Here is a 57,671-nt window from a genome sequence, read left to right as displayed (position 1 = left end):
CACCATCGCAGGGGAGATACTCGTCCTCCTCCAGCGGACGATCGGCTCGATCGTCGACCCGGGGGGCTGAGGACGAACCGGATTCCTATCGGAACGGCCAGAAGTCCCGAAGACCCCGGGCAATCTTCCGGGTCGCGACGGTCGCAACCCTGCCCGCTCTGTACGTACCCGTCTTCGTCACTGTCCGCTTCCCCGTCACCGCTGGAATCGCGTCCGTCGTCCTCCGTCGCCGCCCGCAGCGGCTCGATACCCTCGCCGAGGTCGTCGCGCGCCGAACGACTCGTCTCCCAGAGCGACCGCGCCACTCGCCGTCGGCGCTCGCGGTCGCCCTCGTAAAGCGCCGTCAGCGCTTCATCGCGGTCCATCGATGTCGAACTCCCGCTCGACGAAATCGACCACACCGGTCGCATAGCGGCCCTGAGCACCCGAAACCGAGGTCCGCTCGACGATACCATCCTCGCCGGACTCGATGTAGCAGGCGTTCTCTCGGTTGCAGCAGGGCACCTCTCGGGTCGTCGACGCAACCGAACGGACGCCGGTATGAGCACTCCGCGACGGCCGAGACGGGGCTCTGGCCGGTCTTCACCGAGTGGGGTGACACGTGCTTTCTACGTCAGGATGAGACACTGCATCAGTTTGAAATACTATACTCATTTGCATAATATTAAAGCCGTTTCCAGCGGATAGTATCGGGTAGCCGCCCACCCACCGACAATGGATATACTGATAACTGATTACTACTGTGCATCGAACCGGGGGGACGCCGCGATACTGGAGGGCGTCCGCCACTCGCTCGAAGCGGTGTACCCCGATGCCGACGTCACGGTGATGACCGAGCACCCCCAGGCAGCCGACCTGGTACACGGAATCGACTCGGAGGAACAGGTCCTCGCAGGATTTCACTGGGAACCGTCGAGGGAGAACCTCGCCCGCGCGTATCTCTCAGCGACCAGCCCCCTGTACACACGTGGGGTGACGCCGCCGGGATTCGAATACGTGGTCGAGAGAGGGAACGTACAACCGTACCTCGACGCCGACCTCGTCGTCTCGACTGGCGGCCAGTTCCTGACTGACGTCTACTTTCCCGGGAAGGTCGGCGTTCTGTGGGAGCACCTCTTCCTCGACCAGCTCGACACCCCGGTTGTCATCTACGCGCAGACGCTCGGCCCGTTCGACCGCTCTCCGTACCGCAGGATGACCCGGACCGTTCTCGACAGAGCGGAACTGATCGTCACACGGGACGAACGATCGAAGGAGGTGGTGGAGGGGTTGAACGTCTCCACGCCAGTACACTGCACCGCCGACGCGGCGTTTTCGATGGCCCTGGAGACGAACGAAGGAACTCCACTCGACGCGCTGGATGCGAACGACACGCTTCCCGACGAGTACGAGACGACGGTGAGCATCTCGGTCAGAGAGTGGCAGCATACGGACGAAGAGACGGCTGTAGACGACTACGCCCGGGCCGTCGCAGACGTCGCCGACTGGTTGGTCGAGGAGACGGAGTCGAACGTACTGTTCGCATCGACCTGCACCGGGTTAGCCGGCTATCACAGGGACGACCGCCTGATGGCCGCACGGGCCGTCGATCTGATGCGCCACGGCGACCACGACGGCGTACAGATTCTCACGGGAGAGTACACGCCACGAGAACTCGTCGAAATCTACGAACGGGTCGACCTCCACGTCGGGATGCGCATGCACTCCAACATCCTGGCGATGCTGGCAGAGACCCCGGTCGTGGCGATACAGTACCAGTTCAAAACCAGGGGGCTGATGGAACTGTTCGGGCTACTGGAGTACGTGATCGACGTCGACGACGTGGATAGCGAGTCCCTTCGACGAATCGTCGAACGCGCACTCGACGACCGTGCCTCGATAGCGGACACCGTCCGGGCGGAGTTGCCGGCCGTCAAGCAACGGTCGCGCCGGTCGGCAGAACTCGTCCGAGAGCATCTCGAGGGCGATTGAGAACCGGTGACCCCGGTGCGATTCGACCCGTTTCGAACGGTCCGCTGCCGAGAACCCACCCCCGAGCGGTGCTCACCCAAATAGCCGGTCGAAAACGCGCCTCCCACGACGCGCTTTCGACACCCCGTAGGTCAGCGTGTCCCGCCCCAGGAACGACAGGAGATAGAGGCAGGCCGAGCCGAGGTTGTAGCGATTCTCGGCCATCGACTTGCGGAAGAGAGTCCTGGCCGGAAGCATGTTGCCCTTCTGGGCCTGTAACCGACCGAGGACCCTGTACTGATGGGAGATGTACGCGTTCGAGAGTTTCTCCTCGTGTTTCTCCAGAACCCTGTCGAACCCCTGTCGCTTCCGTCGATAGCAGCTTCCGATGTTCTCGTCGAACACGTGTTTCGAGACGAGGACCTCGTCGATTCCAACCATCGTATTGGACTCCAGTACGCGGAGGTAGAAGTCGAGGTCCTGAGAAGCGAGCAACTGTTCGTCGAACCACCCTCCCGCTTCGAGTAGCTGTGACTCGAACGTCGTACAGGACAGCGTCCCGATGGCGTTCCCATCGGAGAGGTAGTCGACTCCGACCTCTGCATCGGGCGCACGAGAGATACCAGCGACCGTTCCATCGATCAGTCGCTCGAACGAGGTGAACGCTCCCACGCACTGGTCGGTGCTCTCCGCTAACCTGTCTCTCACCCTGGCAAGATGTTCTGGGTGGAGTTCGTCGTCGGAGTCCAGAAAGGAGATGTACTCCCCCGACGCGTGCTTGACCCCACTGTTCCTGGCCGCGTTCGCTCCCCGGTTCTGCTCGTGGCGGACGAGCTGGACCCGGTCGTCCGCGTACGATTCCACGACAGCGACGGTATCGTCGTCGGACCCGTCGTCGACGACGATTATCTCGAAATCGTCCACCGTCTGGGAGAGTACACTCGAGATAGCACGCTCAATCGAGCCACATCGATTGTACGTCGGTATTACCACGCTCGTGGTGGGCATCAGGCAACTTGTCCCCTCACAGTGGCTTCAGTATACGGTGTGTAACCCTGGTATCGTCCTCCCTGGCCGGCGACCCTCCGTTCGGTCGTTGTAACTGCATCGCGTGAACGGGTTGTCGAGTGGTTTTTCGGTCTGCTCGCGGACTGGCCCGGTGAGTGCTTCGAGGTCTATTGCGAGGTGGTTCTGCACCGCGTTCGGTCGACGGTCCAGCGAACGCTTATCCCTCTCGACGCCCACCAGTTAGTGTCCGATGGGATTTTTCAGCAAGGTCGGAAGGCAGGTCGAACAGTTCAAGCAGACGGCTACAGAGGTCGCCAAGGAGGACGCAACCTACCAGTGTCAGGCGTGTGAAGCCCGCTTTCACGCCCAACACGACCAGTGTCCGGAGTGCGATGCCCAGTCGATCGTCTCGACAGAGGAGTGAGTCCCCGACGCGTCCACGGGACTCGCGTGTTGTCGTGTCGACCTCGTCCTGAACGTCGCCCACGTCCGCCAGTCGTGGTCAGCAGTCGAGACTGGTGTCCTCACCGCGTAGCCGCGGGCTATCGAGGACCGTGTCTGCCGCCCCCGCTGGCGAACGTCGAGTGCGGCCCCCTCGACTGCTGTGTCTCGACGACCGGGTCCGAGTCGGTGGAGGAGTTCACTCGTCGAATCCGTCGTCGTATTGCTCGTAGGAGATCGTCAGTTTCCCTGGCGACGGACGCTTCGCTGCGTCTCGGAGCGCTTTGAACTCTTGAAGGAGTTGACTTGCGTCGTCCGAACCCTCCCGGACGCTCCGTGACTCTTCTCGAACCGTGTCGTACACTTGCTCCAGCATGGTCCGGACGGCGTGCGAATCTGTTCTCGAGTCTATCTCGAAAGAAGCCTCGTATCGCGACATGGTCCTAGTTGCAGTGCCAGCGAGTTAACGTTCATCCGCTCCCCCGTCACAGTGAAACCACGGCGACCGGACGAGCTGCCCCGTCGATGGCTGTCAGTGAGTGTCACCGTGGGATTGCTATCGTGGGCGTCGACGTGGCCGGGTCCCACCAGGGGCTATCGTGGACTGCATGGGTCCCGGGGCAGGGTCCGGTGGCGTCCCTGACCAGTCGGTGCGCGACTCGTGTCTGGCGGATAGCGTCATCGCGAACTCGTGGACCGGTCGCCACGTCTCTCGCCGGTACCACAGTCGGGTCGAAACCTGTGCCGGAATCTGATTCCGGCGTGGCTACGGCGTCACCGCTCGTCGAAGAGGGTGGTGACGTCGTCCGGATCGATCTGACCGTTCGAGTTGAAGTCGAAAGCGTTCGTGTAGTCCGTTATCGTGGTCGCATCGAGGTTGTTCGAGAGGACGACCACGTCGTCGAAGTCGAGGCGGCCGTTCCCGTTCACGTCCTCGTAGTCACCGTCCCCGTCGGGGTCGGTGGGCGTCCCACAACCGTCGCAGACCTGGACGACGGCGTCGACCTCGACGTGGCTGTCGACGGTGTCGGCCGCGATGACGTCGCCAGAGTCGTCGTCGAGCGCCTCGACGGTGACCGAGATGTTGGTCTCACCGTCGGCGGCACCACGCACCTCGAACGTCGCGAGCGAGACGTTCGTCGCCCCAGGTTCGACGGTGCCGTTCAGGTCGGCGGCTTTCACGGTCAGTCCCGTGGCCGAGTCGTAAGAGGTGTCGGTCAGTGCCCAGCCCTCGGGGAACGTGGCGTTGGTGATGTCGAGAACGCTCCGGTTGCTTCGCTTGATCGTTATCTCGTAACCGGAGACGCCCTCCGGCGCGTCGGAGAGCGTCAGGTCGAGGGTCGTCGTGCTGTCGAGGGGCAGCGTCGAACTCTCCAGCGCGACCGTCGCGTTCGACGAAGTAGTGTCGTTCCCGTCGTTCTGGAACTCGAACGGGGAGACGCCGCTGCCGTACTCGCTCGATTGCTGGAACGTCCCGTTCCCCGGGAGGTCGAAGTCGACCCGCCAGTTGTAGACCCCATCGGGGAGTTGCGTGGTGTCGAGCGTCGTGGTGAACGCGTCGGCCGATGCGTCGTACGTGATGGGTTTCTCGACCTTCGTGGTGTTGTCCCGCCAGTAGTCCTGGCTCGCGTTGTAGACGGTCACCGTCGCGTTCGCCTCCGTCGGCAGAACGTCACGTGGGAGGGAGAGGTCGACCACGCCGGAGGTGCCGTCGGCAGAGAGTAGGCCGGTATACCCGAGGACGTACGAGCGCGGTGCCGCCTGGGCGACCACGTCGCCGGTACTCGCATTGTGCAGCGCGACGCTGTAGTTGGTCAGCCCGGTCGCCGACGATATCGACCCGTTGGTCACCGTGACCGGGACAGAGTCACCGCCCCACGGCCGCAACGCGGGCTCGGAGAGAGCGGTTCCGTACGGGTCGTGTGTCCGTACCGTGACTCTCCCGCCCGCGGTCTCCGGGTCGACGGTGACGTTCCCATCGACCCGGAGCGTGGCAGACTCGCCGGTGTCCTCGTTCGTCAGGACGAGGCGGTAGTTCGTGCCGTTGGCGAACGTGACGGTCTGGTTCGCATAGAACACCGGTGGGGCCGAGATGTGTGGCTGGTCCATCGTCGTACTACCCCCAGACATCTCGATGTCCAGTTGCCCCGTCTGCAGGCTCGTCGAACTCGCGTCTGTTCCGGTCAGTGCTGTGACGGTGCCGCCGGTGGATGCGACCACCAGCAGGAAAACCGCCAGCACGGCTTGCGTCGAACTCGTCTTCCGTTTATACATCGCGATTGGAGATTCCGCCGTTACTGTAAAAACATTATCATCTCGTCGCACGAGAAGTATACCGGTATCTGCTGGAACGGGACTGGCTACGCGTGACCGTCCACAGTCACGTCCCAGTCGAGGACGACCCGGTCTCGACAGACGACAGACCCGCCCAGGGAGAACGGGAATCTCCCCCGTACAACAACCCTACTGAGGATAGATAGTAACTATATCATTACAACTGGTGGTACGATATCTATTACAAATTTCCAGGATAGCAACCTTTGGCATCATGTCTCAAAACGGGGCAGATGACGCAGGGACGGACGACGCAAGCGCTGCAGACGAGGCCGCCGACACGGGTACCTTCGTTTCCTCACGTCGGTCCGTTCTCGCTGGCACTGGAACGCTCGCGACCGGGTTGGGGACCCTTCCGAACGGAGCATTTGCCGATTCCGGCCAGGGGACGACCCAGGTTCCGAACGAACCCGACGAGAATGGTCAGGTTCGAGAATACACGGTCCACGCCATCGAGGTCGACATCCCCTTCAACCAGTTCGGCCTGCACCAGCCGAAGGGGACGATGTACGTCCTCGAAGAAGACCTCGACGCCGCGAACGAGGCGTCCGGAACGCTCCCCAACGACGGGTACGAGGCGGTCGACGGAGACGAACAACGCGTCGACTTCTATTCCAGCGTCGATGGAGATGGAGGAGACGAGTGTATCGATTCCGAACATATCGACCTCGACGGGTCCAGGACCTCGACTCCGGGCCGCGTGGACGACGGGCCGGATACCTCGGTCCTGCAGCCACTCGTCATCCGGGCCAACGAGGGGGACGTCGTCGAGATCGAGTTCCACAACGACCTCGACCGGCGGGCATCCATCCACCAGACCGGACTCCCGTACGACGTCGGAGACTCCGACGGCGCGAAGGTCGGGAACAATCCCGACACGACGGTCGCTCCCGGTGAATCGACCACGTACCGGTGGTACGCCAGCCACCAGGGTGGGCACTTCTTCTACGACCTCGCGAACCCCGCGATGGACAGCGCGGACCAGCCACCACAGGTAGCCAACCTCCTCTCGCGGGGGCTGTTCGGAACGATGATGGTCGAACCACCGGGTGCGACCTGGACCGACCCCTTCACCGGGGAGGAACTCCGTAGCGGCGTCCAGGCGGACATCCACGACCCCGAGTTCCTCGGGACGAGCTACCGGGAGATCGTCGTCCATTACCACACCCCAGAGGGAATCCAACCGGACATCACGTTCCCACAATCGGACACGCCACAGACCACCCACTCGATCAATTACCGGGCGGACCCGACGGGCCAGCGAGTCGCACAGGAGCGAGCCGACGAACTCGGTCTCGACCCCGACATCCTGAAGGAGTTCTTCTACAACTCGTGGGTAAACGGTGACCCCGGCGGCGGGGACACCATGTACCCGGTCTACAAGGGCGATCCGATGAAGTTCGTCGCGGTCGGGGCCTCGACAGAGGAGAACCACGTCCATCACCTCCACGCTCACCGCTGGAAGACGGTCCCGACGCGGTCGGATTCGGACACCATCGACTCCCAGACGCTCGGATTGGGTGCGACCTACCCCGTCTACTTCACCGCGGGACACGGTGCAGCACAGGGGTCTGCAGCCTCCGGGCCCATCCAGACGGTCCGTCCCGACATGACCTTCGAGGAAGCGTTCGAGATCGGTGCAGGCGGTGCACACGGCACTGCCGGTGACAACATCTTCCACTGCCATCTCTTCCCCCACTACGGCGAAGGCATGTGGAGCGGGTTCCGTATCTTCGACAAGGAGATCTGCGGACTCGAACCGCTACCGAGTACGACCATCGCCGAGGATCCCGTCCCAGACGAGGTACCGTTCCGGGAGGGCATCCTGCCGGAGGAGTCAGACATCCCGGGCTTCCCGGATTTCGTACCCGGGAACGTGGGCAGTCCGCCACCGGATAGCCCCCTCGCGACCGGAGAGAACCCACTCGAGGACGGCCGGCAACCCACTGCCGAAGAGCAGGAGGCGCTCGGCGACATCGTTCCGGGGGCACCGTACGCCGACCCCTGCGACCCGTTCGTGGACAACACCGAGTTCGGCGGCCCCCCGGCCGGCGACGACGCGCCGGTGAAGGAGTACACCATCGTCGTCCTCCCTGCCAACATCGTCTACAACGACGAGGGTGATCACGACCCCGACGGCATCATCTACGTGCTGGAAGAGGACGCCGAGGCGGTCCGCAACGGCGAACTCAACCCCGAACCGCTGTTCATCCGCGCCAACGTCGGTGACTGCGTCGATGTCACCGTCAAGAACGAGACGAGCGCGCCGGTATCGGTCCATCCCCACTTCGTCAGCTTCGACCTTCTCGGGTCCGACTCACTCGCGATGGGGTACAACTACGACCAGGACACCGAACCGGGGGGCCAGCGCACGTACCGGTGGTACGCCGACGAGGAGGGACCCATCTTCTTCCACGACCACATCTTCGGCATCGACGACTCGATGCACGGCGAGTTCTGTGCCCTCATCGTGGAGCCAGAGGGGTCGGAGTACCTCGACCCGTACTCGGGCGACCCCATCCGCAGCGGAGCCCAGGCCATCATCGAGACGCCTGACGACCAGAACGACTTCCGGGAGTTCTGTCTCCACCTGCAGGACTTCGCCCAACTCCGCGACCGCGACGGACAGTTCGTGAACCCCGAGTTCGAGCACAACGAGAACGCCGGCACGATGGGCATCAACCTCCGGAACGCACCGCTCTACCACCGCGACGACGAGGACCCGGCGTACACGTTCAGTTCCGCGGTCCACGGTGACCCCCCGACTCCGACGCTCGAAGCGTACTCGAACGACCCGGTTCGAATCCGGTTGCTGCAAGGCGTCTGGGAGGAACAGCACAACTTCCACTTGCACGGCCGCCCGTTCGAACCGGAGGGTCTCGCCGTACAGGACACGGTCTCGCAGATCATCGGCACCTCCGAGCAGTTCACGTTCCACATCGACCCGAACGAACAGGAGTTCGAACAACAGGACAACCCGTTCGGACTGCCGATCCGTGACCACCTCTACGGGTCCAGCGTCGTCGACGACCTCTGGACGGGCATGTGGGGAATCCACCGCGTCTTCGGCGCCCGGACGCCGCACCTCGAACCGCTCCCAGACCGAGGACCACCCGGAGAGAACAGGGGACCCGATGGAGGTCAGGGGACGGACCGCAGACCGATCACCCCAGGTGACCTGCTGCGTATGGGTCACTTCGCACCGTTCGTCGGACTCGGTCGGCTCAACCGACTCGGCCAGCGGGCGCTGTTGCTGTACGACCAGAACGACGACAGAGAGTTCCCGCCGGACAAAGACGCCCGTCAGAACCGGAACGTCGGTGAAATCCCGCCACAGGCCCGTGACCCGGGCGACCCCTGTCCGGACGATGCCGACGTTCGGCGGTTCGACGTCACCGCGTTCCAGACCGAGATCGAGTTCAACGAGTACGGCGACGTCGATCCCCACGGCATCGTCTACGCGCTCGACGACCACGTCGAGGACATCAAGAACGGGGATCGGCCTGCCGAACCGCTGGTTATCCGGGCGAACCAGGGCGACTGCATCGAGATCAACCTGACGAACGACCTCGAAGACTTCGACAACGACCACGCCCATCCCCTGATGCGGGTCGAGCAGGACTGGGAGGCCTCCAACCGCATTTCCCTCCACGCCCAGCGCGTCGTTCACGACACGAACGGGTCGGACGGAACGACCGTCGGGTTCAACTTCGACCAGACGGTCGCCCCCGGCGAGACCATCACGTACCGGTGGTACGCGCAGGACGAATTCGAGTTCGTCGTGCTGTGGGACATGGCAGACGTCCGGAGTCACCGCCACCACGGTTCGTTCGGCGGACTGGTCGTCGAACCCCAGGACGCCACGTGGCTCGACACGCGGACCGCTGAACCACTGCCCGCAGGTAGCGGTACGATGCTCACCGACGTCGAAGAGGACGCCAGGGAGTTCACACTCTCGTTCAGCGACGCACGATTCATCGTCAACGAAGACGACCCAGATAACTGCGTGGTGCCACCGGGACCAGACACCGAGAACCCGGATGCACCCTGTAACCAGATCGGTGACCGCGAAGACCAAGGATACCCGGCCATCAACAACCGGACAGAGCCGTTCATCCGTCGATTCGAGCTCAACGACCCCGCACAGCATCTCGTCTTCGACTCCGAGACCCACGGCGACCCAGCGACACCGCTCCTCAACGCCCTGCTCGGCGACCCCGTCAAGTTCCTCGTCGGGAAGACGGCCGACAAGGCTCGTGGGCTCTCGTTCCACCTCTCGGACCACCAGTGGCGACGGTTCACCGGTGTGCCGGAATCACCGGTCATCGGTGTCGACGACAAATTCACCGTCGGCAAGTCCGGACGCCTGGACCTGCTCGGTGGGGCCGGTGGACCCGCCGAGAAAACCGGTGACTTCCTCTACGGCGAACTCAAGGAACGCCGGCGTCTCGAGGGTGGCTTCTGGGGCATCTTCCGCGTCGAAGACCAACCGAACGACTTCGAGACGCTGGTTCAACCGCTCCCCTCGGCTGGTGTGGCCGCCGAAGACCGCCCCGGGTGGGTCGTCTTCGAGGCCAACATCACTGGCTCCGGATCCACCGACCTCGTCGTCGGTGTCCCCAGCAGTGACATTGGTGCAGGACAGGGCGGCTCGGTGTACCTCTTCGAGGGCAAGTCCACTGACGACGTCGTCAACCTCGCGGACGCGGACATCCTGTTCGTAAACACCACCGCGATGGAACGAGCAGGCACCGACATCTCGTTCGAACAGACCCGTCGACGGGGCGTTCCCAACCTCGTCGTCGAAAAGGCACGAGGCAGGCCCGTCGAGATCCCGGGCGGGAGGAACCTGACGAACATCATCGACTCCCCGCCCCAGTCCGACATCGCGACGTTCGTCGACAACACCACGAACAACGACATCGGGGCGATCGTTCCACTGGAGATGTTCGAGTGAAGTGACCGCCTCCATCGACGAGCGATCGGATGGAGGAAACGCATCTTCACGGTTCTCGGACTCGGTCGGCCTTCGGCCAGTAGACCCACACCTCCGATGGTAGTGGGGGACCGGACTCCCGGCCGGACCCGACGAACTCCGATCTTCAGAATCGGTATTACTGAACGAAACCCGGCGGCCTGCTCTGTACGGCTCTCTGAACGGGTTCATAATCGGGGTCGTCCTCCGCAAGGGGAAGTGTGACCCGCCAAGTGTGAGTCGACTAGGAAACCGTGGTTCGGTCGTCGTCGAAGCAGGGAACCGGGCGCATGGTCGCTACGGCTCCGGCGACTGTGGCCGCCGAATCGCCCCGTTCGAATCTTCATGATCGGTTCACGTCTTTCGGTTTCGCTGGTCGACGAACGGGGTTCCACCGTCGAGCCGGAAGTGTGGATTCGACAGGGAGCTGGCGCAGCGCGCCTGTCGGCCGTTCCGGCAGTTCGAGTGGGCTGTTCCAGTCGACTCGACGTCTCGTAATCACCACCGCAGAAGCCACGGTTTCGCCACCTTGCGGGCCCGAGAGCCGATTATGAATGTCTGTCAGCGAACCTGCGACGCCGAGACTCGTTCTGGACGGTTCTGCGGGCTGAACGCCGATTACGACCATCGGAGCGGTCGCGGCCCGATTCGACCACCCCTGTTTCTCAGGGTTCCTTCTCGAACGGGAGCGACGTTTCCCCCGGGGTAGTTCGACGACCGTAGGGCAGTGCACCCCTGATCATCGTCGGCAGGTTGATGCGCCCCTTGGACGACCAGGTATCGACCGTCTTACGGAGCCGAGCGCGCCGCGTGAGGTCGGCCGGCGTTATCGGACTGCACTCGTTGACGAACAGGGTCATCCACGCCAGGTGGGTTTGAAAGACCGGGTCGTCTGGACTGTCCGGCGAATAGTACCACGCGAGCTCGAGGTTCTTCCCGAGCCCGTCCCACGTGAGATTCGCAGACCCCATGACGAACGCCGGGTCGTCGCCGTCACGGAGGTAGAGCTTCGGGTGGACGAACCCGTCCCTGTAGGTCAACAGTCGGATCCGGTCGTCGATGTCGAGGTCCCAGATGGTGTTCGCGACCATGCGCGAGAACTGGTCTGCCCCGGTCGAGACGATGATGACGACCCGGTTGGTGGGCGACCGTGCGAGAAACTCCTGAAGACGGTCACGGATGGTGAGATACCCGGACCACGTGAGGTACCCCGTCGCCAGGTAGATGGTTCCGTCCCCGTCGAACAGCTTGAGAACGGCCTCAGCGACCAACCGCCCAGTGAACCGGTTGTCGAACACCTCGTGGTCGACCATCCCAGTGTTGTACGGCACGACGACGATTAAAATTGACCCTCCCGGACGGGGCAGTGTTCAGATACAGGACACGTATCGGTCGTGCGGTCCACCGACCCTGACCGAACTGGCACTTGTCACACGGGCGGCCACTGTGTTTCCGGGTAGGATTGGGTTCCGCCGTGGCTGTTGCGAGCGACGAGTTCGACGGTCGCCGAGCGTTTCCCGTCCCGCCGCTCGCTCGACTCCTCGTAGTACAGGACGGTCAGGTCGAGACAGGCGTGGAGCAGTTCGTTCGAGCAGAACCGGTGCCGGTCCGTACTCGGCCCTACCTCTGCCGGTGGCTCCGAACGGAGGTGATGCTGGTAGAACAACAGCCCTTTCGGTTTCAGCGCCGCCTTGATGTCGTTCAGTCGGTCGAGCGTCCGGAAGAAGCTGACCGTCACCACGTCGTAATGCGCCTCCGGATAGACGAACTGGGTCGCGTCCGTCTGTATCAGATTGAGCTCGTCGGCGACGTCCTGCTCCGCCGCATTCGCTCTGGTGATACGGAGCCCCTCTATCGACTGGTCGAGCGCATCCACCTCGTAGCCCCGGTCGGCGAGGAAGACCGCGTTGCGTCCCGTGCCACAGGCGACGTCGAGAGCCCGTCCGTCGGACGTCTCGTCAGTGTACTCGCGCAGCACTGGCGATGGATCCAGCTCAGACGGGTACTCGCCGGTACGAAACCGTTCGTCCCACGTTGTCATACAGTACCGATACCGTCCCTCGCCCTTGTCAGTACCTCTCCAGACGTGTTCTCGTAGCGGTCAGCGTCGGTACACAGGGGGACCGCCATCAGTGCGTCCCGGAGCTCTGTTCGCGGGCAGTCCGTCCGGCCGGGGGCGGTCCGGATTGCGCCCCACGGGACTCGCAGTGGTGCTCGCCGCCGGTCGCGCCGGCACCCACTACGTCCGAAGCAGACTGACGCGGAACCATCGGCGCACCGTCGATGAGTCGATTCCTCAGACAGCGTCGACCATCAGCGTTCGTGGTAGCGAACCGTCAGCTCGCAGTCGAACCCTCGGGTCGTCCCGCTTCGGTGGCGGGTCCGTCGTCCATCGCCACCGGGTCGACCAGTTCGTCGTCGTCACCGTCGCTGTGACGGTACAGCGCCAGGTCTCCGTTCTCGATCACGAGGTACGTGTTGTGGACGGGGGCCGTCGATTTCCACGACCCCGGGTTGGCTGCGACGTTGTCCGGGTGGACGTACGGGTTGTGGGTGTGTCCGTAGACGAGTTTGTCCTCCGGGATCCGTTCCAGGTACGCGTGTGCTCGCTGCTCTCTCCGCGGATGCGGGGTCACGTCGGCGGCGTCACCGGACCGCAGGCTCTCGTAGGTACTACGGAGGCGACGTTTCTGCGTCTGGACGATGTCACGACCCTTCGCGACGATCGGGTCCTTCAACCCGTTGGTCGGGTCGATGTCGCCCCGGTCGCCCGGCCCGGAGAGGTGGTTCGAGAGCGCGTCGAACTGGAGCCTGTCGAACGACTTCCCGTGGCAAAATCGGATGCTGGTGTCACCGCTCTCCATGACGAGGTCGTCGTGGAACTGCACGTCGTAGAACGCCGAGTCGAGGTGACGGAGGTGCGTGTCGTGGTTCCCGAAGACGAAGTAGACGGGGATCTCGTCCGCGAGGCGTTTGATCTGCGTTATCGTCTCACTCGTCTCCCAGGCGCACCCGAACGGGTCGCGTCGGATCATGTCCCAGACGTCCCCGAGCAGGACGAGCGACTGCAGTTCGTCCCGTCGTCGGTATCGAGACTCGAGGAAGTCGTTGAACGCTGCCACGTCGGCGTGTTCTGCACCGAGGTGTGCGTCCCCAGCGACGACTATCTTCCCGCTCACTGGCTACCACTACCCATCGGTACTCGCGAAGGTAGCAGTCGGGGAGTGTTCACACCGGACTGCCGTTCGCCCCGAAAACCGGGGCCTGACTGGTAATCACTCATTTCGTATCGTCGGTTGGCCACGCTAGGGGTCTATCGCTCATATACCTTTCCGGGCCGTTCGTCCGACGACGGTGGTTTCGCCGGGGCCTGAGTCCACGGAGGGTTCAGCTACTCGTCGGGGGACGTTACTGGCGGGCACTCGTAGTTCGAGGCCACGTGTGCGGCGACGGGGTCGACTGGCGGGCATCGACGGCTCACACAGGAAGCCACCAGACGGAGGAGTACCCGACCGCATCGACAGCCTCCGCGCCCCGATGGACGAGGATTCCCGACCGGCGCTGGGATATCGTGGTTTGCGGCGTGACCTGTTCTCGCGGTGCGAACGCACCGATTTCCCTTTCGAACGAGTACACCGATGGCTGTGCCAACCGGTCGATACTCCTCTCTCCCCCATCGCAGGCGAGACTCGGAGCTACGTTCTGCCGGATGTTCTCGGCGCCATTCACCTGTTACGGATTCAGTCGCCCTCGAAGGTGGTCACTCCGAATGCTCGTTCTTTTCGACTTCAGTGACGATTACGTCCCGGTCGGGATGCTCGACTCCATTCCGACATTCGAATCCACCCTCCACGTCGATTCCATTCTCGTAGGCCCTGCGAAGGAGCGCTTTAAGCTCCCCATTCAACTCCGCCTTCGACGTTAGCGGTGTCTCCTCGGAAGTCGTATTCCCGTGGCTCTCTCCTGTTCCTCCGCATTCGGTTCGTGTTCCGGTGTAATAGTGACCACACCGTAGCTGGACACGGTTATCGCGTGGTCCTCGTGCGTGAATGAGACGTTGATGTCTCCGGTCGTTCCGTTACGAACGCGGACGAACGCGTCTAACGCGTCTGGATCAACTGTAGAATGGAGCGGGGCGAGTTCGACCGAATTCACGCTGAACCGCTGGACTGCGGCTCGACGGATCGAAGTCGGGGTCGTCAGCTCGGTTCCAACGCGTTCGCCGGTGCGTGCGATTCCGTTCTCTGCGAGTTATCAGTCTCCCGAGTGCAGGACGAGCCCTATCGTAGTGCCGCTACCCTACAGTCTAGCAGAATGCGTATCGTTCCCTCCATCGGCGGAAGCGTACTCGTACCAGAACCGAGTCCGCGGCAGTTGGAAGCGTACGCCGACGTCGTCACGACACTCGCTGAAGCGCACGAAATCTGCGTCGTCACCGGGGGTGGTACCCCCGCGCGTGAGTACATCGACGTGGCTCGGGCCCTTGGAGCGAACGAAATCGAGTTAGATCAGATCGGTATCGCCGTCACTCGGCTCAACGCTCGACTGCTCATCGCGGCGATCGGGGATGATGCCACCCTGGCGCCAGCGAGGGATTTCGAAGCGGCGGACAGGGCGCTCCGCCGTGACGAAATCGTCGTCATGGGTGGAACAGCACCGGCCCAGACGACTGACACAGTGAGCGCCATCCTCGCCGAATACGTGGACGCAGAGCGTCTCATCTATGCGACGAGCACACCAGGCGTGTTTAGTGCTGATCCGAACACCTGCCCGGACGCAGAACCGTTCGACGAACTGGCTCCGAGTCAGCTGGTCTCTCTCATTCTCGATACCGACATGACCGCTGGAAGCAGTGTACCGATAGACCTCCAGGCTGCGAAGATGCTTCAACGGGCACAATGCGACACGGTCGTCCTCGATGGAACCGACCCCGAGCGCATTCTTACTGCTGTTCGAACCGGGGAGTTCGAGGGGGCGAAGATCGTCCCGGATCGAAAGAACGATTCCCTTCCGGGTTCCACTACGAGGCGTCCTTCGAGATAGACTCGACGACCGATTCGTATCCCGCTCGACGCATTCTGGAACAGGTATACGATGCGATTCGAGAAGGATCTCGGAGCGTTCGAGTAGGGACAGACGGTGCCGATGAACTTCCGAGAGAGTTCCAGACGCTTCGAGACGTAGCGAAGCGGCCCACGCCAGGACGACCGAATGTCACCGACGAACGATACGACGAGGACGATTGCTGTAGCGTACAACGCGTTCTGGTAATCGACTGGTGCCCATACCAGTCCTTTTCCCGCGTCAGCACCTCTATCTGGTGTGGCCTTCTCTATAGTTTCCATTGTAGTCCTGGGTCTCGGCTCGACGTCCGTAACGGCCGAGATGCTCGTCGTTTTTGCAATCATCCTGCTCGCGCTCGTGTTATTCGCCACTGAGTGGTTCCCGATCGACGTCACCGCGATCCTGGTGATGGTGTTGTTGATCATATTCGAACCGTGGACGCAAATCTCTCCGCGGGAGGGAATCTCGGGATTTGCCAATCCAGCTACGATTACTGTCCTGGCGATGCTTATGCTGAGCACGGGGATCAATCGAACCGGCATCGTCCAGCTGATCGGGCGAAGGATGGCGGCGTTTGCGGGAACCGACCGGCGCAAGCAACTCGCTGCGACAGTCGGCGTCAGCGGACCGGTCTCAGGGTTCGTCAACAATACGCCAGTCGTCGCAATCCTCGTTCCGGTGATCAACGATCTCGCCCACAACGGCAAGACCTCACCGTCGAAGCTGCTCATCCCGCTGTCGTTCGCTTCGATGCTCGGGGGGACGTTGACGCTCATCGGAACTTCGACGAACATTCTGGCGAGTGATATCGCAGCTCAGCTCGGGGCGGAGTCTCCCGAGCTGGGTCTGCACGCGTTCGGGATGTTCGAGTTCACCAAACTCGGAATCATCGTCTTCACGGTTGGTGCTACCTACCTGATGACGGTCGGCGTTCGGCTCCTCCCCGAACGGATTCCCGCCGACGAGGACCTCGTCGAAGAATACGCCATCCAGGAGTACCTCGCAGACGTCGTGGTCCCTGCGAACTCGTCGTTGATCGGGCAGACGGTCGAGGAGGCACTGGGAGACGACGAACTCGACATCGACGTGTTACAACTGATTCGATACGGCGAGCGCTTTTCGGAACCACTCGCTCGCAAAGAGATTCGCGAGAACGACACGCTCCGGCTCAGGACGAATCGTGAGACCCTCGAACAGATCATGGACACGGAGGGCCTCACATTGTCAGGCGGTCCTCGGACCGAAGACGACCTGTATCCAGATGCGGACGAACCGGTCCTCGTCGAGGTCGTTATCCCGTCAGGGTCGTTCCTCGTCGGTGAGACCCTCGCGAGTTCGACCTTCCGACAGCGCTACGATGCGAACGTCCTCGCCTTTCGAACCCGCGGTGACATCGTCCGGGACCGGTTCGAGGAGATCCGTATCCGGGTCGGTGACACGCTCCTCGTGCAGGCACCGCCCGATAGCCTCACTCGCCTCGTCGAGAACGAGGACTTCATCGTTGCCCACGAGTTCGACGAGGTGACCTACCGGAGCGAGAAGATCCCGTTCGCAGTCGGCATCATTGCCGGTGTGGTCGCACTGCCAGCACTGAACATCCTCCCGATCGTCGTCTCAGCACTTGCCGGCGTCGTGGCAATGGTCTTCACTGGCGTCCTCAAACCGACCGAACTCTATTCATCGGTCGAGTGGAACGTGATCTTCCTGCTTGCCGGCGTCATCCCTCTCGGCATCGCTCTCCAGCAGACCGGGGCTGCGGCGCTGCTTGGCGACGCCGTTGCTTCCACGGCGGTATTCTTGCCCGCGGTCGGTGTCCTGTGGGTCTTCTATCTTGCGACCGGGCTGTTGACGAGTGTCATCAGCAACAACGCGAGCGTCGTGCTGATGATCCCTGTCGCGGCCAGCACCGCCCAATCGCTCGATGCGAACGCGTTCGCGTTCGTCCTTGCCGTGACGTTCGCGGCCTCGACGGCGTTCATGACGCCGGTGGGCTATCAGACGAATCTCTTCGTCTACGGGCCTGGCGGCTACAAGTTCTCTGACTTCATTCGCGTCGGTGCACCGTTACAGTTGTTGCTGTCGGTCGTCACCGTCCTCGGAATCGCGTTCTTCTGGGGTGTCCGTGTGTGATATGTGTTCTACAGGTGGAACAGGCCGAGGTAGTTCATCTCGCTTCCGAAATATGGCGCAACGGACACTGAGAACAGTTTTCTTTCCCGGAGTTGGCGCAGAGCTCACGGCAGAGACCAGCGAATCACCTTACTCTTCCAGGAAGTGCGGATCCGTCATTTTCACTGCGTAGACACGCTCTCTAGGGATGTACGTGTACTCGTCGTCGCCGTGGTGAATCTGCCAGTGCTCCTCTCGATAGTTCAGTTTCTCGTCGTCGATCTCTTCCGATACAGTGTCGTCTACGTCTTGATAGACAATCGTCGCCATGAACTACGGTAGGAGGGCAACGTGTATAACGTTAGGGCCACCCACGGCCGGCATCGTTCAGATTAGCTGATTCCAGCAGGCTGCGAAAGGCTGCGAAGGCTTGTACCCACGTTTCTGCGGTGTCGGGTTCGACGTGTCTGAAGTGGTTTGCGAACGACTCTGTCCGACGTTTAAGCCTCGTAAACACTCGTTCGACGGCGTCCCTCACAGAAGTGCTTGCCCCAACCGACAACCAGACATACGACTCCGCCGATGATGTTCGAAGCCGGATTCTGGGACTGATACGCCGCTAACCGCTGTTGTCTCGGTATCCACTATTGCCCGTCTCCTCTCTGTATACTCGGAAGCCGAGACGTTACTGCTCAAGGTGCTGTCCATGTTCGTCATCGCGGCAGCCGTCGAAATCTTCGTCGCCAAGGTCTGGGAGTTCCCCTACACCGTCGCACCCTTGTCGGCCGGACTGGCAGTGTCAGTACTGGAGCCATCACCGACATCCTGGCAATCGAAATCTGACCCTCCCACGGCACCATCTCTCGTGAGAGCCGGTTCTCACTGGAGACCGGGTTCGGGGGTCGGCTGGCCGAGTGTCCGTGGCTGTCCGCCTCTCTGAATGACGTCGAACGCCCGCATCATGTCTGTCCGAGAAACGATTCCGACGAGGTCACCTGCCTCGTTGACGACCGGCAGGCGACCGACGCCGTTCTGCTGCATCTGCTGGAAGGCGGTCATCGCGTCGGCGTCCGGGGAGACCGTGTGGAGGTCGGTTGACATCACGTCCTCGACGCGATATGCATCGCGTTCGACTTCTTCGACAGCACCTGCATCGTCCAGCGTCACCATCCCAACGAGATCGCCGTTTCGCAGTACTGGATACCCGATATGGCGCTCGGTAAACATCCGCGCGAGGAGATCAGAGATGGGCGTCTCCTCGGAAACGGTCTCGAGGTTCTCTTCGGGTGTCATCACGTCGCTTACGGTGATGTCTTCGAAAGCTGCCTTGATCGTGGTCTGCTGTGCCTCGCCGGAAGCAGCGATGTAGATGAAAAACGCCAGGACGATGAGAAACCAGTTGATGAACAACCCGAGAAGGCCCAGGCCGAACGCGAACACTTTCCCGACGGCAGCAGCCTGTTGGGTTGCTTTCGCGTGTGGCTGGTTCCGGGCGAGGAGTGCCCGGAGAATACGTCCGCCGTCCATCGGAAAGCCGGGGAGCAGGTTGAACGCAGCGAGCACTATATTCAGGATGGCGAGATAGCCGAAGACGAACCGGGCTGCGTCGACACTCGGCGGGAGACTGGTAAAGGCCACGTAGGAGCCCACGCCGAGGAGGACGCTCACGACGGGGCCAGCGATAGCGATCACCAGCTCGTGACGCCAGTCTTCGGGGAATTCGGTGAAGCTAGCCACGCCGCCGAGTAACCAGAGTGTGATCGAATCGATCTCGTATCCGTATCGCAACGCGACCAACGAGTGGCCGAACTCGTGTAACAGGACGCCGGCAAACAGTCCCAGCGCCGAAGCCAGTCCGAGTACCCACGGGAGGTTCCCCTCCGTCAACTGGTCCGGGTCCATCGTGGCGCCGAACGTCTGGTTTATCACCACTACCAACTCGGCGATATCCCAGGCGATGAATACGGCGAAGAGCGGAAGGACGATCAGGAAGGTCCAGTTGAGCCGGACCGGAATACCGAACGCCGAACCGATTCGGAGTCCTCTCATGTACGAGTGGTAATCCGCGGAGCAGGTTAAAACAGACTGGTAGTCAAATCGAGCGGCAGCAGTAGGACGGTGAGACGCCCCCTCGACCGCATCCATTCGTGACGAACGGACGTACAGCGCCAGGACCAAAGCGGACAGAGTCTACGACAATGTGGGAGTCGACCCGTCACGTAACAGGAACCCTTCCGGGAATTCGATACCAGCGCAGACACAAGGACTCGGGGAACCGTTACACGACTTTATTGTTCTGACGGTGTAATGGTTCGTATGGGACTCGATGTAGCGGTTCCGGAACCACCAGACCTCTCGAACCGAGGGATGCCGCGCGAGTTCGAGTGGGAGGACGAAACGCTCGGGTCAGAGGACTTCTACCGCGAGGATCTCGAAGACCTGCTCCAGGAGGGTGCGTGGAAGGAGGGATTCAACGAGTGGACCGAGTACACGGACCTCGACGAAGGGCACGTTCGAATCGTCAGCGACCTCGGCCTGTTCCAGGCGTTCGACTTCTACTGGGACCCGACCGAAGACCGACTTCGCTTCGACGCCCCGACGATACCGGACGACTGGCGGGAGCGGGACGCGACCGAGTCGTTCGATTCGAGCACAGTTTCGATGATCGACGTCGCGTTACAGGATCTCGGTCGAGCCGTCCACGAGACGCTGCAGGACTACCTCGAACGGAACGACGAAGCCTCCGACTTTGGCTGGGGGAACGAAACGTACGGCAAACGAGGCGAGTGACCCCCGCGTGAGTACTTGCTACCGCGAACAGCAGATCCCACTAGCGGAGCCCACGTACGACCAAATTCTCGCCCCTACGGACGGAAGTATCGAGGCCGAACAGGCTGTCAGTCGCGGGTCCGGCCCCGCACGGTTCTACGACGCGACGGTTCACGCGGTGTACGTGACCGACGAGAGCGAGTACTCGGCCGTTACAGTCGCCCAAGCGCACGAGCAACTGCGGTCCGCAGTAGGGAGACTGGGACGACGAGCGACCGCCGACATCACCGAGACGCCCGCCGAGTTCGACCTGACGGTCGAGCGCGAACGCCGGCAGTGAACGTCCTACGACGAGAGACTCGACTACGTCGAAGAACAGGATTTCGTGATGAAGAGGAGCTCCGGTCGCTCGAACGCCCTCCCCTCAAGGAGACGATGACAGATGCCGTGAAAAGTGAGAGAATTCACAGGAGCACGAGTTGCGCCAGTCCGAGGAAGATAAAGAACCCGAGGACGTCAGTCGCGGTCGTGATGAAGACAGTAGCCGACGTGGCCGGATCGTAGCCGAGCCGATCCAGTACGAGCGGAACGAGTGCGCCGAAGAACCCGGCGATGACGAGATTCAACACCAACGCGATTCCGATGACTAGCCCCAACACCGGGCTCTGGTTGAACAGGGTGGCGATGACAGCCACGATAACTCCGGTAATCACGCCGTTTGCACCCCCCGCAAGCACCTCGTTGCCGATGGCGCGCCTCCCTGTCCGGAGCGAGATCTGCTCCAGTGCGATGCCTCGAACCGTCACGGCCATCGACTGCGTACCGGCGTTACCACCCATCCCAGCGACGACCGGCATGTAGATTGCCAGCAACGTCAACGCCGCGATCGTGTCTTCGAATAGCCCGACAGTCGCTGCAGCGAGAAAGGCGGTCCCGAGGTTGATGATGAGCCACCTGTACCGCCGGCGAACCTTCTCGAGGGCGCCATCGAGAACGCTCTCCTGCTCGTCGACACCGGTGAATTCGTAGAGCGTCTGGCCGGCTTCCTCCTCGATGGCCCGCAAAAGGTCGTCCGCATAGATGACTCCGAGAATGCTGTCGTCTTCGTCGAGAACGACGATTTTACTCCGGGGGTTGGCTCTGAACACTTCGATAACCTCCGAGTCGGACTGTGCGTATCGAACCGTGGGAGTGGGGCGAAGATACTCGGTGATGACCGTCGGCCCGTGACCAGCCAAGGCCAGAGTATGGCCAGGTAACTCCCCCAGCACCTCGTCGTCATCGGTGACGAAGACGGTAGGGAACCGCCCAGTTCGGGCCTCGTGGCGCCGGACGAGCCGTGCCACCTCCTCGAAACCGTGGTCCCTGTCGACGGTGACGTAGTCGAGATCCATCATACCGGCAGCACTGTCCGGGCTGAATTTCAGGAGGAACTCGATTCGTTCTCGTCGATCTGCATTGAGCTGACCGAGTACAGTCTCCTGGGCGTCTCCGTCGAGCAATCCGATCACGTCGGTCGCATCGTCGGGGTCGAGTCGGCGGACGAATTGCCGTACCTCCTGGCGATCCATGCCGTCGAGTACGTCTCGCCGAATCGACTCGGGTAGCTGGAAGAACACGACTCGTTGTCGCGTCCACGGCAGTGCCTGGAACTCCTCACCTGGTGTCTCCGAGGCGGCTATCTGCTGTTGGACGTCGATCGTAGATTCTTGCATACGATTACTTCACCTCGCGTCGCATGAATTCAGGAAACGGACGTGGCGTAGCGGAGTGCGGAGGATTCGAACCGATCCCGAGAGATACGTCGCGCATCGCTCTTCCGACCCCCGAGATCGCTCTTGTTCTGGGGCGAAGTCGAGAAACACGCCGTCCTCATCACGTTTTTCTATGCGCCACTCCGACCAGGCGCGGGCGACGTTTCCACACTCCGTGCAGCGTTTTGGATGAGCCTGGAGGTACGGCTGCATGAAGTCGATGAACGACTGCGTACCATGGCGGTGCGTCGGCATACCTTGTTCGTTCGAGGTGTAAGCGTTTGACCTCCTCCACGCCCTGAAGGGCGTAGAGTCCGACCATCGGATTCGGGCAATGCCCGTCTGTTCCAACCCACACTCGGAGGGAACCGGCGACACACCGGGAGAACGCTCGTTTGTCTCCCCCTCGTAGGGCTGTGGCCCGGCCAACGAGGCCCCATCGGATCCCGTGTCATCGCCGTGGGAACCACCGCTGGTTCGCCACCCCTTCTGGTTCGGAGACGGCATCTCACCGAATCCGTAGCGTCCATGTGAACGGGGGCCACCGGAATAAAGGACACTGTGACAAACAAACCGAGTGTTGCTCGACCCTCGCCTGAAGACGGAGGTATGCGCTCGTCTCTCTATCAGTAGCGAGGAAGTGACCGGGAGGATCGCTCGTTCCTGATGCGACGGCGACGTTTCGGCCGTCTACAGGCGGAACAGGCCGAGTGCCTCGGGGTCGTTCGGAAGATCTTCGATCTTCCGTGATGACGAGAGACATACGGTCTCTCGAACCACTCGACCCCGTGGTAGTTCACTGCCCCGGGAACAACAGCAGCCGCCCCGCAACGAAGGCGAAGTACAGCCCCAGCATATAGCCACCCTCTGTCCGCGTGAATTCCCCCTCTCGCCAGTACAGCGCCCAGCCGAGCAGTCCGACGCCGGCGAGAAGCTTGAACGGGAAGTCCCAGAGGATGACGGCCTGAGGGACGGAGTAGGTCGAGAGGGCGCCGCCGAGACCGATGCCGACGAGGGGATTGACGATGTTGCTTCCGACGAGGGTCCCGAGGGCGACGTTGGGCGACCGCCGGCGGATGGCGTCCATCACGGCCGTCAGCTCCGGCAGTGCGGCGGCCACGCCGATGGTCACGATACCGACCATCGATCCACCGATGGCGAGCGTGTCGACGACCGTCTCGACGACCGAGAGCATGAGCGAGGCAGAGAGCAAGACGAGGACGAGCAGACCCGTGGCAACCACAGCGTCCCGGCGAGGATTTGTACTCGGAGCCTCCCGGAGCGATTGGGTACGCTCTCGACGGGCGAATATCACTCCGACGTACAGCAGGTAGAGACCCAGTAGCAGGAACCCGTCGAGCCGACTGATCGTTCCATCCAGGGCGAACAGCATCGTCACACCGATCGCGCCCAGCATTGGCAGATAGCTCTCGTAGACGAACGCCCGAGAGATGTGAACCGTACCATACCCGATGAGAAGAACGCCGACGAGGAGGAACTGCTGGACGGTCGAAGAGCCGGTGTTCCCGCCGATGACGACGGCCGAGGTAACCTGGTAGTCGAGGACGCCGGAGAGTATTCCGAGTGACGCGACGAGGTGGGAGCTGAGTTCCGGCAGGCTCGTTCCCAACGCGAGGACGGTCATCCCCACGAGGACCTCGTCGACGTCGTAGTACTCGGCGAGCGCCAGCAACCGGCCGATCGCCCTGCTCGCCGCAGTCACGAGCGTGTACAACGCGACCGCCCCGATAGAAATCTGGGTCAGCAATCCGCCAGAGACGAGCATATCAGCGTTCGGCCAGCCAGGTGTCGGTCCAGTCTCGTTCGTAGGCAGGGTCAAACGGTTCGAGGGTCCAGACCGGACAGTTCTCGCACTCCCAGACTCTGCAGACCGCTCCGTCTCGGATCACGACCCCGACAGACGCCCAGGTGTGGGTCTCGCAGGTCGGATCCTCGGACATATGTGGGCCAACAGACGATTGCTCTCGGAAAAAGCCTTTCCGTTGGTCCAACCAGTACTCGCTGGCCGCACGTACGTCCAAGCGGTCCAAATCGACGCAGGTGTGGAAGGAGGTACGTGCCTTCGCCATTCTGGCCGACGGTGGCCGAAAATCACATGGATACGTTCATGGGACACCGTCTAGTTTCGCACCTCCTCGGTCGGCGTTCGTCCTTCGAGTGCGTGCACGATGCTTCAGCGCGAGCGTGGCTCGGTTCGGTCGACCTGGAAACCGGACAGGTCGGCTGCGTGGGTCGCCTCAGCGACCCGGGCGCCCCGGGATTTCGTCGGCCGGGATGCCCGCCTGCAGCACGAAGTGGTCGTACGCGCCAGCGACCGGGAGTTCGAGCAGGCTCCCGTCGTCCGCCGTGTAGTCGTAGTACGCCTCCGAAGGGTCGAACCCGCCGAGCACGCGGAGGGCCGGTTCCCCGGACTCGGTGAGCGCGGTGAGTTCGTCGCGGTCGAAGACCGCCCTGAGTACGCCGTCCTCGCCGTCGCCCCGGACTGCCTGGGCCTCCACGCGCTCGCCGGTCCGCGTGACCGCGTAGAAGCTACCCTCGACCGGTTGCTCGATGGACCCCGGAACCTCGAGGAAGGTGCTGACGCGGTCGCGGTCGACGGTCACGGCCTGTGGGTCCGTCCGGTCGTCGACCCGGAGGATACGGTTCTCGACGCGGGGAGAGACCTCGCCCTTCGACTCGAGCAGGTCGAGCGTGATCGGCCCGAGCAGGCTGTCGGACTCGTGGACGACGTCGGCGTCTGCCAGCTCGTCGAACCCGGCGACGTACGAGTTCGTCACGAACGTGTAGGTCCCGTCCGGGTCGAGCGCCTCGCCCCCGACGTAGACGTTCTCGACCTCGCCGTCGCCGAAGTGACCGGTCCACTCGTACTGGATGCCGCCGACCTGGACGGACTGCTGTGCGCCGAACGAGGACCACGGGAGCGCCGCGACCTGGCTCTCCAAGAGGGTCCGCAGGGTACTCCCCGAGACCTCCATCGTGACGATGGTGTTGGGGAACGGGAGGATGTCGAGCCAGTCGAGTGCGGTGATGCCGCCCGGGCCGTACACCTGGTTCGACCGGATGCCGCCCGCGTTCTGGAGCGCGGCGTCGACCTGGTCCACGCCGGGTGCGTGGCCCTCCACGTACTCCATCGTGAGGTCGCAGATGAGGTTCCCCAGCGCGCTCTCCCGGGCGTAGTTCGTGGCGAACCGGGAGTCGAGTTCGACGTCGGTGGTGAAGTAGACCTGCCCCAGTTCCGCCTCGAGTTCGGCGCGCCACGTCGAGACGATGTCGGCCATCCCGTCGTCGGGGGCGAGTGCGGTGGGGTCGGGGTCGTGTCGCTGCCAGTCGACGAGGTTGCCCTCGGCGTCCAGCGTGAGTTCGCCGAGGTGTGCGAACTCGTCGCCCACCTCGCTGATGACGGTCCCCTCGTGGACCTCGGGCGCGTCCATCGTGACGTCCGAGTGCGACCCGACGATAGCGTCCAGGTCGTCGACCGCCGCCGCTATGTCGTAGTGGGTCGAGTGGTCCGTGTGGGAGGCGAGCACGACGACGTCCGCCCCGGCGTCCTTGAGCGCGGCCGTCGCCTCCTGACTCGCCTCGACCGGGTCGAGCACCTGGTGGTCCGCTGGATAGTCGGTGATGCCGTGGAAGTCCTCGACGCCGCTCCCGAAGATGCCGAGCGTGAGTCCGCCGACGTCGCGGGTCACCCAACGCTCCGTCCCCGGAATCGGATTCCCGTCGGGCGTGAGGAGGTTGGCGACCACCCAGGGAACCTCGCTCTCGCCGAACCGTTCCGTCGCGACGTCGATACCGAAGTCGAACTCGTGGTTCCCGGCCCCGATGGCCACCGGGTCCATGTAGTTCAGCGCCTCGATCATGTGCTCGCCCTCGTGGACGAGCCCCAGAATCGACGGCGCGAGGTCGTCGCCGTTGCCGAGGAACACCGCGTTCTCCCGGGCAGCGCGTCGCTGGTCGATGAGTGTCTGGTACCGGGCGATGTCCATCGCCGTGTCGTCGTTCGGGTCCCCGAACCGGCCGTGGAAGTGGCTGTCGTGGAGGATGGTCACCGTCTCGGCGGCCGCCGCGGCCGCCGTCCCGACCTGCGATAGGCCGAGCCAGCCCGCGGCGAGTCCGCCGCCCGTCGCCGCGAGTACGTTCCGTCGGTTGACTTCGTTCAATTTGTCACTTCGGTCGCTAGTGTTTACCATGCCATTCCCGGTTTCAACATGTAGAAGTGTTAATGTTAGGGTGGTCGTCGGAAAGGTTACCGGGTGCCGCGGGCTCAGACCTTCGTTTTCGGACGCCTCGAACCCTGCTGAACGGATTGAACGTCGATAAACCCGCGTGGACAGTTTCCACCTTTCATGACCCCTGCACTCCGAGGCCGAACTGGAGGCACCCCCAACAATGAAACGTAACAAGATTGTCGTAATCGCCCTCGTGGCAGTCGTAGCGACGGCGGGTGTGGCCGTCGCCGTTGCCGGGAGCGTCTCGGCACAGCCATACGCCGACGATTCGGACTACGACACCGACGATCCGGACTACAGCAGTGACGACGATGACGACGACCGTCGTGGCGGCCCCAGCGACAACGGTCCGTCCAACGCGAACAACGCGCAAGGGCCCCCCGTGGACATGCCCGACCAGGTTCCCCACCACGTCGTCGAGATACACTACGAGATTCGAGACTTCCTCGATGGCTACTTCAGCGGGACGCTCGGTGACGCCATCAGCGAACTCACCCCCGACGACGGTGCTGCCTCGGTGAACGCTGCGGGCGCGAGCGCCTGAACCAGAACGACTCACCTCACCATGTTTTTCGAGTACCCACTACTGGCCGCTAGATTCGACCCGTTCGAAGGACTCGTCGTGTTCGCAGCCAGCCTGCTCGTCGGCGGAGCCGCGATACACGTCGCCGCCAGACACGCCGTCTACCGGGATACTCCCGGTGGGCTGACGTACGAACACGCCGTCGTCACGGCGCTGTTCGGCGCGGTGGCGTGGGCGCTGCTGTCCTGGGTCCCCCTGATCGGCTCTCTGCTCGCCCTCGCCGGATGGGTCGGCGTCATCCGGTGGCGCTACCCGGGCGGCTGGACCGATGCGGTCGTCACCGGGGCGGCGGCCTGGGCGGCCGCCGTCGTCGTGCTCGCCGCCCTGGAACTGCTCGGCGTCGGCTCGGTGTCGGCGCTGGGCGTCCCCGGCGCGTAAGGCTCGTTTCGGCCGGTTCCTCGCCGGTCGTCTCGGCGACCCCAAGTGTTCCGTCCACCGGCCGAATCGGACGATGGACACACACCGGATGACCTATTATCCGGGCATGAGTAGCGCTAGCATGGACGCTTCGATCGAGGAAATCGAGTTCCTGGCGCGGTCGGACCATCGTGCCGGCGTGCTCGACACACTGGCACGACACCCCTGCGACCGGGCGGACCTGCAGCGGGCGACGGGTGCGTCCTCGCCGACTGTGGGTCGAATCCTGGGCAACTTCGAGGACCGTCGATGGATCACCAGAGACGGTGCGACGTACGAACTGACGCCCCTGGGCGGGTTCGTGGCCGAGCGGTTCGCCGACCTCCGCAGTGCGATGCGCACCGAGCGCAAACTACGCGACGTCTGGCGGTGGCTCCCGCGCGAGATGGAGGGGTTCTCCGTCGACCTGTTCGCCGACGCGGTGGTCTCGTATCCCGGACCGGGCTATCCGTACCAGCCGGTCGAACGCATCTCGCAACTCATCGAGGAGACCACCGCGATGCGAGGGTTCGGCACGACGGTCTTCAAGTCCATCAACAACGAGACCGTCTGTCGAGGGGTCCTGAGTGGCATGGACTTCGAGTACATCTACTCCCCGGAGGTCCTCGAAGCGACCATCGCGTGGAACCCCGAACGTGTCGCACAGGCGGCCGCGTGCGAGAACTGTACCATCTTCCTGCACGACGACCTGCCCGACGAGAACCGGTGTGGAATCGGCATCTTCGACGACCGCATCGGCCTCTGCTGTCACGACGCCGAGACGGGGATGCTCGAGGCCGTCGTCGATACCGACGCCGTCGAGGCCCGCGAGTGGGCCGTCTCCGTCTTCGAACGACATCTCGCCGACGCCCGACCGATAGACGCCGACGAGAAGGCGGAGCTCTTCCCGTCGACGCCCGTCACGTGACCGGTCGGGGTCGGCGCTCTGTACGGCGGCTTTCACGCCGTGAAATATTTCACTGGGAATCATCACGTTCTCCGCCCCCGTACCTCTCTCGAGGAGGAGACAATGACAAGACAGAGACCGACCGGAGGTCCCGACGCCCAGACGAGCATCGTCACTCGCGAGGGCCCGACCGTGACGCTGTCCGAGGAGACGGTCGAGACGTTCAGCCAGCGCGTGCGCGGTCCGCTGCTCTATCCGTCGGATGCGGGGTTCGAGGTGGCGACGACCATCTGGAACGGCATGATAGAGAAGGAGCCAGCGCTCGTCGTCCAGCCGACGGGGACCGCCGACGTCGCTGCGGCCGTCGACTTCGCGCGCGAGCACGACCTCTCGCTCTCGGTTCGCGGCGGCGGCCACAACATCGCCGGGACGGCGCTGGCCGACGGCGGCCTCACCATCGACATGTCCCAGCTCACCGGCGTGACCGTCGACCCCGATTCCCGGACTGCGACGGCCCAGGCCGGGTGCCTCCTCGCGGACCTCGACCGGGAGACACAGCTCCACGGACTGGCCACGCCACTCGGCTTCGTCTCCGAGACTGGTCTGGCCGGGTTGACGCTCGGCGGCGGCTTCGGCTACCTCACCCGCCGGTACGGGTGGACGGTCGACAACCTGCTCGAGGTCGAGGTCGTCACCGCGGACGGCACGGTCAGGCGTGCCAGCCGCGAGGAGAACGAGGACCTCTTCTGGGCGCTCCGCGGTGCCGGGCACAACTTCGGCGTCGTCACGAGCTTCACCTTCCGGCTCTACGACGTCGGACCGACCGTGTACGGCGGGCTCATCGCGTGGCCCTTCGAACGAGCCGACGAGATACTCGAAGCCTACAGGGATATCACGGCCCAGGCTCCCAGGGAGCTGACCGTGTTCCACCTCGTCCGACGAGCCCCGCCTGCACCGTTCGTCCCCGACGAGTGGCACGGCGAGTTGATCTGTGCCATGCCCGTCTGCTACACCGGCGACCTGGGCGAGGTCGACGAGGCGCTCGCCCCGATTCGGGCGCTGGGCGAACCGGTGGTCGACATCCTGCAGGAACAGCCCTACACCCAGTTGCAGTCGTACCTCGACGCCACCCAGCCGAAGGGCAACCACTACTACTGGAAGACCGAGTTCGCGGCCGAACTGAGCGACGACCTGCTCTCGACCGTGCAGGAACTCGGTGACGAGTGCCCCATCCCGGGGGCGCAACTGGTCGTCGCCCACATCGGCGGGGCACTCAACGAGCGCGAGTGGGACGACGGCGCCGTCGGCAACCGGGACGCCCAGTTCGTGTACGGCGTCGCGGGGATGTGGGACCCGGACGAGCCGAAGGGTGAGGAGTACCAGCAGTGGGTTCGCGACGCGTGGGCCCGGCTCCGACCGTTCTCGACCGGCGGCAACTACGTCAACTTCCAGACCGCCGACGAGGACCCAGAGCGCGTCCGGGCGACCTACCGCGACAACTTCGACCGACTTCGAGAGGTCAAGGCGAGGTACGACCCCGACAACGTGTTCCGGGCGAACCGGAACGTCAGTCCGTCGAAGACCGGGGGTCAGTAGCCGAGTGTACCCAGGCCCGGGCACCAGAGACCGTCGTCGAGGTACCTCGACGCGTGACAGACGTGACGGGCCCCGAGCGTGGCCCTCACCCGGACAGGGCGAGGAGAACGGTTATCACGCCGCCAGCAGCGACGCACCCACCGATCACCTTCGTGAGCAGGACGTTCCAGTCGGCCGGTTCGACGCTCCCGACCTGCCGACTGCTGCCGATGGCGTCGAGGTTCTCCTCGAACCGCGTGATGACGTAGGCGTGTCTCACGCCGAGGAGTCCGAGTCCCAGCAGCACGAGTCCGAGGAGGACGCCCTGAATCGCGACCATAGGGAAACCGGACGTACGTTCCGTGCTATGCGAGAAAAGCCTTTCACTATGACCGCTGGCCGACGTATTTAGTGCCGGCCCGAGAACGGGGTATCGTCGTTCACCCATGGCAGGCTACATCGAGACCGCCCGGTTGCTGGACAGCACCACTCTCCGGGCGATAGTTCACGCGATTCGTGGCGACGCTGACCGGTTCGACCCACCCGAGACGCCCGACCCAGCACTCGTCGGCCCGGTCGACCGCCCCTTCGACTCGATACCGGACGCTGCCGACCGCCTCTCGCGTCTCGAAACGCGCTTGCGGGACCGGGAGGACAGGCGTTCCGTCTTCCTGACCATCTACGTGCAGATGACCCGGGAGGTCCACGATGGGATACGTGGCGGCCGGTTCGCGGACCCCGACTGGATGCGACGCTACCTCGTCACGTTCGCGAACTACTACCGCCGGGCGTTTCTCGCGTTCGAACGCGGGAACCTCGATGCCGTCCCCGACCCGTGGCGTCTCGCCTTCGGTTCTGCTGTCGACGGTCAGACGCTCGTCGTCCAGGACGCCTTCCTCGGCGTGAACGCCCACATCAACCACGACCTGGCGCTCGCCCTCCACGACGTCGGTATCGACCCGAACCGGGACCAGAAGTACGCCGACCACAGGGCCATCAACGGCATCCTGGCCCGACTGGTAGACGTCCAGCAGGAGGTGCTCGAACGGACGTACGCCGCGGGCGTCGACGACGTCGATGCGATATTCGGCCGGTTCGACGAGTCCCTCACGTTGCGCTCGATGACGGAAGGCCGCGAGCAGGCGTGGCGCGTCGCGGTCGTCCTGACCGACGTCGGGGTCGCGGCCGCCAGGTCCGTCGCCCGCTGGGTGTTGCGAGCGACTGCGACCGGTGGGGGGTTCTTCGTCCTGAGTCCGCACCTCGACCCCTCGGTCGTGCGAACGCTCCGGACGGTAGAATCGGAGGGCATCGATACGATTCTGGAGCGGGTACACGAGCAGGTCGACGGAGGTTCGTGACCTGGAACTCGGCACCACGACGAGCGCGACACCAGACAGAAAAGATAAGTATCTATTAACAGATTACATATTTGTTTTACCCTGGACCGACGTTCGTTCGTTGCAGGGTCGACGGTCACGCTGGACGTCGGTTCGACGGACGAACGCCGAAACCATCGGCGAGCGCCGGGGGAGCACTCCCCCAAGAGTCGCGAACCTGGTCGAATCGTCGGTTCGGCGTGCGGAACCGTGCTTCGACCGGGTTCCCGTCGGTTCGTCGACCCGGACGGTCATCCAGACCGAGTGAGAACGCTGTCATCACGGGCCCGTTCGCTCGAACCGCAATCCCTCGACGCGCTCGAAGCGCCGTGGTTCGCACTCGGTGTCCGCGACTGCCACTCGTTCCCGACAACCTCGACGTGTCTCGGCGTCCCGTTCGACCGGGCGCCAGTGATATCAACTATTGTATGTATCTCGTGCCTGTATTCTGTTACTATTGGGGAGCCTGCTCGTCACGGAGACCGTCGATTCCGAACGGCCCCGGGACGCCCGTCTGCTCGGGCTGTAGCGTTCGACTGGCGGGGACGATTCGTCGACGTCGATACTGTCTGAATACAAAACCTTATGATGGCCGTCGACGAACACCGTACTGGCTCCTGGCAGTGAGCCCAGGCACCTGTCATGCCAGATACTGCTACCCCGGATAGACGCGTTCGACCAGTGCCGCGACGGGCGTCTGAACAGTCACCGTTCTGATGCCCGTCGCGGCCGGAACGCAGGAGTCCTTCGTACCCACGTCCGAGGATACCCGTCCGCAGACATCGTGGAACGTCTCTGCCCGCCGAGACGTCCGTCTCCTCCGTGATCGATTCCGACGAGCAGGACGAGTCGGGACCGCTCGCACGTTCCACTCGTCTCTCGGACCCGACGACGGGCGGGTCGCAGTCCCGGTCGGCGGTCCCCGTTTCAGCGCGTCGCGAGCGTGACGTACCCGTCGAAGTTCAGCGCGACACGCTGGGCGACGTCACCGAAGAGGGCCTTGCCCGTGGGCGACCGGTGCTCCCCGAACAGGAACACGTGGTCGCAGTCTCGCTCTTCCGCGACGTCGAGGAGCGCCGCCGCCGGGTCGTCCGTCGCCCGGGCGACGACGGTGACGTCGACCGCGTCCGGGACGTCGTCCTCGACGAACGACGTGACGTCGGCAACTGCGCCGTCGAGGACGGAGTCGCTGGCGTAGTTCGTGTTCTCCACCCGGCCGATGGACTCCAGCGTCTCGGCGTCGGCCTCGAACTGGTCCTCGGTCATGGTCGTGAGCAAGACGAGACTTGCCTGTGCGCCCACTGCGTGTTCGAACGCTTCGACGAGCAGTTCGCGATGGTCGGCACTCTCCTCGACGAGTACTAGTCCTCGTTGCATCGTGGTCGAAGTGACACGTGAACCAAGATAAACCCATCGTCACCCGGGAGAGACGGACCGTCACGAATCGCCCTGTGCGTCGAGGATGTCGACGAACCGGTCTGCGAACTCGACCGTCCGGGTCGGGAGGCCGTATCGGTCGGTCCCCATGTCCACGTCACGGAGTGCAGACACGAATTCTCCGGTGTGAGACATCGTCGTCACCGACTCGCGGACGTCGACGGTGAGTTCGCCGTCCTCCGTGTCCAGCCACGGTTGTTTGCGCTGGGCCTCGTCGTACTCGATGGTGTACGTCTCGCCGCCGACTGCGTCGACGACGTCGTCGACCGTCCCGACCTCGACCCTGTCGGCGTCCGAGACCAGCCACAGCGTCCCATCCACGCACTCGGGTTCGTACCGTCTCATGGTGGTACCGTTCGCCTGTCGCGTATTAATTCCGTGGGGTCGGACCCGACCGCGTCCTGGCCCACGTCGGCCATCGAAGCGTGTGACAGGGGACACCGATTGGACAGCGTCTCGGCTCAGTCGCCGTCGGCCGGTCTCCCGTCCGAGTCCGCCAGGGGTTCGCTGTCCCAGTACGCGTGGCCCGGGTCCTCGCGGAAGCAGGCGGCCTTCCCGTCCCCGTCGTCCAGGGACTGCAGGGCCGGCTTCTCCTCGCGACACGCCTCGCGCGCGACCGGACAGCGCGTGTGGAACCGACAGCCAGACGGCGGGTCGACCGGGTCCGGGACGTCGATCTCTCTGATGGGCGGGTCCGTCGCCTCCATCGCCTCGAGGTCGAGCGACGGCGTCGCCCACCGGAGCACCTCCGTGTAGGGATGGCGCGGGTCGTGGATGAGCCGTTCGGCGGACCCGATCTCGACGATCTCGCCGAGGTACATCACGGCGATGCGACCGTCTCCGTGCTCGGCGAAGTAGCGCGCGTTCGAGAGGTCGTGCGAGATGAACAGGAACGACGTGTCGAACTCCGTCTGCAGTTCCAGCATCAGGTCCATGATGCCGATGCGTAACGAGACGTCGACCGCACTGATGGCCTCGTCCGCCAGGATGGCGCTCGGGTCCATCAGCAGCGCCCGCGCGAGGGCGACGCGTTGCTTCTCCCCGCCAGACAGCTGGTGCGGGTAGCGGTCGAGGAAGTCACCGGGCGGCGACATCCCCACGCGCTCCAGGAGCGACCGGATGCGGAGCCGGCGTTCGTCCCCGTCGATGTTCGGGTGGGTGTGACGGAGCGGTTCCGAGAGGATGTCGACGATGCGCCGGTTCGGATTCAGCGCACTCCCGGGGTCCTGGTGGATTATCTGGAGCGACGACCGGATCTCGCTGAACGGGACGTCGCCGTCGCCACGCTTCGCCTCCCAGATGTCCGTTCCCTCGTACTCGATGGAGCCGCCGGTCGGGCGCTGGAGGCCGATCATCGTCTTCCCGAGCGTCGTCTTGCCACAGCCACTCTCCCCGAGCAGGCAGACCAGGTCCTGCTCCTCGATGTCGAGCGAGACGCCGTCGACTGCCCGGACCGTCTCGGGGTCCGAGGTGAACCGCTCGAACAGTCCCTGTTCCTTCTCGAAGTGGACCTCCACGTCGTCGAGCGACAGCAGTGGCGTCCCGTCGTCGCTGGTGCCGTGGCCGGTCCCCGACTCGTCGGTCGACGGGGACGGACTGTCGGACGAACGCTCGTCGCCCGACTGCCCGAAGTTGAGTGGAATCTCCTCGCGGGCAGTCTCCCGGTGGTGACACGCCGCCCGATGCGTCCCGGCGACGTCGACCGCATCGAACGCCGGGTTCTCGGTCCGACACTCCTCCGTCGCGAGTTCGCATCGTGGATGGAACCGACAGCCGGTCGGGACGTTCACGGGTGCGGGCCCCTCCCCCTCGATGGGTTGCATGTCTTCGAGCGGTGCGTCCACGTTCGGCGTCGCGTTGAGTAACTCCCGGGTGTAGGGATGTGCCGAGTTGCCGATTATCTCGTCGCGTGGCCCGATCTCTGCGAACTGGAACGCGTAGATGATGGCCATCCGGTCGGCGAGCGACGCCACCAGCGGGAGGTCGTGGGTGATGAAGACGATGGTGAGGTCGTACTCGGACTGCAGGGTCTCGAGCAACTGCAGGATCGACCGCTGCATCAACAGGTCGAGTGCCGCGGTCGGTTCGTCCATCACGAGCACCTCCGGGTCGAGCACCATGCTCAGGGCGATGAGCGCCCGCTGTTGCATCCCGCCGGAGAGTTCGTGGGGATACGAATCGAGGACACGTTCCGGTTCGAGGTAGAGGTTCTCGAGGAGTTCCCAGGCGAACGCCATTCCGTCGTCGACGTCCCGGTCGTGACTCAGGAGCGTCTCCTTGAAGTGGGCGCCGATCTTCATCGTCGGGTTGAACGAACTCATCGCGCCCTGGAAGACCATCGACACCTCCTCCCAGCGGAACTGCCGGAGTTCCTCGTCGTCCAGTTCGAGGACGTCCACGGACGTCCCGTCCTCGCGGTTGTATCGAATCTGTCCGGTGAGGACGCCTGGGTCGGGGACGGCGTCGAGGAGCGCAGAGGCGAACATCGACTTCCCACTGCCGCTCTCGCCGACGATTCCCAGCACCTCCCGGCGTTCGATGTCGACGTTGACGTCGTCGAGGACGTACGTCTCGCCGTCACTGTAGGTGACGTTCGTGTTCCGTATCTCCAGGATCGGGTCGTCGACCCCTCGGTCCGTCACTGCCGCGTCGGTGGATGAACGTTCGGTTGCCATCTAGAGTACCTCCGTCGTCGACGTGCTGTGTTCTTCCTCGACGGACTCGGATTCGCCCGTGAGACGGGTGCGTACCCGCGGGTTGAATATCCGGTCCATCCCCTGGCTGACGAGGATGAGACCGAACGAGAGCCCGACGATCGCGATTATCGGGACGAGGAACCAGTGTAGTGCCTGCATCGTGAACAGGCCACCCTGGTTGTAGGCGTTGTTCAACGTGACGCCCCAGTTCTGTCCGGAGTAGGGCAGCACGCCGATGAAGTACAACCCGACGGAGGCGAAGATGGTGTAGCGTGCAGCGAGCACGAAGTTCACCATGACGTAGGGCATGATGTTCGGGAGCACGTCCTTGCGGATGATTCGCGGCGTGCTCGTGCCCATCGTCCGGGCAGCCTCGACGTAACTCTCCTCGCGAATCGAGAGGACCTGCGACCGGATCGAACGCCCGAGCCCGGCCCAGTAGTTGATGGTCAGGATCACCCCGAGGAAGACGGGGTTCTTCGGACTGAACGTGATGGCCAGGACGATGACGAGTGGCAGGCCGGGAATCGCCATGAAGAAGTCGGAGATGGACATGATGACGGTATCGACGACACCGCCCTTGTAGCCCGAAACCGTGCCGACGACGATGGCGACGCCCGTCGCCCACACGCCACCTGCGACGACCATCGACAGGATGAACGGGGTCGAGTCGATGATGAGCGCGAGCAGGTCGACGCCGGACTGGGTCGTCCCCAGGGGATACGACCAGTTCTGGAACGGTGGGAGGAGTCGCCCGGCCTGACTCGGACTCGGGTCGCGCCAGAGTCCGAACAGTTCGACGCCCGCCATCGCGACGTAGACGCTCAGGATGAGGATTCCGAATCGGGTGCGCGCGTCCGACCACGCGACGACTGCCGGTTCGTACACCTGTCGTCGGTACGTCTCCTCGAGTCGGTCCCGACTGCTCATCTCGACCGACGAATCGCCGGAGCGCCAGTCGATGTCCTCCGACGACGATTCCGACTCAGTAGCCATCGGACTCACCCGTGCTGATGCGTGGGTCGAGCAGTCCGTACGTCATGTCCGCGACGAAGACCGACACGACGAGCGTCGTCGTGATGACGAGGAAACACCCCATCATGAGCGGATAGTCGTTCGCGTTGACCGCCGCGATCAGGTAGTCGCCGAGCCCCGGGTACGTGAATATCTCCTCGAGGATCACGGTCCCGCCGAGTCGGAACCCGATCAACAGGAGCAGGCCCGTGTACATCGGCAGGATGGCGTTCTGGGCGACGTACCGCGTCGCGATGCGGGTGTCGGAGAGGCCGCGAAGTCGAGCGACCTCGACGTACTCCTCGCCGAGCACCTGGATGCCGTTCCCCCGCATGTTGAGTGCCGTAGACCCGATTCCGCCGATGGTGAACGCGAGAATCGGCAACACGGCGTGTCGCAGGACGCTCACGTAGTACTCCAGTCCGACGGCTGGCGTGAGGCCCCGTGCGTGCGCGCCGCTCGTCGGGAAGAACCCCTGCTGGAACGCCAGCACGTACAGGAAGATGACGGCGAAGATGTAGTACGGGACGGACATCAGGAGGGTCGACCCCCCCGAGACGACCGTGTCGAACGTCGAGCCTTCCCAGTACGCCTGGACCGCACCGATGAAGACGCCGACGACGAACATCAACACCGTCGACGTGACGACGAGGAAGACCGTCCAGGGGAGTGCCCGTGCGAGGACGTCCATCACGGGTTCGTTGAGGGAGATCGACTGACCGAGGTCCAGCTGGACGAGCCCGACCATGTAGTCGAGATACTGGACGTGCAGTGGGGCATCGGGTCTGATGTTCTGGAGCGCCTCGATGCGGGCGTCGACCTGTTCGTTCGGAACGCCCTGACGGACGAGCTGGATCCGGAGTTGCGTGAACGGTCCACCCGGGAGGAGTCGTATCAGCCCGAACGTGAGCGATGCGACTGCGAGGATGGTCAGCGGAATCCGCGCTGTCCGTCTGAGATAGTAGTTCATTTGTTGCTCTCTGGTGTACTGTCGTTCACAGTAGTAACGTTATCCCCTGTACTGCAGGTCGCCCTCGTGGATCCACCAGTTCTGCGGCCACTTGACCCCGTAGTTCGCGGTGTCCGACGGCGCCGTCGTCCAGTCGTCGGTCGTCACCCAGGACTGGTCGAACTTCCCGACCAGGCCCAGGAACGGGAGGTCGATGTGGTTGTACCACGCCGACCGCTGGACGTACTGCTGTGCCTCGTCGTCGGACGGTTGCTGGGCGATTTGCTCGGTCACTTCCAGCGGGTTGAGCGTCATCTCGCCGCCGTCTCGACCGGGGACGGTCTGTTCGGACTCGGCCGTCTCGCGGTAGCCGTGTCCGCCACCGATGTCGGTCCCCATCAGCTGGTAGTGAAGCGGGAAGTACGGGAACGCAGACCGCGCTCCGCCGGGGAGCCAGTAGAAACAGCCCACCTTGAAGTTGCTGTTGGAGTACTGGCCGAACCAGTCGTTCGTCGGTTTCGTGGTGACCGAGAAGTCGAACCCGAAGTCGTTCAACTGGCTGACGACCGTCTGGGTGAGGGTGGTCCAGTCCGTCCAGCCAGCGGGCGAGTAGTAGTTCCCGCCGAGCGTGTTGCCGTCCGCGTCCGTCCAGGTGCCGCCCGATTTCGTGTAGCCGGCCGATTCGAGCAACGCGGCGGCCTGGTCGGTCTGGCTCGAATCCACACCGTACGTCTCGAAGTCGTCGTACCAGTCACCGAGCCAGCGCTCCTGGTCCTGGGGCGCGATGCCACAGGGAATCGGTGCGGGGAACTTCGTCCGCGGCCCGGCGTTGTCGACGAGTTCCTGCCTGTTGAGGACGTGTGCCATCGCCTGGCGGACCTCGCGCTTGCCGAAGTCCTCGTCGGCGTGGTTGAAGACCATCCCGTAGCCCCACTTGGCCGGGAGTCGGACCTCGCTGACGTTGTCCGCGAACTGGTCGGCGGTCTGGGGCGGGGTGAACAGGCTCACTGCCGCGTCGACCTGTTCCCCGGTGAGGAGCGCCTGGTGCTGGGCGTTGTTCCCGCCGTAACTCTCGATGAGGTACGTCTCGAAGTTGACGTTGTCCGACTTGTAGAACGAGTCGTTTCGCTCCAGCTCGAACGCCTGGTTGTCCTTGTTGGCGAACGAGAACATCCCACTCGCGACAGGGTCCTCCCACGCCCACTGGAGGAGTTCCGCTGCCGGCTTGTCGAGCCACTGTTCGTGCGTCTCCTTCTTCGTGTCGACGAAGAAGTTCGTGAGCTCGAACTTGATGATCTGCGGGTTCGTGGCACCGGCGAGTTGCAGCCGTGCCGTCTTCTCGTCGACTATCTCGTAGCTGTCGAGGTACCCCCAGAGCGAACTGCCGGTCTTCTTCGCGAGTTCGAGTTGTACCTCGAGGTCGTCGGTCGTCCAGTCGTCACCGTTGTCCCACTGCAGGTCCTCCCGGAACGTGAGGGTGACCTCCTGCCCGTCGACCTGCAGGTCGTCGAGTGCGCCGAGCAGGAACTCGCCCTCGGTGAACGAGTACTTCAGGAACGGCGCGAACACCGCCCGCCCGGCAGGCCAGCCGTAGTTCTGGTCGGCGTAGGAGTTGAAGTGCAGGTCGGCGGGATTCCCGTTGTAGGCGTTGACGAACGTGGCGTCGTGGACATCGCCGTCCCCGGTGCCAGGTTCGGTGTCGGTGTCGGCGGGGTCGCTCCCGTCGGTGGAGCACCCTGCGAGTGCTGCGATTCCAGACGCGCCCGCAGCCGCGAGCATCTTCCGGCGGCTGAGTACGTCCTCGTAGTCAGACGGCTTGCTATCAGCTGACATAACATCGGAACCGACAACACAACACTTTATAAAGATTTTGGAAGTGGACGAACAGTTCCTGGTCGCCACAGGTCTTCAGCGAAACGGCACCGGCGTGCGTGTCCCACCAGAGACGCCGTCTCGTGGTCGAACGACGCGGGACTCGCCCGTCAGCGCACTCGACGTGCAGTCGTGGTGGGGTCGTCGGACAGCGTCCCGGTCACTCGGTCGTCCCGTCGATGGTGACGGTCGTTTCGGACCCGTCGACGTACACGTGATACGTTCCGGATTCGACGACGTGTCCGTCCGGTGGCCGATAGTAGCCGAACGCGGACGCGGGGACGGAGACCGTCCGGTCGACCGACTCGCCCGCGTCGAGCGTCACCCGGTCGAACCCGACCAGGGTCCGTTCCGGCCGGACGCGGGCACTCGTCTCCGGGCGGGTGTACACCTGTATCGTCTCCGTGCCGGCTCTGTCACCACTGTTCGAGAGGGAGACCGTCACGTCGACGGTGTCGTCGCGGGAAACGGAATCGGACGTGACCCGTACGTCGTCGTACTCGAACGACGTGTAGCTCAGGCCGTGACCGAACGCGTACAGCGGGTCGTACGAGTCCGGGTGCTCGTCGGCGCCGATCGGATAGGGGTGTGCGAGGGCGTCGTGGGTCTGCGGGATGTCACCCATCGACCGCGGAATCGAGATGGGGAGTCTGCCACTCGGGTCGTTCTCCCCGAGGAGCGTCTCCGCGATGGCCACGCCGCCTTCGCTCCCGGGATAGTAGGCCATGAGGATCGACGGGACGTTGTCGGCCAGCCAGTCGACGATGAGGGGCCGACCGGTCACGAGAACGCCGACGACGGGCGTTCCTGTCGCGTGAACGCGCTGGACGAGTTCCCGCTGGGCCGACGGGAGGCGGAGTTCCGACCGGGTCGGCCAGTCGCCGGTCTCTACGCCGGCGATCTCTATGGGCCCGAACTCGTGGATGTACCATCCCTCGCCGAGCGCGAGCACCGCGACGTCCGCAGCGGCGGCCTTCCCGACGGCCGAATCGACGTCCAGCGGCTCGGTGTGCGACGTCCCCTGCTCGTAGGTGAGGGTGCCGTCGAGGCGAGCGCGAAGGGCCGAACGGATGGTCTGTCCGGGGACGTCGGTGGGGTCGTCGACGCTCCACCCGCCGAGGAGCGCGACGAGGTCGTCGGCGTTCGGGCCACCGAGGAACACGTCCTCGTCACCCGAGAGCGGGAGCAGGGAGTCGTTCTTCAGCAGCGTCATCGCTTCACGGGCCGTCTCACGGGCAGTCTCGCGATGGGCGGTCTTCCCGAGCGTCTCCCGTGCCGTCTGCAGGTCGACCGTGGGGTCTTCGAACAACCCGAGTTCGAACTTGAGTCGGAGGACCCGCCGGACGCTCGCGTCCAGCGTCGCCTCGTCGAGGTCACCGGTCTCTACGAGGTCCACGAGGTGCTCGACGGCCTCGACGTGGCCCACCGACTCGACGTCGAGTCCGGCGACGCGCGACTGCCGAACGCCGTCACGACGGTCGGACGCGGTGCGGTGGTCCTCGTTCAGGTGTTCGACGCCGCCCCAGTCGGAGACGACGTGGCCCTCGAAGCCGTACTCCTCGCGGAGGAGTGCGTCGAGGTACGTGGTCGACCCGTGTATCGGTTCACCGCCGATGGAGTTGTACGACGGCATGACCGATTCCGCGCCCGCGTCGAGGGCGGCCTCGAACGGCGGGAGGAACACGTTCCTGAGCTTGTACTCGGAGACGTCGACCGGGGACGCGTCCTCGCCGCGCTCCGGTTCGCTGTAGGCCGGGAAGTGCTTCGCGGTGGCGACGACGGCGTCCGGGTCGGCGATGCCGTCGCCCTGGTACCCACGCACCTTCGCTGCAGACATCGCCGCACACAGGCGCGGGCTCTCGCCGAACGTCTCGAACACACGGCCCCAGCGCGGGTCCCGGGCCACGTCGCACGACGGCGAGTAGTTCTGGTGTGCCCCGACCCGTCGCGTCTCCACGGCGGTGACCTCGGCACCCGTCTCCACGAGGTCTGGGTCCCACGTGGCTGCCGCGCCGAGTCCGTTCGGGAAGACCGTCGCCCCGGCGACGTAGGCGTTGCCGTGGATGGCGTCCACGTTCAACAGGAGGGGGATGCCGAGTTCCGTCTCCTCTACGGCGTACTGCTGGACTTCTGTGGCCGCCTCGACGGCCTCGTCGAGACCCGTCGCGTACGCGCCCGCCCACCCGAACAGGGCCGCGACACCGACGTGGTGTTCCCGAATCGCGCGCTTGACGTCGTCGAGGTCGTTCGTCTCGCCGAGTTTCCCGGCCCAGGTGCCCACGACCTGTCCTGCCTTCTGTGCCGTCGAGAGTCGGTCGAGGAGGTCGTCGACCCGTTCCTCGACCGGTAGTGACGGCCGTCTATACGGTTCCACCGCTGAATCGGGCTGCATGATTTACGTAGACCAGGGTATCTGTTAAATATCTTCGTGTCTCTGAAACGACCCCGGCGGCACCGTCGTCCCCGGCATCGGACCCCGTCCGGGTCGCACGTTCGTCGTCCTCGTCCCACCGCCCGACCGATTCGATTCCGTCCCTCGATAGCCTGACGCGCTGGTTCGCGTCGACGTCCTCGAACGTCCGGGTGGTTCCGTCGGGGAACGTCACGGTCAGGTCGACCCGGTCGTGGCTCCCCAGGCCGAGGTGGGAGACCCGACTCTCCTGAGAGAGGAAGTCGGACCGGACCGTCTGCTGGACGACCGTCGACCGACTGGCCGTCGAGACGGTGACCTCGGCGCCGTACACCGTGGCCCCCCGCACGTCGACCACCCGGAACGCGATGCTGTTCGCAGTAGCACCCACGTTCTCGTAGAGTCTCACGTCGCCGTCGTAGGGGGCCACGACGACGTCGCGGTCGCCGTCCCGGTCGTAGTCGAGCGTCACCAGTCCGCGACCGTCGTGTTCGCTCAGGTTGCGGGCGCTGGCATCGAGCGTCCTGAACCTCGCTCCGTCGCGCTCGAACAGCATCGGGTAGGTGTAGTGCGGGTCGTCACGGTCGATGCGGGCGACGTACTGCGTCGCGTGGATCAGGTCGCGGTCGCCGTCGTTGTCGAGGTCGGTCGCGCTCGCGGCCCAGCCCCAGCCACCCTGCCGGACGCCGAGGCCGACCGCCCGGTCGCTGAGATTTCCGGTCCCGTCGTTGACCATGAGCGTGTTCCCCTTCGTCCGACCGGACTGGATGACGTTCCCGAACAGGAGTCGGAGTCGCTCGTGGCGTTCGTCGTCCTCGACCTCGTCGAGCGGGAGGTAGATGTTCGTCGTGAACACGTCCTGTGCCCCGTCGCCGTTCACGTCGACCACCTCCGAGGCCATCCCGTTCCGCGACGTGTTGCCCCGCAACGGTCGCTCCTCGAACGTCCCGTCCCCGTCGTTGACGTACACGACGTCGGTGTTGTAGTCGTTCGCGACGTGGACGTCCGGGAGGCCGTCGCCGGTGAGGTCCACGAAACTCGCGGCGAGACTCCAGCGCCGCGAGTCACTCAGGGTGGAATCCTCGACGCGCTCGAAGCCGTCCCCGGTGTTCTCGTAGAGGACGTTCGGGTGGCCGTTGTCCTCCTCGACGACCTCGTAGAGGCTGAAGTAGCCCTCCGGCTTGCCGTTCGCCCAGTCGCCCGACTGGTAGACCAGCAGGTCGAGGTCACCGTCCCGGTCGTAGTCGGCAGCGGTCGCGCCCATCGGGTAGGCGAGCGTCCCGAAGTCGGTCCCGGACCGCTCGAACTGGCCCCCGTCGTTGTGATAGAGGACCGGTTCGTCGTGCGGTCGAAGCAACAGCAGGTCCTCCCAGCCGTCGCCGTCGGCGTCGAAGAAGAGCGCGCTCTTGACGGAGTCGCCGACTGCCGAGAACGTCCTGGCGCGACCGAACTGGCCGCCGTCGTTCCTGAACAGTACCGGCGCGTCTCCGCCGACGGCCAGCACGTCCTGCCAGCCGTCGCGGTCGTAGTCCACGACGTACACGCCGTCGTTCCCGTTCCCCGCACCGCCCCCGTCCGTCCGGTACTCGAGGCCGGCCGTGTCGCTCCGGTCCCGGAAGTCGATGGTCGGGTCGGGCGCAGTCGGAGGGGAACCCATCCCCGCACACCCCGCACTCGCGAGGAGCAACGCCGCCACGACCAGCGTCCGAACCGCGAGCCACGACGACCGCGAACGAACTGCAATCGACGGGGTCATCGGTTGCTGGGGAGGGCTCTCGTCGCCCGCGGCGGGACGAGGTAGGTGCTCCGCGAACGGGTGCCGAGGTAGTCGACGATGCCGTGTCGGTCCGCAGGTACGTCGAGGTCGTACTCGTCGACGTCCATCGCGTTCCGCACCGCGACGAACTTCCGGGTGTCCGTCTGGACCGAGGAGAAGTTGAACGACGAACCGTCGACCTCGTCGGTCGCGACGCCCTCGGACCTGCGGAGAATCTGTGGTTCGAAGTCCCCGGACCGTGCCGACGCGACCTTCTGGGCGTGTCCGACGATGCCGTGTTCGGCCGCCAGGTCGTCGATGTTCTGGACGTCTTCCTCGGTGATGCCGCTGTGGTCCCCCATCCTGTCGCCAACGTCGCCGACGTCCTCGTACTCGTGGGCGGGACAGTACATCTCCTTCAGTCGCCGTCGGTGGGGCTGGTCGTACCAGTCGTCCAGACGGGTCGTGATGCGTGACACGGCCAGCGTCGTCCCGCCTGCGAACGGTCCCGTCGACAGCGTCGCGACGTCCTCCGACGGGAGACTGTTGTCGAACCCGGCCCGGAATCCCATCGACAGCGGGGCGTCCTCGGGGATGTCCTCGTTGTCGAGTTCCGCTGCCGGCCGACCCTTGCCGAGGACGCCGGTCCGGCGCGCCACGACCTCGAACACGCCAGTTAGCCGGTCCGCCACCTCGATCCCGTTGAGCGTCTCTTTCTCGCCGAACAGGGCCTGCTCGGCCGCCAGCAGGATGGACGCGTAGTCGCTATCGAGCAGCAGGAGTGCGTCGAAGTCGGCAGCCAGCGACGGGTCCTCGCCGAGGGCCCGGAGGACCTCCTCGGGGGGCTGGAGGCCATCGACGTCGACGTCGACCCGGTCGAGGTAGCGGGGTGCGTAGCCGAGCATGAACAGCAACCCGTCGTTGACGCTTCCGCTGGTATCGAGCCCGCTCCCCCACTGGAACGCCCGTTCGAGTCCGGCGAGCGCGCGCTCGACCTGGGCCCGTTCTGCCTCCGTCGGGGGAATCGACCCCACGTACGCGAGTCCGAGGAGCAACTGGTGCTGGCTCTGGGTCGTCGTCCCGTGGACGCTGTTCACCAGATAGTCGTCCCAGACGTGCTGGCCGTCGGGGAGGACGGACCGGTCCTCGACGCCGCGAGGGAAGTCCGGGGGGTCGGTCGTCGTCTCGTCCGCGCTACTGTCGTCCTGGGCACGTTCGACGTCCTGGCAGGCCGCGAGCGCGCTCGCACCACCGATTGCGAGCGCGGCACGGACCAGCGACCGTCGAGACAGCCCACGTGAACCGTCGGCAGGCATACACCGTCCATTCCGGATAGACCGACAAAACTGTTTGTGATAGGACGAGTCTGCTGCTTGGGTGTCGAGGACGAACCGGGACCGACGTGGCACGAACCCATACGTATTTCACAGCGGCGGTCGCATCGGTCTGTCATGGGAACGGACGCGTCGGAACCACTGTCCGGTGTCTCGCCAGAATCGGTCACGCCAGAGGCGGTCGACGAGGACGCGGTCCACGCCGCGCTATCGTCCGAGAACCCGCTGGTCTGCCAGCGGGGGATCGCGGTGTGCGAGACGCTCGCGACCGCGGACGTCGATGCGGTCCGACCGTTCATCGACGCGGTCGCAGCGCTCACCGCCGACGAAACCGTCGCCACGTCGCTGCGCTCTATCGCGGTCCTCGACACCGTCGCGGAATCCGAGCCAGCAGCCCTGGACGGCCACCTGACGCCACTCGTCGGCGTCCTCGACACCGACATGGTCGACGTCCAGCTCACTGGGGCGGAACTGCTCGGCACGCTCGCCGTGGCACGCCCCGCCAGCCTCACCCCCCACGTCACGCACCTGGTCGAGGCGATTCGGACGACGGAACCGGAGCCCACGCCGGACGACGTCGGTGACGTGGTGGCGGACCGGGTGACCCGTCGGACGATACGGGAACACCAGCTGGACGAACGGCGACGCAGACTCGGCGCCCGCCGGACGCTCGTGAACGTCGTGGTCGCCGTCACAGAGCACGACCCTGCGGCGGCGACGGACGCCGTCGACGCCGTCGTCCCCCTGCTCGACGACGTCGACCCCGAAGTCGCCGGCGGGGGAGTCGACGTCCTCGGCGAACTGGCGACAGCGGACCCGGCCGTCGTCGCACCGGCCAGTCGGCGACTCCGCGAGTGTCTCTGCCACGACACCGTACTCGTTCGCGCCCGCGCGGTCCGGGCGCTCGGTCACCTCGGCGACGACGCTGCCGTCGCAGACCTCAGACGGGTCGCGGCCGACGACGAGGACGAGAACGTCAGGTCCCTCGCCGAGACGACCGCAGACTACCTCGAGAACCGGTGATCCGGGCTGGCGGCTCACCCCAGTGACCGCCAGACGCCCTTCTACTCCTCCATCTCCCGTTTCGTACAGTACCAGAAGGACCCGCCGAAGAAGGCGAACGCAGCCCCGACGAGAACGACGTCCAGCAGGAGGATGGGGAACGCGTCGTCGCCCGGACCCACGAACAGTGCGGAGAGGCCGAGAAAGAGGCTCATCGCGATGAGGACCGCGAGTACCAGCTTCATCTGTTGGCGCTGCGCGCAGACGAGGTCCACCAGCGTCGACGTCTTCGACATGGACGATTGCTCGTAGCGGGCTGTAAAGAATGCAGTGGTCGCGCGTTCCGCCGGACTCTCCCCGTGTAGTCCACCGGGCCGTGACTCGCACGGTCCCCGACACGGACGAGTGTCCGTGTCCGAACGGCCGTCCTGGTTCGATTCGTCCACCCATCGTCTATCAGTCAACTATATGTCTTGTATGGGTCGAAATAGAAAATTCTCCCAGAAACAACCTGCTCCCTCACTGCGGAAACGCCCGAACTACTATGGAATTTAATACTACCACATCCCGCATCATGGCTGGCTCGCCCTCGCCAAAATCGCCGGTTTCGGAGGCACAATGACTATGGTAGCCAGTCTGCATTCCAGACACATGGACACAGAGGAAGTGCGGGAAGCGCTCGAACGGGCCGGGTTGACGAGGTACCAGTCCGACGCCTATCTCACGCTCCTGGACCTCGGAATCGCGCCGGCGGTCGACGTCGCAGAGCGGTCGTCCGTCCCCGTCGCACAGATATACAAGGTGCTGGACGACCTCGAGGAGAAGGGATACGTCGAGACCATCGACCGGGAACAACTGCACGCACGCCCGAGCGACCCGGTCAACGTCCTGAACCACCTCCGGTCGTATCGCGAGGTGCTGGACGCCGCCGACGAGATAGAGAACCGCTGGAAGGAACCGTACGAGGAGGACCACCAGATGAGCGTCGTCAAACACCAGTCCACCATCTACGAGCGAGTGCGAGCGTCGCTCTCGGACGCCGACCACGCCATCGAACTGGCGGCGACGCTCGAACAGGCCCAGGACCTCCTCCCCCTGCTGCGCGACGCGCACGAGAACGGCATCATCATCAGGCTCTCCGTCTACAGCGACGCACCGTCGACCGACGTCCGGGACGAACTGTCGCTGGACGGCGTCGCGCTGGAGGTCCGCGAGTGCGGGATTCCCGGCCCGTTCCTCGCGGTCGTCGACCGCCGACACACGTTCTTCGCCCCGAACGACCGGAGTCGCAAGCCCTACGGCGTCGTCATCAACGACGACATCCTCTCGTTCATCTTCCACTGGTACTTCCAGACGTGCCTCTGGTCCGTCCAGAAGCAGATATACACCGCCCACGATGGCCCGCTCCCGTACATCAGCATCGAGGAGTTCATCCAGGACTTCGTCACCCTCTGGCGTGACGGCGTCGACGTCCACGTCGTCGCACACGGCTGGGACAACAACGAGAACCGGATGCGGACCGTCACCGGGCGCGTGACCGACATCCGATACACGGACCGGTCGCTCCAGGAAGAACGGCCGTCACTCGAACAGCTCGCAGGTATCGCCACGATCGAACTCCAGCGGGACGACGGCCAGTACACCATCGGTGGCTGGGGTGCCGTCTTCGAGGACATGGAAGTGTACGAACTCGTCGTCACCAGGATCGAGTTCACCAACCCCATCTGATAGCCGACCGGCCCGCCCCGGCGACGCGACCACGAGACCGGTCGGCGAAAACCGTGTCAGCTACCGTTCGAGCGACGATTGGGGTTCCTCGCCGACGTTCGGGTCGGCGCCGGACTGTTACAGGCGTACGACTGTAACCGTCGTCCCGGCGATGTCTGTTACACTCCTATGAATGTAAACTCCGTCCGAGATCGTCCCGTCGAGTTCGTCGGCCAGCGTCGTAGCGCCACGAGAAACATAAGGAAGCAGTTACTTACAGCATCTCTATATCAAAAAGACACTTCTGGAGGCATTCGAGCCGTCGTCGTGCTCGAACGAACGCCGGACCCAGGGTCGGGGCCGTGCGGTTCGCAGGAGGCTGGACCCTCGACGAGAATCGGTGCGGGTTCTCCCTGCTGGTTCTCGTGGCTGCACGATACCAGTCCGACGAGTCGCCTGGTCCGTGTGAGACCGCCGGGTCGTACGTACGTCGTTCGGGTCGGAACCGGCGTACCCCCCGGCGCTCTCGTCGACGACCTGCATCCCTGGTTCGTCGACCGGGGAGGTCTCTGGGTCACCGTCACTGGCCGACTGTAGAGTGGCGCTCTCGACCGGTCGTGGACGGTCGTTCGACACCGTGGACGACCACATTTATCATCTTCCTATACTATCTTTTACTTTGGTGGTTTTGCGATATCGCGTCGACTACCCACCTCGACGGTTCCCCAGCCGGCGCACGCGGCACGACTGGCGAGTCGGGTCACCCGCTCCCCGTTCGGCCTGTCTGCTCGGACAGCACGGCCGAACCTCGACGGAGTCCAACAACGTTCCACGACGTTGCGGGCAGGACCGGTCCCCGACGTAGCGGGGTTAACCACCACCAAGCGCACGTTAGCCGGAAGGTACCGGTTAGAAATCGAACGGTAGATAACTAATTCCAGGGCCGAAGCCGGCTGATAACAATGGGGTATCCAGACGTGGCTTCGGATGCGGTAGGGTCGCCCGATGGAACGGGTACCGTCGCGGTCAGGGGGAGTGCCCTCCACGACGGAGACCTCGTGAACGGAGGTCGCGTGCGGTTCGAATCCCACCCCTACCGCTTCTCTCGCAGTCAAGTGGTCTCGGCATCGTCGGCAGCCACTGTCGATATCCGGTAGCACGTCCCCTCGTACTCGACGTACTCCGCGTCTCCGATACCGAACGGAGGGCGACTGTCGGTGAACTCCTCGACGGTGACCCGCGCCACGTCGTGGTCGAGCAGGAGTCCCAGCGCGTCCCGGAGCGGTTGCCGTCTGAGCACCTGCTCGGCGATCGGACGGGTCACGGACTCCTCCGGCCGGTCGGCCCGCGAGATGGTGTACCTCCAGAGGCGGGTCCCGTCGTCGACTCCCCGGGTCGACCGCGCCGTGAGCGAACCTTCATCCAGTGTGACGATCTCGACGGCGTCCGTCGGGGTCACCTCGACGGCATCTCCACGCAGGTCGAACGCGGCGGCGTACTCCGTGCCGTCGTAGCTGCCGACGGTGAACGCGTAGCTCCCGCCGCCGAGATGGCCGACGTCGTGGCCGTCGTCGCATGGTACGGGGTCGTCGGCGAAGACGCGGAGTGCGTCCGTTCTCGTCTCACCGGGTGGCAGGGCTTGGCGGGGTTGTGGGAACCCCGACGGGGCGACGTGGAACCACCGCCCGTCGTGGCGTTTGAGCACCGACCAGCACAGCGGATTCCCGACCAGGGAGTGGTCGGAGCGGTTGACCAGCGTGAAGTCGATGCGGCCCGGAATCTCCGCTGACTCGGCGGTCGGTTCGAGGTAGACGTCCGTCTTCCCGTCGGCGTCGTGGAACCACGAGACCGAACCGGGGAACCGGCCCTTCACAGAGTCGACCAACGAGGGAAGTGAAAGGCCTGCGAACCGTGGTTCGTCGACGGGTCCGGGCCGGTCGGTGTCCCAGACCGCGAGTGAGAACCCACCTCTCGACGCGCCACTGGCGAACCGGTACCGACCGGTCAGCAGGCGCTCGCTGTCCACCCCGCCGAGCAGGTAGTACTCGCCAGTGACCGACTCCTCCGGGTCGAGCCAGATGGACGACGGCTGTTTCGGCGGGACCCGGGTGGCGCCCCAGTGGCCCGACGGCCGTCGTTCGTACGCAGGTTCCCCATCGACGAGCGGATGGCTCGCCGTCGGTGCGAGGTATATCGACGACTCAGAGGACGTGTGGTCTCGTAGCAAGGAGTGGGCGACCCGGTCGAACGGGGGGACCGACCGCGTCCGGAACTTCGCCCGGAACTCGTTGTGGTTCGTCAGCGTCGCCCGCAGGCACGCTGGGCTCTCGGCCGTCGCAGTCGAGACCCACTCCATCAACACGCCCGCACCGTTCTCTGTGGCGAACGATGCGGGGAGGAGCGAGACGGTCCGCTGCTCAGCCTCGAGTTCGAGCAGGTCGTACTCACGGGGGGCCATGGTGTGACGGAACACGGACCACGCACGAATCAATCTTGCTGGCCCCGTGTCGAACCGTCGCCGACTGGTGGCCGTGCGACCCCCTTTCGTACACGTCAGTACCGTGCTCCGGAAACTGTCAATACGAACGTCTTCGTACCGGTCGTATGGACCCGAACATCAGCGTCGTCACCCTCGGTGTCGACGACCTCGAGACGGCCAGGGAGTTCTACGAGGACGGGCTTGGATTGCCCAGGTACGAGTGGGGTGACGACGGAGACGTCGTGTTCTTCGAGACGTCCGGGACGTGGCTTGCCCTGTTCCCGTGGGACGAGCTCGCCGAGGACGCGACGGTCCCGCCGGAGGGGTCCGGCTTTCGCGGCTTCACGCTCGCGCACAACGTCGACTCGACGGAAGCGGTCGACAGGGTGCTCGACGAAGCCGAGGCCGCAGGGGCTACGGTCGTGAAACCCGCACAGGAGACCTTCTGGGGCGGCTACTCGGGGTACTTCTCGGACCCCGACGGCTTCCTCTGGGAGGTCGCGTGGAATCCACACTTCGACTTCGAGTGAGACTGGTCGGGGACGACGAAGCGCATCAGGCGAGGACCGCCCGCAGTATCCACGTCTCGGGGTTCTGCCGTTTCACCTCGAACGTGTCGAACGACCGGTCAGGGGCCAGTTCCAGCAGGAACGCCCGGACCGGCGTCGGGTCGCGGTCGCTCACGACGTAGAACGCCTCCCCGGAGTCGACCTGCTCGAACCCCTCCCTGACGCGGTCGTGGCGGTCGCCCGGGGACACGCCACGGAGGTCGACGGCCCCGTCGGGCACGTCGACCGACCATATCTCGTCGAGGCGGCGCTGGACGGCGGCCCCCAGGTTCCGTGCGTGCGCCGACACGCCGTCCGGCGTCGCCCCGGGCGACGACTGCAGGTCCGGGTCGAAGGGGAGGTCCGCGAGGACGGGCACGTCGAGCGCGTCGATCGGGTCCGGCCCGTCGAACAGGTCGTGGGGTTCCCCACAGTTCTCACAGACGAACTCGCCCATGTTCGAGACGACGCCGAGCACCGGCACGTCGTTCTCCTCGAACAGCTGGACCGACCGGTGCGTGTCCGACACTGCGGCGTGGAACGGGGTCGTGACGAACACGACGCCGTGGACCGGGACCTCCTGCAGCGTGGTCAGCGCGACGTCGCCGGTCCCGGGCGGCAGGTCGACGACGACGGTGTCGGGGTCGTCCCAGGCCGTCTCCTCGAACAGTTCCGAGAGCGCGTCGTGGGCCATCGCGCCACGCCACGCCAGCGGCGCGCTGGAGGACAGGAGGCCGACGCTCATCACCTCGATTCCCCCGGCGTCGACCGGGATTGGGTTCCCGTCGTCGTCGGAGTGGACCGGACCGCTCACCGAGAGCAGGTCGGGCACGTTCGGACCGTGGATGTCGGCGTCGAACAGGCCGACCGACGCCCCGTCGGCGGCGAGGGCACAGGCGAGGGACGTCGCGACGGTCGACTTGCCGACGCCGCCTTTCGCGCTCGCGACCGCGACGATGCGGTCCGCGGCGGTGATGCCGACGCGCCGGTCGCCGGTGTCCGGGCGGGACTGGACGTGCTCGACGTGGGCGTGGCCGACCCCGTCGACGTCCGTGGCCGCCCGGACCATGGTCGCGGTGACGGCCTCGGCCTCCTGCGGCGGGAAGTCGGCCAGGTCGCCCTCGACGACGACGTGGCCCTCGCTCACGTGGACGCCGTCGACGAGGCCCGCCTCGAAGAGGTTCACGTCCGCCTCCGGGTCGCGGACGTTCCGCAGGGCCGCCTCCACGTCGGCCTGCAATCGGTCGTCGTCCGGGTGCGATTCCGTATCGGGGTCTGGTGTCTCCGTGGGCATGGGTGGGGTATCAGAGGTCTGGCTGGCGGTTGAGTCGGCTCTCTCCGGGGAGCGACGCGCTCGCGTTCTCCGTGCCGCCGGTGAACTGTCTGCGGAACTTCCCGGGGTCGGCTTCGAGCGACCGGGCGGCGGTGCTGCGGACGACCTTCGGTTCGGACTCGTCGTTCGCCACCTCGGACAGTCGCCGTTCGGCGCGGTCGTCGTCGACGCCGGCGAGGAGGTGGACGGCCCACTCCCGGACGCGCTCGCTGTCGTCGCGGGTCTGGTCCAGCAACACGTCGAGCAGCGCCTCGCCGCGCAGTTTGAACAGCGAGACGGCGGCGTTCCGACGGACCGCGTGGTGGTCGTCCCCGAGCGCGGCCTCGACGTGTGACTCGTATCGCTGCCTGTCGATGCGGTCGAGGGCGACGACCGCCTCCGCCCGGACCCAGGGGTCCGGGTCGTCGGTCGTATCGGCGGCGGCCTCGCCGGCCCGGTCGCCACCGAGGTTACCGAGCGACTCGACGGCGAACTGCCGGACGTCCGCGTCTTCGTCGGTGAGTCCGACGTGGACCAGCGCGTCGAGGACCGCCTCGGTTCGGTCCTCGTCCCCGAGTGCGAGCGCCGCACGTCGCCGGTCGACGACGTCGCCCTCACAGAGCGCCTCGACCTTCTCGGCGACGTCGTCGTCCGCGACCGGCGAGAGGTCGGTCGCCTGTAACTCGCGCTGGGACGCCTCGCCGATGGTCACGTCGCGGCTCACCTCGATGTCCTCCAGGCCCGTCGGCTCCTCACCGAACCCCGGGCTCTCCTCCGGGTGGACCCGGGGGTCCGTCGGCCCGTCGGTCGCCTCCTCCTCGTCCCTCACGGTGGCACCTCCTCGCCGGCAGTCCCGACGGGACCGGCCAGCGTCTCGACCGGGAACAGGACCAGCGTCGCGCCGAGCAGGACGGCCATCGCCCGGGGGAACGTCGCCGGGATGCCGGCGGCGAGCAGGATGCAGGCACCGGCGGCCGTCTCGTACTCGGCGCGTCGAACGCCCGCGACGGCGACGCCGACGCAGCTCCCGGCCGCGGCGGCGACGAGCAGGTGGGGGACGCCGACGACGGCGAACGCGACCAGCAGCGCGCTCCCGGCGACGTAGGGGTTCGCACCGACCGCCAGCGTCGTCGCCAGGAACGCGAGGACGCCGGCGGCGACCCCGACGCGGTCGCCCTCGATGCGGACGCCGGTGCCGACGAGCGCCCCGACGGCGAACAGACCGCCGAGGCTCCGCAGTCCGGCGTCGACGACGCCGATGGCTGCCCCGAGCGAGACGGCGATGCCGGCGACGAATGCGAGCGCGACGGCGCCCCGCCGGGCGGCCCGGTACGACGACGGGACGCCGAGCGTCCCGGCGAGTGCGACCCCGGAGCCTGCGGCGACCCCGAGTGCCCCCGGCAACGTCGCCGCCCGGGCCAGCGCCGGGAGGACGCCGAAGACGCCCGCGAACAGCAGGCCGACCCTGACGGTCGACCGGCCCGTCGCCACCGAGAGGGCGACGAGGGACGCCGCGAGCACGACCAGCGTCGTCCCGGCGACGGCCGACCGGAGTCCCGGCGCCACCGGGACCGGGTCGAACGGGAGGTTGTAGAGCGTCCGGACCGCCGTCGTCCCCACCACGGCGAGCGACGCGACGCCCCCCGTCGCCACGACGACGCGCTCCCGGTCGACCCGGAGCGCGTCCGGGAACCGGGTCGAGGACGGGTCGCCGGCGTACTCGCCGTCTCGCTCCTCGTCCGTGGTCGCGGGTTCGGTACTCATGGCGCTCCCTCCCCGTTCAGTCGCGCGTCGAGGTCGTCCACGTCGGCGGCCGTGAACCGGTCGAGGAAGCTCGCGAGTTCGCCGTAGAGTCCGGTCCCGGGTTCGGATTCGAGCGCATCCGCGACCCCGCTGGTGACGACCCGGAGGTGGCGGTCGTGGAAGTCCAGCCGCGCCCGGGCGACCACGGGGTCGACGGCCGCCTCCCGGCGACAGAGGTAGCCCACGAACTCCAGCTGGAGCCTGACGTGGTCGTGGTTCCGACGCACCTCCTGGTCGACCTGACAGCCGAAGTGCTCGTACGCCCGGGCGAGGTCGAGGTTCACGTCGTTCCACGACACCTCCGGTCTGTAGTCCGTCTCGTACAGCGACACCGGGGGTGCGTAGTTGTCGACGGTCCCGTCGGTCTTGTCGACCACCTCCGAGTAGCCGACGACGAACAGGTCGTTGTACCGTGCCGAGAGCGTCTCGTGGTCGTCCGCGACCGAGAGGTCCGGCGGCGCGACGTCGAGTCCCGTCCGTTCCAGGAGGTCGGTCAGTTCGTCGGCGACGTCGCCGGCGTCGAGCGCCCGGTACAGTCGCTCGTCCGGTTCGGTGAACGTCCGTGCGACCAGCGCGTACACCGCACCCCGGGCACCGGCCTCGACGTCGATGGCCCCGGCGAGGCGCTCCCGTTCGGCCGGCGATGCCGCCCCATCGGGGTCGTGCGACGCCACGCTCAGCCACCCCGCGTTCTGCGGACGCCCTCGATGGTCACCAGCGTCGTCACGACGATGGCCACCCCGGCGACCGTCCAGAGGATGAGTTCGTAGGGCGGTCCCGCCGGTCCCGGCCCCAGGGCGAGGTAGTACCACTCGCTGGCCGCCTTCTGCCCGGAGCGCTCCATGTTCCCGCCGTTCCAGACGGCGAACGCGACGTCCATGTCCTCGTCGGTCGGGACCGTCGTCCGGTTCGCGGTCGACCCCTCCAGCGGTCGCGAGAACACGACCTTCCACCGGTCGTTCTCGTACGTCGCGTTCGTCCGCACGGTCGGGTCGCTGTACTCGGTCGTCGTGCCCGCGCCGCCCGCGAGCAACTCCTCGGTCCTGTCGTCGGCCGCCCAGTACCAGACGTTGACCAGGTTGTCCGGACTCCCCATCGCGATGGGCGGCCGGGCGGTCGCGTTGACGGGCAGTTGCACCGCGACCGCGTCGGTGAACGTCCGTATCTCGTCGTTCGAGACGTCCCGCGACGGGTCGGCCCACGTCAGTCGCAGGTAGAGTCGGTCGTCCGTCCGGACGGCCTCCACCGTGACCTGTTCGACGGTCGTGTTCTCGGCCGCCGGGACGTCGGCGCCGGCACTGCTGACCGGTATCGTCGCGGCCGGGGCCTCGCCCCACTCCTCGCCGTCGACGCGCTCCAGCGTCTCGCCGTCGACCTCGTAGTTCACGGGAATCTCGTAGGCCGGACGGGCGTCCACGAACGCCGGGACGACCGCCGTCGCCGCGAGTACGACGACCGCGAGGGCCCCGACGAGGACGAGGTCGTCACTCGTCATCGAACACCTCCAGCCGGTACTGGTCGGCGGTGTCCTTCGTCGTCAGCATCTCCATCACCTCGCTCTCCTCGCCCCGTTCGACCCTGTTCCGCTCGCGCTCGATGGTGTTCAGCGCCTCGTTGACCTTCGGGCCGAACAGCTCTTCCAGGTAGGTGCGGGGGATGCGTTCGGAGTCGAGGGACTCACCCTCCTCGGAGTGCTGTGGTGGGGCGAACGGCGGGATGTAGTAGACGTTCGGCTCGGTCCGGTACTCGGGGTGGAGTCGCACCGCCACCTCGTACTCGTTGACCAGCTTGTGGATGGGACCCTCCTCGTCGTCGAGGTAGCCGACGAGCCTGAGCTGTGGCGGGCAGTCCGCCGCACACGAGGGCGGTCGGACCTCGCCGTCCGGCCCCTCGCCCTCGATGCGCGGGTAGCAGAAGATGCACTTCTCGGACGTCTTCTTCATCGCGTTGTAGTACACCTTCTTGTACGGACAGCCCTCGACGCAGTACCGGTAGCCCCGACAGCGGTCCTGGTCGACGAGGACGATGCCGTCCTCCTCGCGCTTGTAGAGCGCGGACCGCGGGCACGCCTCGACGCAGGACGGGTGCGTACAGTGGTTGCAGATGCGCGGGAGGTAGAAGTAGTAGGAGTTGGGGTACTCGCCCGCGCCCTGGTCCTCGTCCCAGTTCGGCCCCCACTCGGCCTGGTCCATCGGACGGAGGGGTTCGTCGCTCCCCTCGTACATTATCTGCTGGTGGTTGAAGTCCCAGGGCCGGCCGTAGTCCTCCTCCGTGGGCAGGTCGCCGGGCGTGCGTTGCTCGCCCTCGTCGTCCCAGCCACCGCCCATCTCCTCCCAGTCCCGGGGGTAGCCCGCGCCGGGACGCGTCTCCACGTTGTTCCAGTACATGTACTCGCGGCCGCCGCCGTCCGTCCAGTTCGTCTTGCAGGCGATGGTGCAGGTCTGACAGCCGATGCACTTGTTCAGGTCCATCACCATCGCGACCTGGTGGTCGATGCCCTCGGCGAGCCTGACCTCGTCGCCGTCGTCGGCCTGGCTCATCGGTCGTCACCCCCGGTCGCCGCGGCGGTGCGATCCGATGCCCCGTCCTCGACCTTCTCCACCTCGACCCGGACGTCGCTGTTGACACCCGTCGGTCCCCAGTAGTTCGGGAAGAAGTACAGGTGCTCCCCGGTGTCCTCGGGGTACTGGACGAGTTGCGTCGGCTTCGCGTACATCCGGACGAGCGAGTTGAAGTTCTCCCGGTTCTCGTACTGGAACGTCTCCCAGGCGAAGTACTGGCGAACGGTCCCCGGTTCCCCGCTCGGGTACGGCTTCGCCATCGCCTCCACCTCCGAGAGGTCGTTGAACACCCGGACCGTGTCCCCGTCCTCGATGCCGCGGGCTGCCATGTCGTCGGGGTTGAGGTAGACGACCGGTTGCCCGCGGTGCAGGCGCAGCATCTTCTCGTTGTCCCGCCAGGTCGAGTGGATGGACCAGCGACCGTGTGGCGTGTTGTAGCGCAGCGGGTACTCCTCCGGGTCCATGTCGCTCTCCGGCGGTTTCTGCGTCGGCAACTCCTCGCCGAGTTCCAGGAACCAGTCGTGGTCGATGTAGTACTGCTGGCGCCCGGTGAACGTCGGCCAGGGCTCCTTGTCCTGGACGAACCGCTTCCACGGGGTGTAGGCCTCGCCCTCCTCGATGGGCGAGGTCCAGTGGTCCCCCGTGGCCAGGAATCGCTCCGGCTGGCCGTCGTCGACGCCCTCGATGTCGTCGAAGGTTATCTGTTCGGCGCTCCCGGTGGGGTTCGACTCCTCCGAGTGGTCGAGGACGAACTCGCAGGCGGCGCGGTCCTCGACGAGCGCCTCCGGTTCCCCGGTCAGCCAGTCCCTGACGTAGTCGTCGTACACCGACTGGAGGTCGATGTCCCGGTCGAACGAGCGGTCCGCGACCGGACCGACGTCTCGGTCGCGTGCCACCTCCTGTATCTTCGCCGCGAGTTCGAGGAATATCTGCCAGTCGGTCTTGGCCTCCCCCAGCGGTTCGACCGCGGGCGTGAACGGGTGCACGAAGGTGTGCATGTCCGTCATCGAGAGGTCGTACTTCTCGTAGTGGCTCGCGGTCGGGAGGACGATGTCGCTGTACATCGCCGTCGTGTCCATCCGGAAGTTGACGTCGACGACCAGGTCGAGTTTCGGCCAGAGGTTCTGCCTGATGGCGAGGTGGCCCGTCGCCTGGTTCAGGTAGTTGCCGCGCCAGACGAACATCGTCGAGGGGTCCGGGCGGGTGCCGTCCTCGCGCTCCTCCGGGTAGACCGGCATCCAGTCCCTGTCGATGGACTCCCGTATCATCTCCGCGGTCCGGTCCTCGGCCCGGTCGAGGT

47 protein-coding genes and 2 pseudogenes (2 of these 49 cut by a window edge) are annotated in these 57,671 nt (G+C 64.9%); 17 read left to right on the top strand and 32 right to left on the bottom strand.

Annotation, left to right across the window (positions count from 1 at the left end):
* Together ACSC1W_RS05805 and ACSC1W_RS05800 are read left to right on the top strand one after the other, a co-directional pair.
* Positions 1 to 70, top strand: the 3' end of a protein-coding gene (locus ACSC1W_RS05805; protein ID WP_435345949.1) for a DUF7282 domain-containing protein. It extends 1,946 nt beyond the left edge of the window; only the last 70 of its 2,016 coding nucleotides appear in the window; its start codon lies beyond the left edge, outside the window; the stop codon is at positions 68 to 70.
* Positions 71 to 714: 644 nt separating this feature from the next.
* A complete protein-coding gene (locus ACSC1W_RS05800) occupies positions 715 to 1,971 on the top strand; it encodes a polysaccharide pyruvyl transferase family protein (protein WP_435345947.1) in 1,257 nt (418 codons plus the stop codon).
* 72 nt (positions 1,972 to 2,043) lie between these two features.
* Here ACSC1W_RS05800 and ACSC1W_RS05795 read toward each other — a convergent pair whose 3' ends face one another.
* On the bottom strand, positions 2,044 to 2,958 hold the full coding sequence (locus tag ACSC1W_RS05795) for a glycosyltransferase family 2 protein (protein ID WP_435345946.1): 915 nt from the start codon (positions 2,956 to 2,958) through the stop codon (positions 2,044 to 2,046).
* 250 nt (positions 2,959 to 3,208) lie between these two features.
* Here ACSC1W_RS05795 and ACSC1W_RS05790 point away from each other — a divergent pair, with 250 nt between their 5' ends.
* The gene (locus ACSC1W_RS05790; RefSeq protein WP_435345944.1) at positions 3,209 to 3,382 is read left to right on the top strand and encodes a hypothetical protein; all 174 of its coding nucleotides are present in this window, start codon (positions 3,209 to 3,211) and stop codon (positions 3,380 to 3,382) included.
* A gap of 216 nt (positions 3,383 to 3,598) precedes the next feature.
* On the opposite strand, the gene ACSC1W_RS05785 is transcribed toward ACSC1W_RS05790, so the two are convergent.
* Together ACSC1W_RS05785 and ACSC1W_RS05780 are read right to left on the bottom strand one after the other, a co-directional pair.
* Positions 3,599 to 3,838, bottom strand: a complete 240-nt coding sequence (locus ACSC1W_RS05785; RefSeq protein ID WP_435345942.1) for a hypothetical protein — start codon at positions 3,836 to 3,838, stop codon at positions 3,599 to 3,601.
* Positions 3,839 to 4,173: 335 nt separating this feature from the next.
* Positions 4,174 to 5,673, bottom strand: a complete 1,500-nt coding sequence (locus tag ACSC1W_RS05780) for a hypothetical protein (RefSeq protein ID WP_435345941.1) — start codon at positions 5,671 to 5,673, stop codon at positions 4,174 to 4,176.
* 274 nt (positions 5,674 to 5,947) lie between these two features.
* Between ACSC1W_RS05780 and ACSC1W_RS05775 the strand changes: the two genes are divergently transcribed.
* Positions 5,948 to 10,690 carry a multicopper oxidase domain-containing protein gene (locus ACSC1W_RS05775; RefSeq protein ID WP_435345939.1) on the top strand — a complete coding sequence of 1,581 codons (4,743 nt, stop codon included), beginning with the start codon at positions 5,948 to 5,950 and terminating at the stop codon, positions 10,688 to 10,690.
* A 683-nt stretch (positions 10,691 to 11,373) separates the two neighbouring features.
* On the opposite strand, the gene ACSC1W_RS05770 is transcribed toward ACSC1W_RS05775, so the two are convergent.
* The 5 genes and pseudogenes from ACSC1W_RS05770 to ACSC1W_RS05750 all read right to left on the bottom strand — a co-directional run bounded on the left by ACSC1W_RS05770 (position 11,374) and on the right by ACSC1W_RS05750 (position 14,863).
* Positions 11,374 to 12,021: a phospholipase D-like domain-containing protein gene (locus ACSC1W_RS05770; protein ID WP_435345938.1), complete on the bottom strand. Its 648-nt coding sequence runs from the start codon at positions 12,019 to 12,021 to the stop codon at positions 11,374 to 11,376.
* Positions 12,022 to 12,137: 116 nt separating this feature from the next.
* Positions 12,138 to 12,749 carry a class I SAM-dependent methyltransferase gene (locus ACSC1W_RS05765; protein WP_435345936.1) on the bottom strand — a complete coding sequence of 204 codons (612 nt, stop codon included), beginning with the start codon at positions 12,747 to 12,749 and terminating at the stop codon, positions 12,138 to 12,140.
* A 295-nt stretch (positions 12,750 to 13,044) separates the two neighbouring features.
* Positions 13,045 to 13,887, bottom strand: coding sequence for a metallophosphoesterase (locus ACSC1W_RS05760; protein WP_435345935.1), 843 nt, complete (start codon positions 13,885 to 13,887; stop codon positions 13,045 to 13,047).
* A gap of 403 nt (positions 13,888 to 14,290) precedes the next feature.
* Positions 14,291 to 14,437 (bottom strand): annotated as a pseudogene (locus tag ACSC1W_RS05755) (RNA-guided endonuclease TnpB family protein); the annotation flags it as partial.
* A gap of 192 nt (positions 14,438 to 14,629) precedes the next feature.
* Positions 14,630 to 14,863, bottom strand: a complete 234-nt coding sequence (locus ACSC1W_RS05750; protein WP_435345934.1) for a HalOD1 output domain-containing protein — start codon at positions 14,861 to 14,863, stop codon at positions 14,630 to 14,632.
* A gap of 159 nt (positions 14,864 to 15,022) precedes the next feature.
* On the opposite strand from ACSC1W_RS05750, the gene pyrH reads away from it, so the two are divergent.
* Both pyrH and ACSC1W_RS05740 read left to right on the top strand, forming a co-directional pair.
* Complete coding sequence (gene pyrH, locus ACSC1W_RS05745; RefSeq protein ID WP_435345933.1) at positions 15,023 to 15,751, top strand: UMP kinase; 729 nt, start codon at positions 15,023 to 15,025, stop codon at positions 15,749 to 15,751.
* A gap of 342 nt (positions 15,752 to 16,093) precedes the next feature.
* A complete protein-coding gene (locus ACSC1W_RS05740) occupies positions 16,094 to 17,902 on the top strand; it encodes an SLC13 family permease (protein ID WP_435346015.1) in 1,809 nt (602 codons plus the stop codon).
* A gap of 129 nt (positions 17,903 to 18,031) precedes the next feature.
* Here the strand turns inward: ACSC1W_RS05740 and ACSC1W_RS05735 are convergent, their stop codons facing one another.
* Positions 18,032 to 18,211 (bottom strand): hypothetical protein, encoded by a 180-nt coding sequence (locus ACSC1W_RS05735; protein ID WP_435345932.1) that lies wholly within the window; start codon positions 18,209 to 18,211, stop codon positions 18,032 to 18,034.
* Between the two features lie 194 nt (positions 18,212 to 18,405).
* Here ACSC1W_RS05735 and ACSC1W_RS05730 point away from each other — a divergent pair.
* Positions 18,406 to 18,504: pseudogene (locus tag ACSC1W_RS05730) on the top strand (DUF5789 family protein); the annotation flags it as partial.
* A gap of 256 nt (positions 18,505 to 18,760) precedes the next feature.
* Here ACSC1W_RS05730 and ACSC1W_RS05725 read toward each other — a convergent pair.
* Positions 18,761 to 19,930 (bottom strand): M50 family metallopeptidase, encoded by a 1,170-nt coding sequence (locus tag ACSC1W_RS05725; protein WP_435345931.1) that lies wholly within the window; start codon positions 19,928 to 19,930, stop codon positions 18,761 to 18,763.
* Between the two features lie 267 nt (positions 19,931 to 20,197).
* Between ACSC1W_RS05725 and ACSC1W_RS05720 the strand changes: the two genes are divergently transcribed.
* The gene (locus tag ACSC1W_RS05720) at positions 20,198 to 20,671 is read left to right on the top strand and encodes a DUF7992 family protein (RefSeq protein ID WP_492764717.1); all 474 of its coding nucleotides are present in this window, start codon (positions 20,198 to 20,200) and stop codon (positions 20,669 to 20,671) included.
* Positions 20,672 to 20,678: 7 nt separating this feature from the next.
* The gene (locus ACSC1W_RS05715; RefSeq protein ID WP_435345930.1) at positions 20,679 to 20,990 is read left to right on the top strand and encodes a universal stress protein; all 312 of its coding nucleotides are present in this window, start codon (positions 20,679 to 20,681) and stop codon (positions 20,988 to 20,990) included.
* Between the two features lie 124 nt (positions 20,991 to 21,114).
* Here the strand turns inward: ACSC1W_RS05715 and ACSC1W_RS05710 are convergent, their stop codons facing one another.
* From ACSC1W_RS05710 to ACSC1W_RS05700, 3 genes are all read right to left on the bottom strand, one after another.
* Positions 21,115 to 22,365 (bottom strand): magnesium transporter, encoded by a 1,251-nt coding sequence (locus tag ACSC1W_RS05710; protein ID WP_435345929.1) that lies wholly within the window; start codon positions 22,363 to 22,365, stop codon positions 21,115 to 21,117.
* An 835-nt stretch (positions 22,366 to 23,200) separates the two neighbouring features.
* Positions 23,201 to 24,190, bottom strand: a complete 990-nt coding sequence (locus tag ACSC1W_RS05705; RefSeq protein ID WP_435345928.1) for a sodium:calcium antiporter — start codon at positions 24,188 to 24,190, stop codon at positions 23,201 to 23,203.
* A gap of 472 nt (positions 24,191 to 24,662) precedes the next feature.
* Complete coding sequence (locus tag ACSC1W_RS05700; protein ID WP_435345927.1) at positions 24,663 to 26,585, bottom strand: bifunctional metallophosphatase/5'-nucleotidase; 1,923 nt, start codon at positions 26,583 to 26,585, stop codon at positions 24,663 to 24,665.
* Positions 26,586 to 26,847: 262 nt separating this feature from the next.
* On the opposite strand from ACSC1W_RS05700, the gene ACSC1W_RS05695 reads away from it, so the two are divergent.
* From ACSC1W_RS05695 to ACSC1W_RS05680, 4 genes are all read left to right on the top strand, one after another.
* Positions 26,848 to 27,198: a hypothetical protein gene (locus ACSC1W_RS05695; protein WP_435345926.1), complete on the top strand. Its 351-nt coding sequence runs from the start codon at positions 26,848 to 26,850 to the stop codon at positions 27,196 to 27,198.
* Positions 27,199 to 27,219: 21 nt separating this feature from the next.
* Entirely contained in the window at positions 27,220 to 27,615 is a 396-nt protein-coding gene (locus ACSC1W_RS05690; protein WP_435345924.1) for a hypothetical protein, read from the top strand.
* A gap of 121 nt (positions 27,616 to 27,736) precedes the next feature.
* Positions 27,737 to 28,561 carry a helix-turn-helix transcriptional regulator gene (locus tag ACSC1W_RS05685; protein WP_435346013.1) on the top strand — a complete coding sequence of 275 codons (825 nt, stop codon included), beginning with the start codon at positions 27,737 to 27,739 and terminating at the stop codon, positions 28,559 to 28,561.
* Between the two features lie 102 nt (positions 28,562 to 28,663).
* Entirely contained in the window at positions 28,664 to 30,136 is a 1,473-nt protein-coding gene (locus ACSC1W_RS05680) for an FAD-binding oxidoreductase (RefSeq protein WP_435345923.1), read from the top strand.
* Between the two features lie 85 nt (positions 30,137 to 30,221).
* Here the strand turns inward: ACSC1W_RS05680 and ACSC1W_RS05675 are convergent, their stop codons facing one another.
* Positions 30,222 to 30,455, bottom strand: a complete 234-nt coding sequence (locus ACSC1W_RS05675; protein ID WP_435345922.1) for a DUF6199 family natural product biosynthesis protein — start codon at positions 30,453 to 30,455, stop codon at positions 30,222 to 30,224.
* A 106-nt stretch (positions 30,456 to 30,561) separates the two neighbouring features.
* On the opposite strand from ACSC1W_RS05675, the gene ACSC1W_RS05670 reads away from it, so the two are divergent.
* Positions 30,562 to 31,473, top strand: a complete 912-nt coding sequence (locus ACSC1W_RS05670; protein ID WP_435345921.1) for a DUF5995 family protein — start codon at positions 30,562 to 30,564, stop codon at positions 31,471 to 31,473.
* A gap of 945 nt (positions 31,474 to 32,418) precedes the next feature.
* Here the strand turns inward: ACSC1W_RS05670 and ACSC1W_RS05665 are convergent.
* From ACSC1W_RS05665 to ACSC1W_RS05625, 9 genes are all read right to left on the bottom strand, one after another.
* Complete coding sequence (locus ACSC1W_RS05665; RefSeq protein WP_435345919.1) at positions 32,419 to 32,868, bottom strand: universal stress protein; 450 nt, start codon at positions 32,866 to 32,868, stop codon at positions 32,419 to 32,421.
* Between the two features lie 60 nt (positions 32,869 to 32,928).
* Positions 32,929 to 33,273 carry a hypothetical protein gene (locus ACSC1W_RS05660; RefSeq protein WP_435345918.1) on the bottom strand — a complete coding sequence of 115 codons (345 nt, stop codon included), beginning with the start codon at positions 33,271 to 33,273 and terminating at the stop codon, positions 32,929 to 32,931.
* A gap of 116 nt (positions 33,274 to 33,389) precedes the next feature.
* Positions 33,390 to 35,603: an ABC transporter ATP-binding protein gene (locus ACSC1W_RS05655; protein WP_435345916.1), complete on the bottom strand. Its 2,214-nt coding sequence runs from the start codon at positions 35,601 to 35,603 to the stop codon at positions 33,390 to 33,392.
* A complete protein-coding gene (locus ACSC1W_RS05650; protein WP_435345914.1) occupies positions 35,604 to 36,620 on the bottom strand; it encodes an ABC transporter permease in 1,017 nt (338 codons plus the stop codon).
* Positions 36,610 to 37,608, bottom strand: coding sequence for an ABC transporter permease (locus ACSC1W_RS05645; RefSeq protein ID WP_435345913.1), 999 nt, complete (start codon positions 37,606 to 37,608; stop codon positions 36,610 to 36,612). The genes ACSC1W_RS05650 and ACSC1W_RS05645 overlap by 11 nt, the downstream gene beginning before the upstream one ends.
* Positions 37,609 to 37,647: 39 nt before the next feature.
* A complete protein-coding gene (locus tag ACSC1W_RS05640; protein ID WP_435345911.1) occupies positions 37,648 to 39,420 on the bottom strand; it encodes an ABC transporter substrate-binding protein in 1,773 nt (590 codons plus the stop codon).
* Between the two features lie 199 nt (positions 39,421 to 39,619).
* Positions 39,620 to 41,851, bottom strand: a complete 2,232-nt coding sequence (locus ACSC1W_RS05635; RefSeq protein ID WP_435345910.1) for a glycoside hydrolase family 3 N-terminal domain-containing protein — start codon at positions 41,849 to 41,851, stop codon at positions 39,620 to 39,622.
* A complete protein-coding gene (locus ACSC1W_RS05630) occupies positions 41,820 to 43,565 on the bottom strand; it encodes a CRTAC1 family protein (protein ID WP_435345909.1) in 1,746 nt (581 codons plus the stop codon). Before ACSC1W_RS05630 ends, ACSC1W_RS05635 begins: the two co-directional genes overlap by 32 nt.
* A gap of 56 nt (positions 43,566 to 43,621) precedes the next feature.
* Positions 43,622 to 44,941 carry a DUF7405 family protein gene (locus tag ACSC1W_RS05625; RefSeq protein ID WP_435345907.1) on the bottom strand — a complete coding sequence of 440 codons (1,320 nt, stop codon included), beginning with the start codon at positions 44,939 to 44,941 and terminating at the stop codon, positions 43,622 to 43,624.
* A 135-nt stretch (positions 44,942 to 45,076) separates the two neighbouring features.
* Here ACSC1W_RS05625 and ACSC1W_RS05620 point away from each other — a divergent pair, with 135 nt between their 5' ends.
* A complete protein-coding gene (locus tag ACSC1W_RS05620; protein ID WP_435345905.1) occupies positions 45,077 to 45,982 on the top strand; it encodes a HEAT repeat domain-containing protein in 906 nt (301 codons plus the stop codon).
* 41 nt (positions 45,983 to 46,023) lie between these two features.
* Here ACSC1W_RS05620 and ACSC1W_RS05615 read toward each other — a convergent pair whose 3' ends face one another.
* Positions 46,024 to 46,257, bottom strand: coding sequence for a hypothetical protein (locus tag ACSC1W_RS05615; RefSeq protein ID WP_435345904.1), 234 nt, complete (start codon positions 46,255 to 46,257; stop codon positions 46,024 to 46,026).
* A 355-nt stretch (positions 46,258 to 46,612) separates the two neighbouring features.
* Between ACSC1W_RS05615 and ACSC1W_RS05610 the strand changes: the two genes are divergently transcribed.
* Positions 46,613 to 47,689: a TrmB family transcriptional regulator gene (locus ACSC1W_RS05610; protein ID WP_435345902.1), complete on the top strand. Its 1,077-nt coding sequence runs from the start codon at positions 46,613 to 46,615 to the stop codon at positions 47,687 to 47,689.
* Between the two features lie 1,090 nt (positions 47,690 to 48,779).
* Here ACSC1W_RS05610 and ACSC1W_RS05605 read toward each other — a convergent pair.
* Entirely contained in the window at positions 48,780 to 50,126 is a 1,347-nt protein-coding gene (locus ACSC1W_RS05605) for a hypothetical protein (RefSeq protein WP_435345901.1), read from the bottom strand.
* 146 nt (positions 50,127 to 50,272) lie between these two features.
* Here ACSC1W_RS05605 and ACSC1W_RS05600 point away from each other — a divergent pair, with 146 nt between their 5' ends.
* Complete coding sequence (locus ACSC1W_RS05600; RefSeq protein WP_435345900.1) at positions 50,273 to 50,677, top strand: VOC family protein; 405 nt, start codon at positions 50,273 to 50,275, stop codon at positions 50,675 to 50,677.
* Positions 50,678 to 50,702: 25 nt separating this feature from the next.
* Here ACSC1W_RS05600 and ACSC1W_RS05595 read toward each other — a convergent pair whose 3' ends face one another.
* The 7 genes in view from ACSC1W_RS05595 to narG are tightly spaced (at most 10 nt apart) and all read right to left on the bottom strand, a layout consistent with a single transcriptional unit that may run on beyond the window.
* Positions 50,703 to 51,989 carry a P-loop NTPase gene (locus ACSC1W_RS05595; protein ID WP_435345899.1) on the bottom strand — a complete coding sequence of 429 codons (1,287 nt, stop codon included), beginning with the start codon at positions 51,987 to 51,989 and terminating at the stop codon, positions 50,703 to 50,705.
* A gap of 10 nt (positions 51,990 to 51,999) precedes the next feature.
* The gene (locus tag ACSC1W_RS05590; protein ID WP_435345897.1) at positions 52,000 to 52,836 is read right to left on the bottom strand and encodes a HEAT repeat domain-containing protein; all 837 of its coding nucleotides are present in this window, start codon (positions 52,834 to 52,836) and stop codon (positions 52,000 to 52,002) included.
* Complete coding sequence (locus ACSC1W_RS05585) at positions 52,833 to 53,771, bottom strand: DUF8068 family protein (protein WP_435345895.1); 939 nt, start codon at positions 53,769 to 53,771, stop codon at positions 52,833 to 52,835. Before ACSC1W_RS05585 ends, ACSC1W_RS05590 begins: the two co-directional genes overlap by 4 nt.
* A complete protein-coding gene (locus ACSC1W_RS05580) occupies positions 53,768 to 54,484 on the bottom strand; it encodes a molecular chaperone TorD family protein (RefSeq protein WP_435345893.1) in 717 nt (238 codons plus the stop codon). The genes ACSC1W_RS05585 and ACSC1W_RS05580 overlap by 4 nt, the downstream gene beginning before the upstream one ends.
* A 2-nt stretch (positions 54,485 to 54,486) precedes the next feature.
* Entirely contained in the window at positions 54,487 to 55,305 is an 819-nt protein-coding gene (locus tag ACSC1W_RS05575; protein WP_435345892.1) for an ethylbenzene dehydrogenase-related protein, read from the bottom strand.
* Positions 55,295 to 56,350 carry a nitrate reductase subunit beta gene (gene narH, locus ACSC1W_RS05570; protein ID WP_435345890.1) on the bottom strand — a complete coding sequence of 352 codons (1,056 nt, stop codon included), beginning with the start codon at positions 56,348 to 56,350 and terminating at the stop codon, positions 55,295 to 55,297. The genes ACSC1W_RS05575 and narH overlap by 11 nt, the downstream gene beginning before the upstream one ends.
* A protein-coding gene (narG, locus tag ACSC1W_RS05565; RefSeq protein ID WP_435345888.1) for a nitrate reductase subunit alpha crosses the window boundary here: on the bottom strand, positions 56,347 to 57,671 show its 3' portion. 1,591 nt of this gene lie beyond the right edge of the window; 1,325 of the gene's 2,916 nt are visible here — the last part of the coding sequence; its start codon lies off the right edge, out of view; the stop codon is at positions 56,347 to 56,349. Before narG ends, narH begins: the two co-directional genes overlap by 4 nt.

Source organism: Haloarchaeobius marinus, assembly GCF_051207415.1.
Classification (GTDB): domain Archaea; phylum Halobacteriota; class Halobacteria; order Halobacteriales; family Natrialbaceae; genus Haloarchaeobius.
The sequence above is the reverse complement of the archived record's forward strand: the minus strand, read 5'-3'. Positions and strand labels throughout refer to the sequence as shown.

Bases quoted from the DNA above. Each gene is read 5' to 3' on its own strand.
- ACSC1W_RS05685 (WP_435346013.1), top strand. From the start codon at position 27,737: ATGGACGCTTCGATCGAGGAAATCGAGTTCCTGGCGCGGTCGGACCAT.
- ACSC1W_RS05735 (WP_435345932.1), bottom strand. From the start codon at position 18,211: ATGGCGACGATTGTCTATCAAGACGTAGACGACACTGTATCGGAAGAG.
- ACSC1W_RS05670 (WP_435345921.1), top strand. From the start codon at position 30,562: ATGGCAGGCTACATCGAGACCGCCCGGTTGCTGGACAGCACCACTCTC.
- ACSC1W_RS05775 (WP_435345939.1), top strand. From the start codon at position 5,948: ATGTCTCAAAACGGGGCAGATGACGCAGGGACGGACGACGCAAGCGCT.
- ACSC1W_RS05795 (WP_435345946.1), bottom strand. From the start codon at position 2,958: ATGCCCACCACGAGCGTGGTAATACCGACGTACAATCGATGTGGCTCG.
- ACSC1W_RS05660 (WP_435345918.1), bottom strand. From the start codon at position 33,273: ATGAGACGGTACGAACCCGAGTGCGTGGATGGGACGCTGTGGCTGGTC.
- ACSC1W_RS05790 (WP_435345944.1), top strand. From the start codon at position 3,209: ATGGGATTTTTCAGCAAGGTCGGAAGGCAGGTCGAACAGTTCAAGCAG.
- ACSC1W_RS05675 (WP_435345922.1), bottom strand. From the start codon at position 30,455: ATGGTCGCGATTCAGGGCGTCCTCCTCGGACTCGTGCTGCTGGGACTC.
- ACSC1W_RS05665 (WP_435345919.1), bottom strand. From the start codon at position 32,868: ATGCAACGAGGACTAGTACTCGTCGAGGAGAGTGCCGACCATCGCGAA.
- ACSC1W_RS05705 (WP_435345928.1), bottom strand. From the start codon at position 24,190: ATGCTCGTCTCTGGCGGATTGCTGACCCAGATTTCTATCGGGGCGGTC.
- pyrH (WP_435345933.1), top strand. From the start codon at position 15,023: ATGCGTATCGTTCCCTCCATCGGCGGAAGCGTACTCGTACCAGAACCG.
- ACSC1W_RS05800 (WP_435345947.1), top strand. From the start codon at position 715: ATGGATATACTGATAACTGATTACTACTGTGCATCGAACCGGGGGGAC.
- ACSC1W_RS05650 (WP_435345914.1), bottom strand. From the start codon at position 36,620: ATGGCTACTGAGTCGGAATCGTCGTCGGAGGACATCGACTGGCGCTCC.
- ACSC1W_RS05645 (WP_435345913.1), bottom strand. From the start codon at position 37,608: ATGAACTACTATCTCAGACGGACAGCGCGGATTCCGCTGACCATCCTC.
- ACSC1W_RS05780 (WP_435345941.1), bottom strand. From the start codon at position 5,673: ATGTATAAACGGAAGACGAGTTCGACGCAAGCCGTGCTGGCGGTTTTC.
- ACSC1W_RS05635 (WP_435345910.1), bottom strand. From the start codon at position 41,851: ATGCAGCCCGATTCAGCGGTGGAACCGTATAGACGGCCGTCACTACCG.
- ACSC1W_RS05605 (WP_435345901.1), bottom strand. From the start codon at position 50,126: ATGGCCCCCCGTGAGTACGACCTGCTCGAACTCGAGGCTGAGCAGCGG.
- ACSC1W_RS05740 (WP_435346015.1), top strand. From the start codon at position 16,094: ATGCTCGTCGTTTTTGCAATCATCCTGCTCGCGCTCGTGTTATTCGCC.
- ACSC1W_RS05690 (WP_435345924.1), top strand. From the start codon at position 27,220: ATGTTTTTCGAGTACCCACTACTGGCCGCTAGATTCGACCCGTTCGAA.
- ACSC1W_RS05575 (WP_435345892.1), bottom strand. From the start codon at position 55,305: ATGACGAGTGACGACCTCGTCCTCGTCGGGGCCCTCGCGGTCGTCGTA.
- ACSC1W_RS05615 (WP_435345904.1), bottom strand. From the start codon at position 46,257: ATGTCGAAGACGTCGACGCTGGTGGACCTCGTCTGCGCGCAGCGCCAA.
- ACSC1W_RS05785 (WP_435345942.1), bottom strand. From the start codon at position 3,838: ATGTCGCGATACGAGGCTTCTTTCGAGATAGACTCGAGAACAGATTCG.
- ACSC1W_RS05620 (WP_435345905.1), top strand. From the start codon at position 45,077: ATGGGAACGGACGCGTCGGAACCACTGTCCGGTGTCTCGCCAGAATCG.
- ACSC1W_RS05765 (WP_435345936.1), bottom strand. From the start codon at position 12,749: ATGACAACGTGGGACGAACGGTTTCGTACCGGCGAGTACCCGTCTGAG.
- ACSC1W_RS05595 (WP_435345899.1), bottom strand. From the start codon at position 51,989: ATGCCCACGGAGACACCAGACCCCGATACGGAATCGCACCCGGACGAC.
- ACSC1W_RS05770 (WP_435345938.1), bottom strand. From the start codon at position 12,021: ATGGTCGACCACGAGGTGTTCGACAACCGGTTCACTGGGCGGTTGGTC.
- ACSC1W_RS05640 (WP_435345911.1), bottom strand. From the start codon at position 39,420: ATGTCAGCTGATAGCAAGCCGTCTGACTACGAGGACGTACTCAGCCGC.
- ACSC1W_RS05600 (WP_435345900.1), top strand. From the start codon at position 50,273: ATGGACCCGAACATCAGCGTCGTCACCCTCGGTGTCGACGACCTCGAG.
- ACSC1W_RS05725 (WP_435345931.1), bottom strand. From the start codon at position 19,930: ATGAGAGGACTCCGAATCGGTTCGGCGTTCGGTATTCCGGTCCGGCTC.
- ACSC1W_RS05680 (WP_435345923.1), top strand. From the start codon at position 28,664: ATGACAAGACAGAGACCGACCGGAGGTCCCGACGCCCAGACGAGCATC.
- narH (WP_435345890.1), bottom strand. From the start codon at position 56,350: ATGAGCCAGGCCGACGACGGCGACGAGGTCAGGCTCGCCGAGGGCATC.
- ACSC1W_RS05585 (WP_435345895.1), bottom strand. From the start codon at position 53,771: ATGAGTACCGAACCCGCGACCACGGACGAGGAGCGAGACGGCGAGTAC.
- ACSC1W_RS05710 (WP_435345929.1), bottom strand. From the start codon at position 22,365: ATGCAAGAATCTACGATCGACGTCCAACAGCAGATAGCCGCCTCGGAG.
- ACSC1W_RS05655 (WP_435345916.1), bottom strand. From the start codon at position 35,603: ATGGCAACCGAACGTTCATCCACCGACGCGGCAGTGACGGACCGAGGG.
- ACSC1W_RS05610 (WP_435345902.1), top strand. From the start codon at position 46,613: ATGGACACAGAGGAAGTGCGGGAAGCGCTCGAACGGGCCGGGTTGACG.
- ACSC1W_RS05720 (WP_492764717.1), top strand. From the start codon at position 20,198: ATGGGACTCGATGTAGCGGTTCCGGAACCACCAGACCTCTCGAACCGA.
- ACSC1W_RS05625 (WP_435345907.1), bottom strand. From the start codon at position 44,941: ATGCCTGCCGACGGTTCACGTGGGCTGTCTCGACGGTCGCTGGTCCGT.